This is a genomic window from Marinilabilia rubra (assembly GCF_003121985.1).
Taxonomy (GTDB): Bacteria; Bacteroidota; Bacteroidia; order Bacteroidales; family Marinilabiliaceae; genus Marinilabilia; species Marinilabilia rubra.
Window position 1 is genome coordinate 1 of record NZ_QEWP01000005.1, and the last position, 57,671, is coordinate 57,671.

At 41.4% G+C, this 57,671-nt stretch carries 23 protein-coding genes (1 of these 23 running past the window's edge); 13 read left to right on the plus strand and 10 right to left on the minus strand.

The features are described from left to right. Window positions 1-282: 282 nt before the first annotated feature. Entirely contained in the window at window positions 283-1,476 is a 1,194-nt protein-coding gene (locus DDZ16_RS07665; RefSeq protein WP_109263868.1) for an ATP-binding protein, read from the minus strand. A gap of 882 nt (window positions 1,477-2,358) precedes the next feature. Here DDZ16_RS07665 and DDZ16_RS07675 point away from each other — a divergent pair. Beyond that, window positions 2,359-2,610, plus strand: coding sequence for a hypothetical protein (locus tag DDZ16_RS07675; RefSeq protein WP_109263870.1), 252 nt, complete (start codon window positions 2,359-2,361; stop codon window positions 2,608-2,610). Between the two features lie 215 nt (window positions 2,611-2,825). Here the strand turns inward: DDZ16_RS07675 and DDZ16_RS07680 are convergent, their stop codons facing one another. The 4 genes from DDZ16_RS07680 to DDZ16_RS07695 all read right to left on the minus strand — a co-directional run bounded on the left by DDZ16_RS07680 (window position 2,826) and on the right by DDZ16_RS07695 (window position 34,651). Next, on the minus strand, window positions 2,826-13,382 hold the full coding sequence (locus DDZ16_RS07680) for a LamG-like jellyroll fold domain-containing protein (protein WP_158275627.1): 10,557 nt from the start codon (window positions 13,380-13,382) through the stop codon (window positions 2,826-2,828). Between the two features lie 228 nt (window positions 13,383-13,610). Then, entirely contained in the window at window positions 13,611-23,357 is a 9,747-nt protein-coding gene (locus DDZ16_RS07685) for a T9SS type A sorting domain-containing protein (protein ID WP_109263872.1), read from the minus strand. 280 nt (window positions 23,358-23,637) lie between these two features. Next, window positions 23,638-25,992 (minus strand): T9SS type A sorting domain-containing protein, encoded by a 2,355-nt coding sequence (locus DDZ16_RS07690; RefSeq protein WP_109263873.1) that lies wholly within the window; start codon window positions 25,990-25,992, stop codon window positions 23,638-23,640. 304 nt (window positions 25,993-26,296) lie between these two features. Continuing rightward, a complete protein-coding gene (locus DDZ16_RS07695; RefSeq protein ID WP_109263874.1) occupies window positions 26,297-34,651 on the minus strand; it encodes a T9SS type A sorting domain-containing protein in 8,355 nt (2,784 codons plus the stop codon). Between the two features lie 1,137 nt (window positions 34,652-35,788). Between DDZ16_RS07695 and DDZ16_RS07700 the strand changes: the two genes are divergently transcribed. From DDZ16_RS07700 to DDZ16_RS07725, 6 genes are all read left to right on the plus strand, one after another. Continuing rightward, window positions 35,789-38,701 carry a CheR family methyltransferase gene (locus tag DDZ16_RS07700; RefSeq protein ID WP_109263875.1) on the plus strand — a complete coding sequence of 971 codons (2,913 nt, stop codon included), beginning with the start codon at window positions 35,789-35,791 and terminating at the stop codon, window positions 38,699-38,701. 92 nt (window positions 38,702-38,793) lie between these two features. Further along, entirely contained in the window at window positions 38,794-40,845 is a 2,052-nt protein-coding gene (locus DDZ16_RS07705; protein ID WP_158275628.1) for a PAS domain-containing sensor histidine kinase, read from the plus strand. Between the two features lie 29 nt (window positions 40,846-40,874). After that, window positions 40,875-41,330: a S24/S26 family peptidase gene (locus DDZ16_RS07710; protein WP_109264065.1), complete on the plus strand. Its 456-nt coding sequence runs from the start codon at window positions 40,875-40,877 to the stop codon at window positions 41,328-41,330. A gap of 53 nt (window positions 41,331-41,383) precedes the next feature. Then, window positions 41,384-41,617 carry a hypothetical protein gene (locus DDZ16_RS07715; protein WP_109263877.1) on the plus strand — a complete coding sequence of 78 codons (234 nt, stop codon included), beginning with the start codon at window positions 41,384-41,386 and terminating at the stop codon, window positions 41,615-41,617. Beyond that, window positions 41,601-41,789 (plus strand): type II toxin-antitoxin system RelE/ParE family toxin, encoded by a 189-nt coding sequence (locus DDZ16_RS21100; RefSeq protein WP_109263878.1) that lies wholly within the window; start codon window positions 41,601-41,603, stop codon window positions 41,787-41,789. The genes DDZ16_RS07715 and DDZ16_RS21100 overlap by 17 nt, the downstream gene beginning before the upstream one ends. 759 nt (window positions 41,790-42,548) lie before the next feature. Continuing rightward, window positions 42,549-44,258, plus strand: a complete 1,710-nt coding sequence (locus DDZ16_RS07725) for an ABC transporter ATP-binding protein (RefSeq protein ID WP_232526593.1) — start codon at window positions 42,549-42,551, stop codon at window positions 44,256-44,258. 349 nt (window positions 44,259-44,607) lie between these two features. On the opposite strand, the gene DDZ16_RS07730 is transcribed toward DDZ16_RS07725, so the two are convergent. The 4 genes from DDZ16_RS07730 to DDZ16_RS07745 form a co-directional block, all read right to left on the minus strand. Next, window positions 44,608-46,023, minus strand: a complete 1,416-nt coding sequence (locus DDZ16_RS07730) for an outer membrane beta-barrel protein (RefSeq protein ID WP_109263880.1) — start codon at window positions 46,021-46,023, stop codon at window positions 44,608-44,610. Next, complete coding sequence (locus tag DDZ16_RS07735) at window positions 46,020-46,580, minus strand: RNA polymerase sigma factor (protein ID WP_109263881.1); 561 nt, start codon at window positions 46,578-46,580, stop codon at window positions 46,020-46,022. Before DDZ16_RS07735 ends, DDZ16_RS07730 begins: the two co-directional genes overlap by 4 nt. Before the next feature lie 403 nt (window positions 46,581-46,983). Then, entirely contained in the window at window positions 46,984-47,439 is a 456-nt protein-coding gene (gene smpB / locus DDZ16_RS07740) for an SsrA-binding protein SmpB (RefSeq protein ID WP_109263882.1), read from the minus strand. A gap of 1 nt (window position 47,440) precedes the next feature. After that, window positions 47,441-48,028, minus strand: coding sequence for a YIP1 family protein (locus tag DDZ16_RS07745; protein ID WP_109263883.1), 588 nt, complete (start codon window positions 48,026-48,028; stop codon window positions 47,441-47,443). 707 nt (window positions 48,029-48,735) lie between these two features. On the opposite strand from DDZ16_RS07745, the gene miaA reads away from it, so the two are divergent. Then, window positions 48,736-49,668 carry a tRNA (adenosine(37)-N6)-dimethylallyltransferase MiaA gene (gene miaA, locus DDZ16_RS07750; RefSeq protein ID WP_109263884.1) on the plus strand — a complete coding sequence of 311 codons (933 nt, stop codon included), beginning with the start codon at window positions 48,736-48,738 and terminating at the stop codon, window positions 49,666-49,668. A gap of 378 nt (window positions 49,669-50,046) precedes the next feature. Then, window positions 50,047-51,483 (plus strand): adenylate/guanylate cyclase domain-containing protein, encoded by a 1,437-nt coding sequence (locus DDZ16_RS07755; RefSeq protein WP_109263885.1) that lies wholly within the window; start codon window positions 50,047-50,049, stop codon window positions 51,481-51,483. 352 nt (window positions 51,484-51,835) lie between these two features. Here the strand turns inward: DDZ16_RS07755 and DDZ16_RS20610 are convergent, their stop codons facing one another. Next, complete coding sequence (locus DDZ16_RS20610; RefSeq protein ID WP_146192211.1) at window positions 51,836-52,036, minus strand: hypothetical protein; 201 nt, start codon at window positions 52,034-52,036, stop codon at window positions 51,836-51,838. Between the two features lie 199 nt (window positions 52,037-52,235). On the opposite strand from DDZ16_RS20610, the gene DDZ16_RS07760 reads away from it, so the two are divergent. From DDZ16_RS07760 to DDZ16_RS07775, 4 genes are all read left to right on the plus strand, one after another. Next, window positions 52,236-53,870 (plus strand): dipeptidyl-peptidase 3 family protein, encoded by a 1,635-nt coding sequence (locus tag DDZ16_RS07760; protein ID WP_232526589.1) that lies wholly within the window; start codon window positions 52,236-52,238, stop codon window positions 53,868-53,870. Window positions 53,871-53,952: 82 nt separating this feature from the next. Continuing rightward, window positions 53,953-54,903, plus strand: a complete 951-nt coding sequence (locus DDZ16_RS07765; RefSeq protein WP_109263887.1) for an NAD(P)H-dependent flavin oxidoreductase — start codon at window positions 53,953-53,955, stop codon at window positions 54,901-54,903. 320 nt (window positions 54,904-55,223) lie between these two features. Beyond that, window positions 55,224-56,480, plus strand: coding sequence for a M16 family metallopeptidase (locus tag DDZ16_RS07770; RefSeq protein ID WP_109263888.1), 1,257 nt, complete (start codon window positions 55,224-55,226; stop codon window positions 56,478-56,480). Window positions 56,481-56,490: 10 nt separating this feature from the next. Then, on the plus strand, window positions 56,491-57,671 hold the 5' portion of the coding sequence (locus tag DDZ16_RS07775; protein WP_109263889.1) for a M16 family metallopeptidase. The gene runs 97 nt beyond the window's last position; the window shows 1,181 of its 1,278 coding nt (coding positions 1-1,181); its start codon is at window positions 56,491-56,493; its stop codon lies off the right edge, out of view.

Sequence of the window (57,671 nt, forward strand, 5' to 3'; positions counted from 1 at the left end):
CCTCAGTTAACATATATTCTGATCAAAACAGAAAATTAAAATCAAATGTCAATCAAGGCACTCTTTTTTTTTAGCAATTTTGCAGTTAATAATAAATCAAAAAGTCAACCTATATTAGGACGGCTCAACGCGGAACCCAAAACCCTGAACTCCCTTCTTCACACCCCCTAATCCCCTGAAAGGGGAACCTCCAACCCGCAACTCTCAAACTCATAACGCGAAACCAAACCACAGAACGCAGAACCCAAAGTCCCCTCTTGGGTGATTTAGGGGGCCCTAACCTCAATACAAAAAACCAAACAACCACAAAGGGATTCGGTTCCCCCGCCCGGTTTCTATATCATCAATCACCAGATAGGAATTGGCAATATCTTTAATCTGGTCAAAATTTTTGTTCCTTCCTCCAACTTCTATATAATATTTCCCATCTATCAGGAAGTCCCCTATTTCGCTATAGTCCACACGATGGTTCTGTCTCAGCTGTTGAAAAAGAAATGTTTCCCTCAAATTTCCTTTATCTGGTTTTTTATCGGAAAGGCTCATTAAAATATTCACATTCCCGGGGAATATCTTTTCCGCTTTTCTCATTCGCGCCAACCCGGTTTTTGAAGATTTCAACAATAAAATAATTCCTGCCCTGCTTAGTATCTCAAGATAATGGTACAATGTTTTTCTGTCCAGGCCAACCACAGAAGCCAGTTTAGACATATTAGGAACGAACGGTACATTGGAACTTATAATCTCGATCAATGATTTTAATTTAATAATATTCTTATATTCAACTCCGTGTGTAATTGGTATATCTGACTCCAACACGGTATTAATCACCTCCTGCAACCGCTTTGAATAATGAGTCCGGCTATCTTTGTAATAGGGATAGCATCCGTTGGAAAAGTACTCCTCCAATACTGCAAGCGGCTTCAATTTTTCACAAATATCCCGGCTGATTGACATGTGATTCGCAAACACATCATTCAATGAATAAGAAGGAAATCTAATACCATGCTCAAGTTCAACATACTCACGAAGCGACATTTCAGACACTAAATAACCTGAAACCCTTCTGCTTAAATCACCTCGCCCTTTGTAGATATCCAGGACAGAGGATCCTGAGAAAACAATCTGCATATCAGGATAACTGTCATACAAATTCTTAATTTCACCAGACCAGGAAGGATACTTGTGCACCTCATCTAAAAAAAGCACCTGGCCCCCATGGTTGTAGAAGTCTTCAGCAAAGTCAACCAAACGATGATTTGAGAAATAAATATCATCCAAACTTACATACAAAGCTCCCTTGTTTCCGGAATAATTCTCCTTCAAATACTGAAGCATCAGTGTTGTTTTTCCAACTCCTCGCGCTCCCAAAAGTGCAATTAACCGATCATTCCAATCGATTAATTCAAAGATGTAACGCTTAAACTCAAGGTCTGTATTCTTTAACAAACGGGAATAAATATCATATAACCGATCCATGATTATTGTTTTTGAGGAATCAAGTACACAAATATAAACTTATTTTGTACATTGAGAAGAACAGATCCTAAATATCTAATGATTTCATTCTACAATTTTCCAGTTCCCGGCTAACCTAATCTTTCGCCATATTTTGAGGCTGGGAGGACTTATTTGAGTCTCCTGAATCAGCAGGGAGGGGGCTTTTTGAACCATATAATGCATATACAGTACAGAATTGAAACAAACCTCGGTCGGAGCTTTGTTGCTTAATGTATTTCTCCAAATTGATTTTTACTATCCGGCTTTCACAGCGGAGCGGTAAAAAAAATTAAAACACCGTCTTCGTGACACTTTTTCTCCCCCTCGTTTTCCCACGAGGAGTTTATAACCGTCGTCTCCCGACGACAAATAAGACATCTCCCGCAGCTCCGCAGCTCAATCTTTACAGACCACATTCCGGCTACCGGTCTGCCACCGCTCCGCGGTTAAATAAAGGAATCGAAACAACAGATATTGCACATCACCTATAACTCACTGGAACAGGAATCACCAACCCCCAAATTCCATCATTACCGCAAGAAACAGACAACCCTGAACACAAAACTAAATACGGAACCCAAACCACAGAACGCAGAACTCCAAGTCCCCTTTGGGGGATTTAGGGGGCCCTTAGGGGGCTCTCTCCCTCCTTTCATCAAAGAAATTCCCTTATTTATCCAATCCTGTAGGCTTTTTCCTCATTTTTTGCAATCTTTGCGCATTGAAAATGAGTATACATCATCAACTGAAAACATTTCAGCCACGAATGGTGTTTTTAACGCCAATGCAACCTATTGGGAAAAGCAGCGTAACAGCACCAAAGAAAATTTCGTAAGTTATACCAAATTGAATGTAACCTGAATGCAACTCGGGAAAAACAGATATACAAATTCTAATAAGAAAGCCTACCGGAAACCGGTATTGGAGGTGGTGGAAGTGGATCGGGAGATTGTGTTGATGGCGCCTTCTACGGTCCCTCCTGATCCAGGAGTAGGTGGAACTGGAGGTCCAGCGGGAGTATCATCCTTCCCCTCGAAAAATACCACAAACACCCAACCACCCTCCAAATCATCCAACCCTTTTGGTGGTGGTACTCCGGATTACGAACGTTAGACTATAAAACCAAACATATCAAAAAGGCTGAATTCCCTTAATTGGAAATTCAGCCTTTTTTAGTTGATTTAAACTCGTAAAATCGTATTTAAGACCTAATGAGGTTCAAACAATAAACTCACCCGGTGGTTACAAACCTCCAAACGTGAAAAAGCCCCGCTTCCAACGTTTTGGAGCAAGGCTTTCAAACTTCACAGGGTTAATTGTGATATCTTTTACAGGGAGGCCCCTACTACTTTTTCAGTCTTAACAACACCACCGGCGGCTACTTTTACAATATACATTCCGCTGTTGTCCGATAAAGCAATCTCTGTTTCCTGATCAGTGGTGTTTTTTCGCTCTATCAAACGACCGTTCATATCCATCAACTCAACAACTGCATTTCCGGCACTCAGCAACTCATCGCTGATGGTCACTATTGCATATTCATCTTTTCCGACAATGGTAATGTCACCTTTAGCTGAGGACTCCGGATTTTCCACACTGGTCGGCACCTCTTTAACTTTATCAAGATGAAGCACAAACCGGTCGTGGTCATCGCCCATTTGGACAGGTGTATAAGCATATTCGTTGATATCCCTGAGATCGGTCCAAGCTCCTGTTACTTTATCTTCCAGCAATACATCATAGGTTACGTCGGTAAATTCATCAAGGTCAAAGACCAATCTGACTTCACCCTCTACACGGTTGCGAACACTCAATGCGTATGCATTTTCCTCAGCACTCAAAAGAGGCTGGCCATTGATGGCCAAAGCCTGGGTATTTAGGCTTGTGTATACTTCAGGAACTTTCTCTGAGCCATTGAAACGTTTCTCTGAATCTTCACTGCCTTTGCCGGTAATGAAACTGCCATTGAAATAAAGCACTGTAGCGTCCATTGTATGTGCATTCTCTGCCTTAATCCGGATCATTTCAAAGGAACCGTCTCCCGATGAAGCGCTCTTGAGAGGTGCATCGCTGTTCTTGACCCGGGCTGCCCGTTTTACAGTCAATGGAACAGCCGTTTCAGACTCCTGCTTCATCCATACCGACTGATACGGGGGGATGTGGCTCATGGTAGAAGCATCGTAACCATTAGGTTCTAATGTCCATACACCCGGCAATGCATCTCCATTATTGTTATAGGTCTGTATAATACGCTCACCTCCATAATTAATCCAACTCCAAATGGTATTGGAAAAACCGGCACGTGTCCATCCTGCTGGATCTTCCCAATCAATAGCTGTCGGGTATGGATTTCCTACCAGGTGATAACCGGGATCATCAGGCGTTACTGTCAAATCTGTATTTTGAACCGTCCCGGTGTAATCCAGATGTTTTGTATCTGTATAATAATACCCAACAATCCCCTGCATATCGCCTATCGGACGGTTGTTATCCACATCGGACTGATCCAGACGGATCCATTGCCAACGGTTATCAACCACCTCAAAAACATAAACGTAATCTTTGCTGACATCCTCTGACGGTTTGAACCATCCGGCTACAGTATTCTGAAGCGGGCTGCTCATATACCAGTAGTGATCGGGATCCAAAGTCAGTTTTACATTGACATTACCAGAGTTGGTCATAGTCTCGGGTAACATCAGTGAAGACAGGCTGGAATTGGTAGATTCCAGAACAATGGTGCCGGAATTATCCACATCGTTGGCTATTTCCAAGGTAGAACCAGCTCGTAAAGTAAGACTGGAATTAGCCTCCAGGCTCAAGTCCTTACAGAAAGCATCTCCGTTTATCACTGGTTGGCTACCGCCTGAAGGGCTTTCAGGAATGTCAATTTCTGTACTCAGTGAAGGAACATTCCCAGTTGCCCAGTTACCAGCAGTAAACCAATCCTCAGTATTTCCAACCCAACTGTAATTGTAGATCTGAACCCCGCCAATGGTAAAGTAATCTCCATCAACAAACTCGTTAAAGTTTAGCAAGGCATCAGACTGGATGGTTCCGGAATTTTGTCCGTTATCGGTAATATTGCCTCCTACGTTATCCCAGGCATCAGTAGAAAGATCTTCCCACGAAACTAATCTCAAATCCTGACGTTCTGTGGGATCAGCTGAAACACCGCTCTGAGAGTCCCAACGAACAGTAATATGAGCCTGTGTTGACTCCGAAGCTTTAACCTGCCAGTATTCGTTATTGCTGACAAACTGCAATGGAGACACAAAGGAGTTGGGATCAAAACCATCATTCCCGGGATTGTGATTAAAATAGGTCACTTCCCAAATGGAAGCAGAAGCCGTTTGTGTACTTGACACATTCAATTCACCTAACCGCCCGGAGGCACCGACGGGGAAATTAAACGAACCACCGGTATTGATAGATTTCTCGAAGGGGCCCCACACATATGAAGAAGCACCTCCACCCAAAACTGCATTAGCATCATAGCTGGTTACTGTAAAACGGCTTCCACTGATATTATTGACAACTCCCTCGGTAAGAGAAAGAACGCCTTCTGTTTCAACATCAGTTTTCACAGTTACCCCGAATGAATTATTGATCTCAAAGTGATTAAAAGCGTTGCCTCCTGTAAATGCAGATAATCCATCTATGTTTTGAGCCCCATTGCCGTTGAAAACAACTTTGGCATTATTCCCGTTACCGGCATCAAAGATTCCGGCATCAAAGATAAAGTCTCCGTTTAACGACAAAGTCCGGTCATGCTCATTAATCAGTGAAGGTCCGTCCAGTTCGATATCTCCGTAAACTTCCAAATCGATATTAGGAAGCCTGCGTTCACCTGAACCTGTAAACCTAAGGTTATTCACAAAAGTATTCTCGCTAAGAACATCATAATCATTGCTGCCACCATACTCCAGAGTACCTCCTGTGGCTGACAGGAATTGATCATAAACCCCGGCAGGCAATTCACCCCGTAACAAGCTCAAAGTGCCCTGACCGGTAACTTCTCCCAAGCGATGTCCAAAAGTACTGCCAATAGATAAAGTACCATTCTCCTGAATTTCGGTTTTGTAACTCACCTTATAATTATTCGTCATAGAGACATCATGGGCAATAATTACTGCTGATCCACGAGGGCCTCCGGCAGGAACAGTCCCACCGCTTGTTGGATAAGTATCCCAAATAGACCCGTCTCCCCAAATTCCGTCTGTTGTGGTGATATAAGTTGGCACCTGATCAGGAATAGCACCTTCACAAGATCCGGACTGATCCTCAACACCCGCAGTATAATCTCCACTTACACCATTATCATCGGTATTGGAAAAATAGAACATTAACAGCTCGTTAGATTCATCGAAACTATTGGCATCGTATTTATTCCAGTCCGTGCTGTTTCTCAGCAATCTTGCAGTTGCATAATCCGTTATATCGTATGAAGTTCCTGAAAGAGAATTATCAATCAATACATCATCCGAATAATACTTCATCGAAGCATTCCCGCTAAAGTTATTAACACCACTGGTTTCCAGTGTCCAATGATAATCCAGGACATTTTGTGTATCTGTAATATCGTTGCAGGGTTCATCATCGTCAACAACAGTTGGGTGCTTTTCGTCGGCTGCTTTCACCCTGATGAAACTACCGGCATCAAGCTGGTCAATATTGAACTCAACAGGTGTATATTTCCCAGTCGATCCAAGAGGGTAAATGAAAGTTGTTGCAGAACTTATTGCCGGAAACCATTTCTTAATGCCGTTATCAGTAAAAGAAATATTGGTTTGAATCATGTTTTCTTCAGAAAAAGCATTTGCCTCAATTATGTCAGCATCTACGGTAAGTTCCAACAGGTTTTTACCAATGTCAAAAACGCCACTTTCGAGCTGCAACGCACCATCAATATTAATGGTATTGCCTTCGGGAACAAAGACGCCCCCGGGATTATTAATAGAAAGTTTTCCAAAAACACCACTCCCCTGAAGATTCTGCTGAGTTTCACCGGCCAGGTAAATGCCTTTTCCGGAACCTCCCCAGGTATGTCCACCATTAAAGAAAACATCCCCTTCTATTGTTAAGGTGTTACCGCCGTCACTTAAAATACCGCTTTGATGGTCAAAAACATTTTCGACAGTTACATCATTATTCAGAGTAAGCGTTCCGGCATTGGTCTTGGACAAATTATAAAACACCGGAGAACCTGAAATCTGCTGATCAGAATCACTGTCAATATAAGTGGTATTCCCATTGGCCACAAAAGCCCCATTAGCAAATAAATCTCCACTCAGGTTTAAATCAAGACCATTGCCATTGAGTGAGGCACCTGATTCAACTGTTAAATCTCCGGAGACAGACATGGGAACAGTCCACATCTTCAATTCAGGATCGTTTCCACTACTATTATCCACCATTACATTTGGCAGATCTACCGTTGAATACACCCCGAGGGTTTCCCCCGATGGCGTATTGGTATGTCCAAAATGAAGAGTTGCCGAAGGATCCAATGCAGATGTTTCCGGATCCAGGTAAAAGGCAGCTGTTTCCGGATTGTTCTGTGATCTTACGATGTAAAAGTCACCTCCTGTTATCTCAAAATGGCTGCCATCATTGAGTATTTCAAATACTCCGCGATTATTCTCGGATGCTGTATTGTTCCCTGCAACCACGGTTCCTCCACTTTGAGAAAAACTTAAAATGCCTTCAGATGAAGTCAATCCCCGTCTTATCTGTGACCCTACAATTAAGCTACCGACAGATATATCAATGGCTGCATTACCACTGGCCGAGTATTGAATGTAATTATCGCCACCACTCATATCCAGGGTACCACCGCTAATTTCAATTGATCCGTCTAAAACAATACCGCTGTTACCATTGGCAAAAAGCTGTCCCTGAATAACCTCCAGCCCGGCAGTTCCGGGTATTACAAAATCATCATCACCGGTAGTAAGGTCAACATTAATACCACTGTTATTGAATATCAGTTTACCATTTTGCAGTTCCACAGCTTTAAGCTGATCAGCTCCATCAGTTGAACCAGTTAAATCAAAATTACTGTTAAGAGAAAATGAATGGTTATTATCTGTCCCCTTATTCATTATCAATCGATAAAACTGAGGAGTATCACTGCCATAATTGTTAACAAAGGTATTGTCAGAATCGCCCTGGAACTCTAATTCAACATTGGTTTTGGCCGGATCGCCATCACCTAACCGAATTCTGCCTCCATCATTAACTACAGTTATATCTCCTTTTGCAATTAACTTGTGAACTTTAGCTGATGCGGCGGCATTTTCAATACCGATTTCTGAATTAGCACTTCCCCGCACCCTGATGTCCTTTTCAACATTAAGGGTAACACTACCTGAAGCAGCGCCAGGGAAAAGAAACTTTCCATAACCAAGAGAAGAATGGCCAATATTCATATTCTGCTCCATGGTAATGGTATTATCGGAATCTCCATTGGCCACAACAATAACATCACTGGGAATTGTAAAACCACCATGAATGGTCACATCTGTATTTGGAAAACGAATTTTCCGGCTGCCATTACCATTTGAGAACCACATCTGGGGATACTCTGTCGCAGCAGCAGAAAGTGTTATATCTGCGTTAGCAGGAGCATTTTCCCAGCTATAAATCACCAATGCGTTGGGATAATTGTTAAATCCGCCAAAATCACCTCCCGGGAAGCTACTTGACCATGGATGCGCTGTTTTCCAGGCACCTGGTAATTGATAGTTCATTAAGGTTCCGCTATTACCATTTGAAGTATAGTCTGTAGCAATATTGTCAGAGCCACTTCCATCCAGTTTGTAATAAATATTAAGACCCGATTCAGTCCCACTCAATGATTCATCCATTGAGCCTGACAATTCATTTTTTGAACGGGCAATATTCCAAACCCGAACTTCAGAGATACTTCCATTAAAATAATTAGTAGGGCCTTTGTCTCCGTCATAAAAATTTGCTTCGGAGCCAACACCAATAAAGCCATACCTTGTCACTCCACTTCCAAAAGTACTTCCCCGTGAAGTTGAATTATCCAATACTCCATCAACATATATATAGGCATCACCATTATCATAAACAGCTGCAACATGGTGCCATTCTCCATCATCAATCCTGATAGTTCCTCCAAAATCCAGCTGACCGGCATCGGTCATAACATCAAAACCAACCTGTCCGGTACCGGCCCCCTCTCCATTTATCTCAAGACGCCAGAACTGGTTCCTGTCAAATGATGCAATCACCTGATCTGAACCATCATCTGTTTTTACCCATGCTTCAACAGTTAACTCCTGATGGCCTCCTCCACTATAATTATAATTCTGAATAGCAATATAGTCGTCCTGCCCATCCATCTGAAGAGATGTACTGGCATTAGAATATTCATCATCCACATTATACTGAACCACGGCACCATGCGTATTGTAATCGAGGACACCTCCCTTATGGGTGTCAGCAACATCAAACACGCTAAACACACTATTAAAAGAGTCATAGTTATTTTTTGAGCTAAATATAACTCTTGGACACCCGCTGCTCCATCCATTCTCATCATCGAAAATAACGGCAGCGGCCCGTTCTGCATTTCTTACTGTCACGATGCCGGAATAGCTAGTTCCAAAACGTCTGATTACTGCAATATCTCCAGCTTTAGGGTAATCTCCGGCACTGGGTCCTCCTCGTGAAAAAGACCAGGTATTATTATTGTCCCAATCTCCGTTCCTTCTTAAATAGAAAACATCGGGAGTCCCCTGAAAACGAGCAATAACACCTGCAGTGTAGCTAGCTTTTTCGAGAGTAAAACCAGTATCTGTTTGCCCATTGAAAGTAATGTGATTATTAGAAGTATTAACCCCTTCACTCTCCGAGGCATCCTCATCCTCATAAATACGGTCAAAAGGATAGGCATCTAAAACTTTCCCGGCCACGTAGTTGGACTCATTTCCGGCGACATCACCTCCATCATAGAATAACCGTAACCGGTCAATAGTAGGCATATTTTCAAAGCCTTCATAATCCAACTTCCAGTAATATTGTAATATATCCCCTCCAGATAAATCAGTAGTTTGTAACTCACTGTCAACAGGTGTCAACCTGATATATCCATCATCTACAACATTACTTAAAGTAATTTCTCCCGGCGTATATTTACCCAACATTCCCAGCGGAAACGAAAAGGTCGTACCATCGGAAGAACTGGCAGGAACATAAAGTAACAATCCTCCATCGGAAGCATTCCCTGAAGAAAAAAACATCTCTTCATTACTGTTCCCATCAGAAATATCGTAATTATTGGTAGTCAATCCATCATGAAGGTAATCCAATTTAAGGGTATTGGATTGCAGGTTAATCCTGCCATGGAAGTAAGCAATCCTTTTTACATAAACATCGCTTGAGAAAGAGATAATATCCGTTTGGGGGTTTGGATTCATTTTAACATTACCCAATACAGCACCCTCTTCTGTATTAATATTAAGATCGGCATCTTTCATCATAACCATTGCCCAGGGATGGGTCGTTCCAGGTTCCCATACACCACATTCTCCCTGTAAACCAATGGTAAGCGGACCATAAAGGCGGAAAGAACTACGCCCCTGATCCAGAATTCCTGATTCAACCGTTAAATCATCTTCTATACGCACCAGTCGTGCATGCCAGTGATTTCTATTGTTATCATCCTGATATTGTGCTGACTTCTGATTATCACAAACAACTGTAACCTTACTACCAGGAGTTTTCTCTACCGTCAAATCATGAAAAAACTGTTCAAAACCATCTGAGCTATTGTATCCAATGTAAAACTCGCCATCTTCAGAACCATTGAATACAGTATTGTTTGGTTTGGACTGATCATACAAATAGCCAATATTATAATCATTCCAAGTATCACTCAACCCACTATCATCAAAGGTTTTTCGTTGAGCATCCCTGTCGATGTAAAAATCACGCCCCACAAATACATCATTCCCATCGTGATTCAAAAATGCATCAGCTTCAATGGTAAGATCATTTAGAACTCTAAGGGGTTGTGCGGACAAGTTTTCATCAGAGGATCCAACATCTACTCCATCAGCAAGAATATGCTCACCGCTACCTCCTGAAGTGTTTCTCAAAATCACATTCCAAAAAGGAGCTGTTGAAGTTATTGGGAAATCATTTCCGTCCCCAATATCCATTATCACGGTACCGCCGGAAACATTATAATTGGTTTCATCTGAAGCAATAAAAATGGCTCCTTTACCTTCAGTTTCATGAATGTGCAAAGTACCACCGGTCATATTGAAAACATTTCCAGAATAGGAAAGATTAAAACAATAATAATCATTAGTAGTATTAGCCCCCAGGATATTAACCACTCCTCCACTCTGAACATAACCACCTACATTATCAGTTCCAAGAACAGATGTGCGAAGTTGATTAATATTTAAAATACCCCCTTCAACCTTCACCAGACCATTTGAACGAGTTGTAATTCCACTGCTTATTTTGGCTTCCAACAAACCGGAACTAACCAAAATCTTACCATAAGGAACAATGGCAGATCCGCTGTTTTTAAAAACACTTCCACCATCAATCCACAAACGGGCATTTTCATTAATGTTGTAGTTGCCTCCGGTATTCAATACAGGTATACTCACATTACTTTTAATACGCACAGTTCCGTTCAATAAACCAAGGGCATTATCATTTTCTGGCAATTGAGGGGTATCTCCATGGCTGTCCCCTGCATAACCGTAAATGTTAAAATACGATGAATTAGTCGCCTCCAGAATCAATTCATAAGTGGCATCACTGCCTTTATCAATTTCGACACGGTAAAAAGTAGCCGGACCATCTATGAAAACTGTTTGGTTTTGACTATCGCTTAAGAAGTTGGCATCTACAATCCCATTGGTAGCTTCGCTGCCATAGTTTGCAGCGGTACGATTGGTAAACTCAACTGTGCCTTTATTGGTGAAATCACCATAAAAATTAAATTGGTGACGGGCATTGGCTGACCCGGTCAAAATTGCCCCATTGCTTTCAACCACAACGTCGCCATTGGCTGAAATATTAAGATTTGTGGCACTTGCATCATCATTTATCTGAAGGGTTCCTGAGGTAATCCTCAACTCACCATTGATGGTGTAATCATTAAGCAAGGTTAATTGAGAAACCGGGGTGTCCATATCAATTTCCAGGTTGAAGAATTCCCTGGAAGTGGCCAGATTAAATCCCGATCCGTAATACTCTACAGTTCCTTCTCCCTGTCCTTCAGAAATAAAATCGGTGGCATCCCCCGTGGGGAAATGATCTCCGCTAAGTAGTATTCGCCCACGGCCCTTAATCGCTCCAAAACTGTGTCCGGATGAAGATTGAAAATCAAGACGTCCGTCAACGGTAATGGTATTGTGGGTTTTGTTATCGCTGGAAACAGTGACCGTTTTACCAGTTAAAACCACCACCTTATCAGCATTAGCTGTAGGGGAGGTTGATGGCGTAAGTTGATTGGGGTTGTTGGGCAAAGCTCCTGATGGGTCCAGTGTCCAAACTTCCCAGTTATCCCAATCTCCGCTGATAAGGGTATACCAGGTGCGTCCGGATTCTCCTTCCAGTGGAGAGTTTGCTTCATCAACCGTTCCAAGAGTATAATAACCATCACTCAGATCTGCATCATTGACAGCAAAATAAATCTGATCGCCATTTTGGACACCTCGCCCCGCCACGGTAACCGTATCATAACTACCTGCCAATGAAGCTTTATACATCAATCGGTAATTCTCAATATTGGAAGGAAAATCACCACCAATTCCCTCGCTTAAATCAAAGGCAATTTTGGCATCTACAGTTCCTGTTTTATCAACATACCAATCCCTGCTCCAGGTAGCTTCAACCTCGGAATGCAATACTGAGGGACTACTATTAACAGAATTGGAACTGCCATCATGTGCGGCAAAAATATATTCCCCATTATTGAAGTTACCATTCTGAGTTATTACCAGTCCATCCGACTCCAGAACCGTTGTACCATCACTCTCTTTCCCCATACCTGTCAGGGCCTGAATATATGAGCCATCCTCTGGAACAAAAAAGTCTGTGGAAAGATTTGCATCAAGACCATACTTCTGAGCGAGATAAATTTCAATAACTGTTCTTTGAGCCTGCTTTAGTGAGGATCCGTAAATTATTATTTCAGCAATATCACCATCATAATCCTGATCCTCTCCATAACCAGCGTCAACACCATCCTGTTCCCCACCAATAGCGAAAGAACCATTCTCATAAAGCGAGACTCCTGAACGATGATTGGTTGAATATAACTCAGAACCATTCAGATGCATCAATAAGCGACCATCTGAATTACGCCACTGATGAGAAAACACATTCCAGGCTCCATCATTAATTGACTGGCCGGAATTATCCTGACTTCCATCTATGTAGGTCCTGAACGACCCGGGCTCAATGAAAAGATAATTATTTGCTGACCCTGCACCTTCATATGAGAGTAAACCATCATCATCATTGCTGCTGGTTTTTAATACCATGAATACAGCAACAGCCTCAGTGGGCATATTGAATGGATTTCTGAGAATTCTGTTATTGTTTTTAGAGAATTCCAGATAACTGTGACCATTCAATGCACCTCCCCTGTATAAAGGGGAAGTAGAGGAAGCAGCACTAAGGGTCTGACTTTTCCCCGAAAAATCAGTCCAGTTAAGCACATCATCACCGTCATTCAATGACAGAGAATCCGGCAATAACCAAAGAAACAACTCTGGTTGGCCATCGCTACCATCAGTATTACCAATACCCCCAGGCACTGATTGGGCTAAAATCCCAATAAAACTGAAGATATATAAAAAACTAAGGAGTAAAATTCTTGATTTCATAATTTTCACTTTATATATAACCCTGTTCAAAAAGTAAATTTTGAGCATCCAAATTTATTAATGTATACGCGATTAATACATAAGAGCTTTCTTTATTTGGCTATCGTCTCTTCAGATTAGATTAAAACACCCTTTTTTAACATTAAAGTAACTACAATAGGAAAAGCCCCGCTATCCAACGTTTTGGAGCGAGGCTTTCAAACTTCACAGGGTTAATTGTGATATCTTTTACAGGGAGGCCCCTACTACTTTCTCAGTCTTCTGCTTTCCACCAGCGCTTACTTTGACAATATACATTCCGCTGTTGTCCGGTAAAGCAATCTCTGTTTCCTGCTCAGTGGTGTTTTTTCGCTCTATCAAACGACCGTTCATATCCAACAGGTCAATAATTGCATTTCCGGCACTCAACAACTCATTGCTTATCGTTACTAACGCATATTCATCTTTCCCGACAATGGTAATATCACCCGCAGCTGAGGACTCCGGATTTTCCACACTGGTTGGCACCTCTTTAACCTTATCCAGATGAAGCACAAACCGGTCGTGGTCATCGCCCATTTGGACAGGTGTATAAGCATATTCGTTGATATCCCTGAGATCGGTCCAAGCTCCTGTTACTTTATCTTCCAGCAATACATCATAGGTTACGTCGGTAAATTCATCAAGGTCAAAGACCAATCTGACTTCACCCTCTACACGGTTGCGAACACTCAATGCGTATGCATTTTCCTCAGCACTCAAAAGAGGCTGGCCATTGATGGCCAAAGCCTGGGTATTTAGGCTTGTGTATACTTCAGGAACTTTCTCTGAGCCATTGAAACGTTTCTCTGAATCTTCACTGCCTTTGCCGGTAATGAAACTGCCATTGAAATAAAGCACTGTAGCGTCCATTGTATGTGCATTCTCTGCCTTAATCCGGATCATTTCAAAGGAACCGTCTCCCGATGAAGCGCTCTTGAGAGGTGCATCGCTGTTCTTGACCCGGGCTGCCCGTTTTACAGTCAATGGAACAGCCGTTTCAGACTCCTGCTTCATCCATACCGACTGATACGGGGGGATGTGGCTCATGGTAGAAGCATCGTAACCATTAGGTTCTAATGTCCATACACCCGGCAATGCATCTCCATTATTGTTATAGGTCTGTATAATACGCTCACCTCCATAATTAATCCAACTCCAAATGGTATTGGAAAAACCGGCACGTGTCCATCCTGCTGGATCTTCCCAATCAATAGCTGTCGGGTATGGATTTCCTACCAGGTGATAACCGGGATCATCAGGCGTTACTGTCAAATCTGTATTTTGAACCGTCCCGGTGTAATCCAGATGTTTTGTATCTGTATAATAATACCCAACAATCCCCTGCATATCGCCTATCGGACGGTTGTTATCCACATCGGACTGATCCAGACGGATCCATTGCCAACGGTTATCAACCACCTCAAAAACATAAACGTAATCTTTGCTGACATCCTCTGACGGTTTGAACCATCCGGCTACAGTATTCTGAAGCGGGCTGCTCATATACCAGTAGTGATCGGGATCCAAAGTCAGTTTTACATTGACATTACCAGAGTTGGTCATAGTCTCGGGTAACATCAGTGAAGACAGGCTGGAATTGGTAGATTCCAGAACAATGGTGCCGGAATTATCCACATCGTTGGCTATTTCCAAGGTAGAACCAGCTCGTAAAGTAAGACTGGAATTAGCCTCCAGGCTCAAGTCCTTACAGAAGGCATCTCCGTTTATCACTGGTTGGTTACCGCCTGAAGGAACTTCGGGAATGGAAACTTCTGTACTAATGGAAGGAACAGTATTACTTGCCCAGTTTGAGTCGACAAACCAGTCATCGGTAGCACCTATCCAACTGTAATTGTAAACCTGAACACCACCAATGGTATAGTAATTCCCATCCACAAACTCGTTAAAATTTAGTAAGGCATCAGATTGAATGTTTCCTGAGTTTTGTCCGTTATCGGTAATACTACTACCGGCTTCTTCCCACCTATCGGTGGCCTGATCTTCCCAGGAAACCAGTCTCAGATCATCACGCTCCCCTGCATCAGCTGAAACACCACTTTGAGAGTCCCAGCGAACAGTAACATGGGCATTAGCTCCATCAGGGCCTTTTACATTCCAATATTCATTGCGGCTTACAAACTCAATAGGTGCAGCATAAGACTCGGGATCAAAACCTGCATCTCCCGGATCGGCATTAAAATAGCGAACCTGCCATGGAGCAGCAGCACCTGTTTGAGTTGAAGATATCTCCAACTCACCATACCGGTTTCCGGCACCCATAGGGAAAGTAAATGAACTTCCATTGTTGACCAGCTTCTCAAAAGGTCCCGTTATGTAAGAAGAAGAACTTCCTCCTGTAACAGAAGCAGAAGACGCATTCATTAATGCCAAACGATTGCCAAGGGAATTATTAATCACCCCTGAAGTAAGCGATAAGCTATTATCAATTTCCACATCCGTTTCTATAACGATCCCTGAAGTATTGTTGACGCCAAAATTGTAGAAAGTATTACCACCGATAAATCCGGTAAGTCCGGTAACATACTGAAGAGCATTGCCATTAAAAATCCATGATGCATCACTTCCGGTACCGGCATCAAAGGTTCCCGAATTAAACTCAAAATCTCCTCCAAGCCCTATAGACCTGTTATGCTCATTAATTAAGTCAGCACCGGAAAGCAAAACATTGCCATTAATCTGCAAATCAATATTTGGCAAACGGCGCTCACCGGTTCCACTGAATATCAAATTATTGACATCACTAAAACTACTGAGGACGTCATAATTTCCATTACCGGTAAATTCAAAGGTACCAGACAGCAAAAAGTTGTCGTAAATACCGGCAGGTAAATTTCCGCTCTCAAGTTTAAGGATTCCTTCTCCGTCAACCTCTCCAAACCTGTGACCAAAAGTTTGGCCCACAACCACTTCTCCACCGGCATTAATAGTGGTTCGGTAAGATGAAACATAATTGGATGGGATGGTCACCTGATGATCAACATACACCATGGATCCCCGAGGCCCTCCGGCAGGTACAGTTCCGCCGGGGACAGGGTATGTATCCCAGATGGTTTCATCCGTCCAGTTACCACTAGTCGTTGTGATATATCCGGGCACCTGATCGGGGATTGCTGTTTCCAGCCCCGCAGTGTAATCTCCACTGATGCCAACATCATCGGTTCCCGAAAAAGTAAATACCAGTTCCTGATTACTCTCATCAATAACATCTGCACCACTGTACTTTTCCCAATTTCCCGATCCATCAGACAACAATCTGGCGGTCCAGTAATCGTTTATGGTATTGGGGGCTTCTACTTCAACATCACTATTAACATATTTCATTCGGGCTGTGGCACTGAAACCAGTCAAACCATCAGCTCTTAATACCCAATGATATTGCAAAACATTATTGGGATCTGAAACACTTGGATGTTTCTCATTCGATGGTTTAACAACAATACTTCCTCCCGTAGCGCTATTATTTGTAATATCAAAAGTCACCGGAGTATACTTCCCGGTTGATCCCATTGGAAATACGAAACCAGCTGCTCCGGTTGGAAGGATTTTTTTAACTCCATTATCTGTAAAAGAAATATTGGTTTGAATCATTTTGCTTGCCGAAAAAGGTGCAATACCAGCGACTTCTTCTATTTCACAATTTTCTCCTAAAGCCAGGAGATTTTTATCAATGTTAAATATACCCCGTTCCATTCTCAGGGAATTGATAATGGTTAAATCGTTGCCTAATGGAACATTCACTCCCGAGCTGTTATTAATGGTCAGTTTTCCGAAAGTTCCGTTTCCGCTTAACAATTGAGCATTACTCCCATTTAAGGACACACCTTTACCAGCCCCACCATATTGATGAATACCATCAAAGAAAACATCGCCCTGAACAAAAACAGTATTGCTGTTATCAATCAGAGAACCTTGATTAATGCTCATATTGTTGGCAACATTAACCGCTGTCACACCAGAAGACAGGATAAAATCCGTACTGCCATCTTTTTGCAAGTTGTAGAATGTGGTATTGCCCGAGAGGGTTTGATCTGTCAAACCTGTAAAGAAAGTATTATTACCTCCGGCAACGAAGTCGCCATCATTTGTAAAATTGCCATTCAATGTTAAATCAAGACCATTTGCATTAAATACAGCTCCTGCATCAACAGTTAAATTGTTTAACTCCAGGGGAACAATCTGCATAAGAACCTCGGGGTTGTTGCCTGAAACATTATTAACAATAACATTCTCAAGAGGCACAGAGGAGTATAGCCCAAGAGATTGAGCTGCCCCGGTGTCTGTATTTCCAAATGTTATTGAAGATCCTGCCCCCAGAGTAACATCATCATTCGCAATATCCAGATAAAAGGATGGAACAGATGAGTTAGCAACACTATTAGCGATGATTAACTCAGCGCCATCTACCTGTGAAAAAGTTGAGGTGTTCAAAAGTTCCAACATCCCCCGGGCAGCCTCACCTCCCTGATCGGCATTTGACCCAATTACGATTTCTGAATTGGAATGGTTTTGGTTAAAATGCAGGATTCCATCTTCGGTGGCCGGGTTGCGACGAATCTGGGATCCAACATACAAATGTCCCTGATTCATAACAATAGTTGAATTACCGGAAGCAGTGTATTCGATGTAATTGTTCACTCCGCCGTTTATATACCAGTAAGTATCCCATCCAATACTAATTTTACCATCTAACCAAATACCCGTGTTATCGCCTGTTACCCTGACTGTACTCTGAGTTCCTGTATACAACTCAGCTTCTGCAGGAATTCGGAAGTCTGCTCCACCCGAAGAAAGTGTCACATCGATACCGGCGTCTCGTAACTGCAACCTTCCACTAATTAACTCAAGGGCTTTTGTATCACCATCGGATGGGCCATTGAGCGTGAAGTCATCTTCAAATGAAAAGCTTTTATTTTCCATTTTATTCATGACAATGCGGTAAAAATCTGCAGTTGCCTCTGGAGCTTTTTCGAAAGACTTTCCAGCTTCGCCAGTAATTTCTAGGATAGCATTGCTTTGACCATCATTGTTAGTAAAAAGATCAATTAGTGAGTTATCATCACGCAATTGAATATTTCCATACACAATAAGTCGATGTTTCAAATCAGAATTGCCTCCTTCTTCAACTATTATCTGGTTATTTGTATAAGCAGCCCCATCTGTGTCCATTGACAAGTCTCCTTGTACTGTAAGTGATCTGTTGTTTCCACTATTAGGAAAAATAATCCGCCCAGCATTATCTGTTCCGATACCTCCCACTCTCAGCGAATCAAGCACCTCAACATCACCAGCACCACCATCATTTAAACGCAGAGTTCCTCCGTATCTTACATTCAGGTTTTCACATGTGATATCAGTAATAAAAGTAACTGATCGCGAATCGGTCCAGTCAGGGGAAGAACCTGGAATACTTAACCTGGGAAATCTTGTTAAATTGGTTGGTGCAATTACATTACCTTCATTAGACCGCATAATAAAGCTGGCACCTTCTGTCTCAACAAACTCACCAAAATCTCCCTCAAAAAGAGGTATATTGGAATTCTCCATTTGAAATTGTACTTCTCCATCCCCGGAAATCTTCCCATTAACCCTCAACCCTCTTGTGGGAGGAATAATTAAACGGCTCATTTCTGATTCGTTTGCTCCGGCTTCAGGATTTTGTTCAAGAACTAACGCCGCAATTTCAACCGGATTAGAGGGAGTGCCTACATTCAATGTAACCCTATGGCGAACATAGCTTCCTGGACTTCCTTCATATCCAATTTTTACAATATCATAAGGTCCGGGAGCAGAATTAGCCTTAGCTCCACCATAACTTTCATTAGACCAAGTATTTTTAGAACTCCAATCACCGTCCTGACGGCTATAAAAAATCTTTAGATTATTAAACCCGGAAGGATTTCCGACTGTAAAATCTCCTCCAACCATTCCTACGTCGTAAAAATAGGCATCCGGAGTAGCATCATCATTATTTTTTACCCAATCGGTTGTATTTTCCAAAAGTTTCATAACCTGCCAACCGTTATCAAAACCACTTAAATAGGTCAATTTATAATTCACGGAGGAAGAGTTAATTCCATCAAATCCATCGACTGATGCAACCCAATAGTATTCCAGAGCATTTCCAGAGGAAGCTGCAGGGTGTCTTCTATCAACACCTTTCAGTGTAATTTCACCTTGGGTAATTCCCGGATTTCCGTCTATAAATACACTTCCAGTATTAAACCCTGTTGAAGATCCTATAGGAAAAAACAGGACTTCCTCACTTGAATAAGAGCGATCTTCCAAATTCACAAATAAAGTAAGACCTCCATCAGAGGCATTCCCTGCAGTTTTAAACATTTTAGATCCAGAATAGCCACTACCATTAATTCGCCCTGAAATATCAAGGTTGTAAACATCAAGATCCATTACACCATTAACTAGTGTAAATTCAGAAACATTAATGTCACTCAACAATAAAGCACCGTTGTTATTATCCAGTTCAATATGGCCAAAATCCTGCTCTTTACTTAAAGCACCCTTTATGGTCTGTTGTGAACTCCCATTAAGTCTTATCCGGCCAGGGTTATTATCTGTGGCTATCATCTGACCGTCAACAATCTCAACATTGCCACGCACATCCACCAGATACTCATCCACATCAAATTCTCCGCGTAAAACAGTCAGATTACCTTCAATCAACAGAGGAGAATCAGCAGAGGCTCTTCCATTGCTCACCACTTCAACCCGGTGAAAAAGGGAAGTATTGTAACGCTGATCTTTGGCCAATTCAACGTCATTCAAAGTTAATTCATGAATTGTATTTGTGTTCCGAATGTAAATATTAGAACGTCCACTGCCTATAAAACGGGTAGTATTGCCTCCGTGGGTATATGTTCCCTTGTCATTCAGATCAAAATCCCCACCAATAGAAACATCGTGGCCGTTGGCTGTAAGTGTTGCATTGGATTGAATTTCCAAATCATTCAGCACAGTCAGTGGTTCCTGCAAAGTAAGGGAAGAACCTCCATTTATGACCAAATTATAGAACGGAGCAGTGGATAAAACCTCCGTATTGGAACCTGAATTAATGTAAACAGTACCGCCTGAAACATTGTAATTACCAATCGAACTGGCAATATGAATTCCATTAGGGTCATGACCACTGGTACCATCAACATACAATGCTCCTCCGGTCATAGAAAAAGTCATATCTGCATTATCAAGATTGAGCAACGCCCGTCCCCCATCTGAACCATATTCATCGGTTACTCTAACTTCTCCTCCATTGAGCACAAATGAGAAATTACCTTGTGAAGCAGAACTACTTATTGCAATTTGATTGGCTTCTAAAACACCTCCGTCAACCTGAATAATTCCCGGAGCCTCATCTCTAAAGTTTATGGCTTCACCTTTTCCAAGGTAAAAATAACCATTGGAAACCTGTAACTTCCCATATGGGTAAAGCCCCTGCTGGCTGCCTCCGGTGTTAATACCATCCGGCGCCCCATGAGTCATACCTGAGAAATCCGTGTTCTCATCGGCAGAATTTTGCACATAAACATCGGGGCCATCAAGTACCAGACCGGCCCTCTGACCAATGGTGTAATCCCGACTCCCTTCGGTCAAAGATGGAATAAAAACACTCCCGGTCAGTCTGAGTGTTCCATTTTTGATCCAAAGTGCCTTGCGATTTTCCGGATGTGCAGAATCGGTATCATCCCATTGTTCATCGTTTTCACCAAAAAGTGCAAAATAGGCTTTATCATCGGCGTATAATTCCAATTCATATGTGCGGTCGTTGCCTTTGTCTACCACCAGATTATAAAGGTCAGTGGTGTTATTACACAAAAACCCTTTATTGGAAGCTCCATAAAACACCATTGAAACAGCACCATTTGTGGCTCTGGAATTATAATCAGGAGCCAACAGATTAGTAAGTCTTACTACTCCGTTATTTAGAAAATTTCCACCAATTCTAAACTGGTGAAAGCCTTTGTGATAGTTACCATAACCGGATTGGAGGGAAGAACTGTAAGCATCGGCAGTTCCTACCGACAATCTACCATTTGAGTTAACAGTTACATCTCCCGCAACATCGAGCATTAAAGGATTGGTATTTGCATTATCGTTAATTTGCAAATCCCCGGTTTTTACAGTAAGATTCCCAACTATGGTGTAATCCGTTTCAAGAATTAATTTGGTGGTCGGGGCATCCATCTCTACTACTACATCATTAAATGTCTGCGATGTAGTAAGATCATAACCCGCTCCATATAATTCGACGGTTCCATTTCCCTGTGCATTAAATGCCGAAGCATCCCCTGAAGGGAAATTATCAGCCTGTATAAGAATTCTTCCGTTACCGCTTATTTCACCAAATGAATGGCCCGTTGTAGCGTTGAGATCCAGACGACCATTCACTTCTATTGAAGCATTATTCAAATTATCGGATGTTACATCAACGGTACGACCATTTAAAATGACCACCTTGTCGGAATTTGAAGCAGAAGGGGTCAAATTATTGGGGTTATCGGGCAAAGCTCCTGATGGATCCAATGTCCATATTTCCCAATTATCCCAATCACCACTTACCAGACTGTACCATATCTTCCCCGGTTGTCCCTGCACAGGGCTTCCTGTTTGATCCAATGAACCAAAAGTATAGTACCCATTTTGCAAGTCCGCATCAGGCACACTGAATAAAACCTCTGCACCATTAATGCTGGTGGCAGTAGTCACCTGGCTATAAGCTCCGGTAGTACCCGATCGATACAACAATACATAGTCATCGGGACTATGAGGATGGTTACCATTTTCAAAACCCTCTGCAATATTAAAGACAAACTGCGAATTCAGACTACCTGTTTTTTCAACATACCAATCTCTTTTCCAGGCAGATTCGGCACCAGAACCAGTAATATCTGATCCATAACGAATATTGGCTTCATTATTTACAGCATTGTTATGTCCGAGGAACAAATAATCTCCATTATCGAAATCTCCGTCCTGAAAAAGCGTTAATCCTGCAGAATAAGCCTGATTTTGTGCTCCATCACTCTCTTTCCCTAGTCCTGATATATTATGCACCCAGGCAGGATCGCCTCCGGAAAAATAGTCATTGGCAATAGTGATGGCATATTTTTGCGAGATATAATTTTCCAGAACAGCACGTGAAGCTGAGTTAAGCACTTCTGCAAACAAAAAGACTTCGGCAACCTTTCCATCCCACGAACCGTTTGCATCTTTGGGCCCCTGCCCAACAATAAGTTTGGTGGAGTTTGTGATAGTCCCCGACAAAGCACCATCATCATCAGTTAAAACATCGGTACTACCATCTACAAACAACCGAATACTTCCCCCGTCAGTCCACTGAGATGATATTAATTGTGGTGAGGTTGTCTGAATATTTTCAGAAGATTCAATTTGCACTTGGCCATTACCGGTGCGAACTCCAATCTTAATTACATCGTCTCCTCCTCCATTGGCACCAGAATCATCGTATCGTACCGCAAAAACATCATCGCCACCATCCGGATCTTCAGTGTCAAAAAAACCGGCATCAGTATTTGTAACATCAGATTGCACAACAGCAAAAAATGAGAAACCATCCAGTCCGTTGAAGTAGGACTCGCCGTCATCATCAATCAGGGACATATCAGAACCGTCAAATTCTATTGCCGAATGTCCATTTATCGAAGAAGTTTTAAAGACTGGTTGTTCAGATATTTGTGCCTGAGAAAAATCATAGCTATTACCTGAAAGATCATTCCATACACTTACATTGTCATTATCAGATAAAGAAAGAGAATCGGCATTTAGCCAGAAAAGAAGTATTGGCTGGCCATCATCACCATTAACATTTCCAATTCCACCAGGCCCGGTTTGAGCCACTCCTGAAAAAGAAAACATGCTAAAAATAATTATACCCAATAAATAAATAACCCTGTTCATAATTCGAATTTTTAATTCGTCCAGTTAACCTTGATTTCATTAACGTATTGGCCGCTGCAAAGATCCTTATATTTGGTTGCATGCTCGATTTTTTAGACCAATGTCACAATATCACTGACAAAAGAAAAAAGTCTCGCTACCCAACGTTTTGGGGCGAGACTTCTTTACTTCACAGGGTTAATTGTGAATATTTTTAATATGAAGGAGGCCGCCTAAATCCCCCAAAGGGGGACTTTGAAATTCAAGAGACCATATTCTACCAGATCTATCGTTTTACCATTTATCGACCTGCTTTCATAACGACCTTTTCAGTTTTAACAATACCTCCGACATTTACTTTCACCACATAAACCCCACTGTTGCAGGGCAGTTCCACTTCAGCTTCCGTACTTCCGGTATTAATGCTCCTCATCAGACGACCAGTCATGTCTAATACTTCTATGACTGCCTCGGATGACTGCAGCAATCCACGACTGATTTTTATCAAAGCGTAATCCTGCTGACCGATAATGGTGATATCTTCTTTTTCTGAGATATTCGTATTTTCAACACTGGTAGCTACCTGTTTTACTTTTTCCAGATGAAGCACAAACCGGTCATGATCATCGCCCATTTGATCAGGTGTATATACATATTCACTTACCTCACGAAGATTAATCCAGGCCCCGGATTCTGTGTCTTGAAGAAACAGATCATAGGTGGGATTTGCGAAATCGCTCAAATCAAAGCTCAAAGTAACATTTCCTTCCACACGGTTTCTTACGCTAACAGGAATTTCATAATTCTGTTCTGAAAGAGCCGGTAATCCGTTAATGGATAAATCGGTATTTCCAACTTTGGTGTAGACTTCAGGTACGTTCTTTGAACCATTGAATCTTTTTTCACCATCTTCCTCTCCCACATTGCTTGACAGGCCTTCGCTAAAGAATAGGACAGTTTCATCTAAGGCATATTCATTCTGGGTCCGGATACGGATCATCTCCAAATCATTGCTTTCGGCTGAAGTGCTTTTTAATGGTGCGCTGTTATCCTTTACCCTAGCTGATTTTTTTACCGTTAAGGTTGCTTTCTCTGTGGTTTGTTTAATCCATACGGACTGATAAGCAGGAATATGTCCTTTGTTTTCACTATTGTAACCTTCAACCTGAGGTGTTACAATATCAAATTCACCATTATAGGTTTGCACAACTCTTTCATTACCTATTGAAACCCAGCTCCAGATGGTATTGGAAAAGCCTTCACGCTCCCAGCCGTCTGCATTATCCCAACTCCAGTCAATGGCTGTTGGGTAAGGATTCCCTAAAAGGTGATAGCCGGGGTCATTAAATTCTTTAACGATTTCATCATTGTTTACCTCACCTGTAAAATCCAACTGTTTGGCATTGTCGTAATAATAAGCAACCACACCTTGCAAAGGATCAATCCCCCTTTGGTTATTCACATCTTCCTGGCTTAACCTCACCCACTGCCATCGGTTATTCACTACCTCGAAAACATATACATAATCTTTATCTGCATTTTCTGATGGTTTAAACCAACCTGCTTCTGCATTTTTCAATGGTGCACTCATGTACCAGTAACGATCCTCCTGCAACAACATTTTCACATTGGCTTTTCCCGGCTTTGAAGCATTGTCGGGCAACAACAAAGAAGAAAGGTTGTCAAACTCAGATTCTAAAACAAATAAACCATCATTTTGAACATCTTCTGTTATTTCCAAAGTAGAACCGACATTCAATACTAAACTTGATCCCTCTGCTATCGACAGCGATGAAATAAGAACATCACCATCAATAACCGGAGAAACAACTCCCGACTCAATCTTAACAGAAGATTCTATTCCAGGGATTTCCTGGTTTTTCCAGTTCGTCTGGTTAAACCAATCATTATCTGTTCCACCAACCCATGTGAAAAATGCAGGTACCAGCCCAACATTCTCTACTATTTCTTCAAGAACCGATCCTTCTTCATTGATTACAAAATCATCAAGATTACCATAATCTCCGTTTTCAATAATACCCCAACCAGGAGAAGTGATATTGGCCTCAGGATCCAATATATAAATATCATCGCTTTTGGCATTCAAACCTCCTCCAAGGTGAGAAAAATCGCCACCCACAACAAGGTTTCCTTTATTCTGAACCTGAGTGCTGGAAGAAGTTGAGAAGTCCCCTTTGACTATAACATCACCGTTGGTTTTGAAGCTGCTTCCAGTTGATGATAAATTACCATGAACAATAAGGATTCCACCCTTTTTCACAGAAATTCCGGCAGAACCTTCAAGATTTCCAAATATTTCCACCGTTGCCCCATCTTCAATAGTTAAGCCGCCCCATTGATTATTGGAATAGTTTCCTGACACATTTAATATACCATTAACGGTTACGGTTACCGGATTAAGATTCCCATTGCGCGAAATCGTACCATTAATGGTCATTTCCTTATTGATGTTCTCAAAATCGGAAGGTATGTTATTATTGTCCCAGGCATTGGAGTCTTCAAAATCACCCTGGAAATTTGAGTTTGTAATGTAAGTATTGTTGTTTCCGCCGTTGCCATTACCGCCTTTTTTAGCAACGACATCAAAACTAAAGAAAAAAATTAACCCAATTAAAGTTAAACTAATCCGTTTCATAATTCACTAATTTTAACCCTGTTCAAAAATTTCAGACCCTTTTGGGAGTCCTCTTGTACAATTATACCGTAAGGCAGATGAATTGTTATTAAGCTTTGATTAAAGACCAAGGTTGTATTGACGAATCAGTTTGTTTAAGAGATAAAGTTTAAAAAGTACTTTTATAATAATTACGTAAGCAAACGGAGAATATGACTAATAAAAAGCCCCGCTATCCAACGTTTTGGAGCGAGGCTTTCAAACTTCACAGGGTTAATTGTGATATCTTCAACAGGGAGGCCCCCAAAGTCCCCCTTTGGGGGATTTAGGGGGCCCCGACTACTTTCTCAGTCTTCTGCTTTCCACCGGCGGTTACTTTTACAATATACATTCCGCTGTTAGCTGGCACAGCAATCTCTGTTTCCTGCTCAGTGGTGTTTTTTCGCTCTATCAAACGACCGTTCATATCCAACAGATCAATAACTGCATTTCCGGCACTCAACAACTCATTGCTGATGGTCACTAACGCATATTCATCTTTTCCGACAATGGTAATATCACCTGCAGCTGAGGACTCCGGATTCTCCACACTGGTCGGCACCTCTTTAACTTTATCAAGATGAAGCACAAACCGGTCGTGGTCATCGCCCATTTGGACAGGTGTATAGGCATACTCGTTGACATCCCTGAGATCAGTCCACGCACCTGCTACTTTATCTTCCAGCAATACATCATAGGTTAAGTCGGTAAATTCATCAAGGTCAAAGACCAATCTGACTTCACCTTCTATACGGTTGCGAACACTTAATGCGTAGGCATTTTCCTCAGAACTCAAAACAGGCTGGCCATTGATGGCCAAAGCCTGGGTATTTAGTCTTGTGTATACTTCAGGTACTTTCTCTGAGCCATTGAAACGTTTCTCTGAGTCTTCAACTCCGGTGCCGGAAACAAAGCTATCGCTAAAATAAAGCACCGTGGCATCCATAGTATACTCATTCTGAGCTTTAACTCGAATCATTTCAAAGGAACTCTCTCCCGATGAAGCACTCTTCAGTGGTGCATCGCTGTTCTTTACACGAGCAGCACGTTTAACGGTCAACGGAACAGACGTTTCAGACTCCTGTTTCACCCATACTGCCTGATATGGAGGGATATGGCTCATAGTAGATGCATCATAACCGTCAGGTTCCAGCGTCCAAACACCAGGTAAGATATCTCCGTTATTATTATAGGTCTGGATGATACGGATACCACCATAAGTAATCCAACTCCAAATAGTATTAGAGAATCCATCTCGTGTCCAACCGGCTGGGTCTTCCCAGTCAATAGCTGTCGGATATGGGTTTCCTACCAGGTGATAACCGGGATCATCAGGCGTCACTGTCAAATCTGTATTTTGAACCGTGCCTGTGCAATCCAGGTGTTTAGTATCTGTATAATAATACCCAACAACACCCTGCATATCGCCTATCGGACGATTGTTATCCACATCTGTCTGATCCAGACGAATCCATTGCCAGCGGTTATCAACCACTTCAAAAACATAAACATAATCTTTACTGACATCCTCTGACGGTTTGAACCATCCGGCTACAGTATTCTGAAGCGGGCTGCTCATATACCAGTAGTGATCGGGATCAAGAGTCAGTTTTACATTGACATTACCGGAGTTGGTCATAGTCTCTGGTAATATCAGTGAGGATAAGCTGGAATTGGTCGATTCCAAGACAATGGTACCAGCATTATCAACATCACTAATCACTTCAAGAGAAGCTCCGGGTCTAACCGTTAATACTTCACCTGTTGTAACAGTTAAAACATCGCAGGAAGCATCACCTGCATCAATCACAGGATAAGTTGCACCCGTTCCATCAATAATAGCAGGATTCGCAGCAGATGGAACCATCCCTGAACTCCAGTTGGCGGAAGTAAACCAGTCGGTAGGGCTGGTTAAATCATCGCCCTCCCATGTATATGGTGCAATAGATGCAACTCCAAAGGTAAGATACCTTGAAGAAGAAAAAGTAACAGGACTGTCACTGGATGTGGTGGCCATTCCAGTATTTACTGTTCCGGTAACTTCATCCCACTGAGATGACACAAATTCCACAATCAAAGCATTATCTTCATTAACGCCACTCTCTCCGTCAAATCTCATATTAACATTAGCATCAAGGGCTGATGAAGGAGCTGTTACATTCCAGTATTCATTATTGCTTACCCATTCGACACCTGTGCCATAGGTGGCAGAGATATCATCTTGTGCTGATGAATTATAGTATTGAGCTGTCCAATAACCACCTGCCCCTGCAACAGGTTTAATTTCAATATTTCCAAATCTGGATACATCACCAACGGGGAAATCAAATGAAGAACTTTCATTTATCTTTTTGCTCATTGGTCCATCTACAAAACTTGAGGAACTGCCTCCAATCACTGCATCTGTTGCAGTATTATTAATAGTTAGCATTGTGGAAGAACTGGAAATAATATCTCCCGAGGTAAGCAGCAAGTCGTTATCTATTTCGATATTCGATTGAAGCTCTAATCCGGAAGTATTATTTATTTCCAGGTTATAGAATGCACCACCCGATGCGGTTGTAAAATCAGTTGTTCCTGAAATCACCTGTGTTGAGGAACCGTTAAAAGTAATGGTTGGCACTTTGGGGTCAACATAAGTTCCTGCATCAAATGATCCGGAATTAAAAGTAAGATCACCCATTATAGAGATACTGTTATTATGAGTGTTCTCTATATCCGGGCCATTTAGAACTAAATCACCATACAGTTGAACGTCAATATTAGGCAGTGTTCTTGTTCCAGTTCCAGTAAATACAACACTATTAACATTAGGTATTTCACTTAACACGTCATAATTATCAGTCCCTGCATATTCTAACACTCCTCCATCAGAAGAAAAGAAACTATCGTAAGAGCCGGCAGGCAAATCCCCACTTTGAAGTTTCAACGTTCCGGTTCCAAAAACATCTCCAAGTCGGTGTCCTATTGAAGTACCAATATCAACAACTCCTGTTGGATTAATAAAGGACCTGTAAGCTGCTTCAAAATTATCCGGAAATGAAAGCGTGTGATTAACATAAATAATGGAGCCTCTGGGTCCTCCTGCCGGAACATCAACTCCGGCCGAGCCTGTCGTTCCTGTTGATGGATCATAAGTTGCCCATGTCGATGTATTCGAATAATTACCGTCAGTTACTGTAATATAAGAAGGAACCTGATCCGGTATTGCACTTTCAATACCAGCAGTATAATCCCCGTCAATACCATTATCACCGGTCCCTGAAAAAGTAAATATCGAAAGGTCATTAGCACCAGCCTGTCCCTGAAAATCATCTGTTGTAAATTTGTTCCAGTCTGTGCTCTCTAATAAAATCCGCGCTGTAATGTATTGAGTGGTATCACCAGGAGCATCCCCGTCATTAGAATACATTTTTGCCTCCCCTGAAAATCCGGAGATACCATCTGCATCTAATGTCCAGTTATACTGCAATACATTTCCCTGATCTGCCGTTGGAACAGAAATATGTGGCTCATCAGCGGCCTTTACTCTGATAGATCCCGTATTATTACCATTTTCAGTTATGTCCATTACAACGGGAGTATACTTCCCTAAGGAGCCAATTGGATAGGTAAACGAAGTAGCTGACGAAATAACCGGGAACGTTTTTTTAATTCCATTATCAGTAAACGACAAATTAGTCTGAATCATATTGGTATTTGAGAAAGGATTCACTTCCTCAATGGAAGCATTCTCTCCAAAAACCAACAGGTTGCGTCCAATGTCGAAAACCCCATCTACCATTCGTAGTTTGTTGGTGAAGTTAACCGCTCCTGATTGAGTCGGCAACACAACGCCATTTCCGTTGTTAATGGTCAAAACAGAATATGACCCACTTCCTGAAATTTGTTGAATATCGGAACCGGCCATAACAATTCCCTGACTTGGATCTGTACTTGCTGTAGTAACATTATTGATCAAATCACCAAGCACGGTCAGATCATATGTACCGGTATTCAAAGCTCCGCTGCTTAACGTCAAGTCATTTGAAACAGTAATACCCCGACCTAATACCAAAGTTCCGGAACCGGTTTGCTTTATAACATCTGCAAAAGTAGTTATACCAGTTCCTGATATTGTCTGGTCTGATGCTCCTGTAAAATAAGTAGTATTATTATTAGCGGTATAAGTCCCGTTGTTGGTTAAGTCTCCATTCAAAGTCAAATCCAACCCATTGGCATTAAAGGTTGTATTAGCTCCGATGGTTAAATTACCGTTGAGCGTATGTCCCTGAGTCAATAATTTCAATTCATTTCCTGTTCCTCCTGAGATAGAAACATCGTTCAGATTCTGAGGAGCATAAATTCCAAAAGTTTCATCCGAAATTGTGGCACCATCAATATCAAAACCACAACGCCCGGTATAGTTCACAGTTTCAGGATTAAAATACAAGGACGGAACCAATGTACTTCCATTGGAAGAATGAATCGTTATAGCATCGCCATCATTCTGAGAGAATGAACTTCCTGTACCAAGAATTTCAAACATACCGCGGGTGCTTTTAATATCAGCACCTACTGTACCTATATTAACATTACCACCATCTTGAACAAATGTCAAAACGCCTTCATCTGAGTTGGTAGACCGGCGAATCTGATCACCAACAGATAAAGTTCCTAAGTTGGTTACTTCAAGATTAGCATTGCCAGATGAAGTAAATTCAATGAAACTACTATTAGATGTGCCACCGGCCGCAGTAGAACCATCTATATTGGCTGTACCGCCATTTATAATTAAGGACCCATTCAGATTTATTCCTGAATTTCCGGATGCATTTACAGTACCGGCTGTAACTTCCAATACAGAACCTGAAGGAATTTCAAAGTTGTTGCCACCTGTTGTCAGGTCAATATTAATCAAGGCATTGTTCAAATAACAATCACCTGAAATTAACGTTAAGGCTTTAGTGGCTCCATTGGTTGAAGCACCTAGCGAAAAATCTGAAGTAAAGTCTGTATAAACTCCCGTTGATTTAGCAATAACTGTCCTATAAAAACCAGCAACATTCCCACTGGAGCTATAGGTGGAATTTGTATCACCCTGGAAATAAACAGATAGATTACCACTGGCAAAATCTATATTACCACTACTTCCCAAATCTATGTTTCCGTCAAGATAAAGATAGTTTTCCGTACCACCGGAGGCGTTAAAAGTCCCAGTTCCTGTAAAAGAAATATTGCCATCAACATCCATATACCTTATTCCAGTCGATTCATAGGTTAAAGTACCGGAGTTAATGCTCACATCTCCTCCAACAGAAACAAACTCATCATTATTGCCATCCAAAAAGAAATCACCACTCTCGACTGTTAAATCTCCATTGACAATAAGATTCATACTATTGGTCGTTTGCGTAGTTCCTGTGGCTTCAGAAATCACAATATTTGGGTAAATGGGGACATTTGAATCGTCCGGGATAATATGGGGCCCCGCACCCGAAGTCGAAGTATATTCTATTATTGCTGATGCATTATTGCAAAATTCGGAATGATCTCCTGAAATATGTACAAAATCCGAGTGATAATTATAATTATTCTCATACACCAAACGGCCACCTCCTTTAATAATATCAATAGAGTGACCTGATGTTGCATGAGCTACTTTTAAAGTACCGTTTATTTCTACCTGAGAAGCCAAAGCATTGTTATTTGCAATTGTTACAATATCTCCTGCCTCAATCACCGCAACATCTGATTCTCCCGGAGGACCTACCGATGTAGTTCCATCCTGATCTCTCCAACTAGAGGTATTCCAATCATGGCTTCCATTACTGTAATAAACATCAATCCCTGAAATAGGAATTTTTCCGTTTCCATTATCTAATCCAGCTGTATAATCGCTATTTATTATATTTGGATACGGTCCATAGTTTGTCGTTCCATCAAAAATCAGGGTTGTTTCATTATTTCCGTACTTATAGTCACCTACCTGCCAATCGTAGCCATTAAGGAATGCGGCTTTCAGATTCTTCAAATTGTTATTGGAAGTAAACTCAAGTCTAATTCTATTATCCTCCAAATTATCAAAACCAGAAACTCTTGTTTTCCAATAATATGATATAACATCATCAGCTTTATTGGGATCAGTTGATGGGTGTGCGGTATTAATAGGAATAACCGTAAAGCTACCACTGGCATCAACAGAATTACCACTTGTAGTTTTGACAACACAGGGTGAGTATTGATCTGTTCCAACAGGAAAAGTAGCATGAGTAGCTGTAATTCCGGCAGGTATTGTAAATTGCAAAGTTAATCCTCCATCGGAAGATTGGGGAGAATCTGAAGTTTGAAACATACAATTTATTCCCCAGGAAGTATTTGTGCTTACGGAACCTGAAACATTCAAGTTATACCCTCCAAGGTTTACGACCTGGTCGGTTGAAAAAATTACCTGGTCGGCGTCTACATCAGAGTCTAGAAGAACCTGCGGTGAGGCACTTCCATTATTTAATATTAGGCGACCAAAGTTGTAGTCTTGTCCACCTGCACCTTTCAACACTTGTTGAGAAGCACCTGTTAACTCAAGCCCACCAGTTCCGGATGAAGTTAAATCACCATTTTCAATAACCACACTATCCGTCACTTGCGGCGTAAAATCAACAACATCAAAAGCACCTCGTGAAAGCTTCAGAGTTCCTTCAATGGTTACATTATCTGATCCTGTTAAGCTTACAGTATAAAACTGTCCTGAAGTCTCATGCCTTTCTTTAAAGACATGAAGTCCAGGCAATGTTACAGTTGCTCCTGAAGTGTTATTTATAGCAGCATCCTGTGCTCCGTTAAAAACCAGGTTTCCTGATTGTGTAAATGTCCCGGCAATATTAAAATCACCGCCAATAGAAATATCATAACCATTGTCGTTAAAAGTTGCATTGCTGGCGATTGTTAAATCATTCGATATAGAAAGATTGGAAGGATTGCTAGTTTCCCCATACTGATCAACAACTTGAACTTCCTGACCGGAACTACTTGCATTAATTGTTAAGTTGTACAAAGGCACAGTTGAATAAACTTCTGCCTCATTGCCTTCAGGTGAAGTAGTTGGGGTATTAAATTGAATGGTTCCTCCCGTAACATTATAATTCCCTTCTCCTGAAGCAATGCGTAGTGCGGTAATATTATGCTTATTGACAGTCGAGAATTCGATCGTTCCAGCACTCATTTCAAACACCTGATCTTCATGTGCAATGTCAAACGATGGAGATCCCCAGTTATTAGTGGGCAAAGAATGGATATGGAAAGCACCTCCGGATTGCCTATAATTCAAGCGTCCATTAGAATCTTTTTGTCGGAGTTGAGTTGCATAAATTGTTCCCCCCTCTACAATTAAAGAAGAAGGAAAGGATACATTGTCATAGTAGGATATTCCACTTGATTCTTCGGGCAGTGTTAATGAGCCAGATGAAATTTTTAATGCCCCCCGCAGTGTAATCCCGGTCCAGTCTGCAATGTATCCATGCTCTGAAGCATCAAAAGTAGTAACACTAGCCCCATTTACGATCAACTGTCCCGTCTCAGGTATCGTAAATTCATTAGGAGCATTTCCACTCATATTCTCTCCCAAACGGTCAATAACAATATTTGAACCTAATTCAAGCGTTCCATTTTCAATAACAATTGGTAATCGCTGCCATCCGGCAGATCCATCTGTGGCATCAGCACCAGAATAATCGGCAGATGCAACAGGTCCATAAAGATTGAAATTGGTATTTTGATCGGCATTAATACTTAACTTAAAAGTCTTGTCATTACCCTTATCTATAAAAAGACGATACAAGTCTGTGGGCCCATTACTGACCAACGAATTATTGCTGGCTCCCAAAAATTTTAATTTCACCGCACCACCAGAAGCCTCTGCGTACTGAGAAGAATTACTAAAATCCACATTTCCTTCATTGGTAAAGTCCCCATAAACATTCAGCCAGTGAAATGCATCCCCGGTTCCAACAGTAATACGGCCGTTAGTTTCAACAATCACATCGCCATCAACAGTAACATTAAGGGAAGTCGGTCCATCATCATTAATACCAAAAGAGCCTCTCGTTACAACCAACGAACCATTTAACGACAAATCATTCTCCAGAGAGACTGTTTGCCCGCTGTTCATATCGATTTCTACATTAAAAAAGGTATTAGCAGATGCTAGAGAAAAGCTATCTCCATAAAAAACAACGGTTCCTTCTCCTTCTCCCCTGGTGGTGAAATCGGAATCGTCAGTTATAGCAGGATAGTTATCTGCTGCCATCAGAAGACGACCGGAACCTTTTAATTCATTAAAGGTATGACCGCTTGAAGTTCTTAAATCCAATTGGCCGTATATTGTTACGGATCCACAATTTAAAGTAACATCTCTTAAAGGTGAGTCATAAGGAGCTGCTCCATCAGGCACAGTCACTGTTTTTCCACTTAAGATAATAACATTATCACCATCGGCAGGGACCGCACTAGCCACAGACACTGCCCCTGCAGGATCTTGTGTCCATATGTCGGCATTATCCCAGTCACCACTGGCTAAAGTATAATAAGTATCCTGCCCAAACGCATCATTGCTTAAGCTCAACCCAATAAAAAGCCCAACAATTAATAAGTAAAATTTTCTCATATCACTAATAATTTAACCCTGTTCAAAAAGCCCAACCCGTTTCAGGGTTTAGCTGCTAAATTGTACACGCGCGCGATTTTTTTGTTAAAACTCTTTGAGGAACGAAAGCAACCACTTGACAAATGGATAAATTTGACAGGTGAAAGAAAAATGGGCATGGAGCATGGGGAAAAGAGCATGGAGAAAACAGGCAAGTTCCAGCAACCAAATTATTTTTAAAAACACCTGATTTTATGAACCATAAAGACCAAGTCGGCCGCATTTAACAACAACATTAAACATACCTGAAAGAAGCCTAAAAAGCATTAAAAAAAACCTCTCGTCAACGCAAAGCAGCATATCAATCCTTCCTATAAAACCAATCAAGACAATTTCAAAAATCGCAATAAACTCTACTCTAAATACTTACTCTTTCATGAAACCACAATTAAACATAACAACAAAGACAAGACTCATCTAATCAACTGTTTTTCTGCCACTTAAATAGCCTCCATCGCCCCTTCTCCTACCATTCTTCGGGGCTTGTTCGGCCTTTCTTCGGCATTTGTCCGACTCTATAGGGCCGAAAAAGTGTCGAAGAACAGTCGAACAAAGGTCGAAGGAGGTACGACTGAGGGACAAAGGAAAATAAATGAAACCTCGAAGAGATTTCATTTATTTAATGGAGAATGAAAGGTTAAAAACAAGATCCCGGTTGTTCGATGATTCTTCGGACCTGGTTCGGACCTGGTTCGGGACTGCTTCGGAGCAGATTCGGTGTTTCTTCGGTTGTTCTTCGGTCGGGCTTCGCTTCTTATAAGGAACGAAGGATAAGCGAAGACGAACCGAAGAGCAACCGAAGCAGGTACGAAGCAGTACCGAAGCAATCCCGAAGGTGGGACGAATGGCAACCGAAGAAAAATCAAATAATTGACTTTGAAAGGGGAGTGTTTATTCTGTGGAGATTGTCTAAAAGTAATAAAGCAGGTTTGGGGAGTATTCAAAAGGGACAGATTCTTCGACAAGCTCAGAATGACTCAAAACTCCAAATATTGAAAGTCTCCCAAATAAAGGTACGCAGATATAATGTGGGGTTAAAACCAATGAGAAGCCAAATACATTTATTACATTTATCCCAACAACAAAACCCCATTTGGTATGTCTCACTCAAAAGTGGAAGAAGCAATCCCGGTGGTTGCCATCGGCGCATCGGCAGGAGGACTTGAAGCATTGCAAGCCTTTTTTAAAGTGGTGCCTCCCGAACCCGGGGTGGCTTTTGTTGTAATACAGCACCTGTCTCCTGACTACAAGAGTTTTATGGACGAATTATTGGGGCGTATCACTACACTTGACATTCAAGTCATTGAAGACGGGACTCAACTCAAAACAAACACCATTTTCCTGATACCTCCGCGTAAAAACCTTTCGCTTTTTCATAATCAGCTATTTCTTGAAGATCAAAGCCAAAGAAAAAGTCTTCATTTGCCCGTTGATATATTTTTCAGATCACTGGCAAGTGAACGGGGCAAAGATGCCATAGGGATCATTCTTTCGGGAACGGGCAGCGATGGCACACTGGGTACCAAAGCCATAAAAGAGTACGGAGGTATGATTATGGTGCAGGATGAAGAATCCTCCAAATTTGACGGCATGCCCCGGAATACCATAGCGACCGGTCTTACCGACTACATTCTTCCACCGGAAAAGATGCCCGAGGCACTGCTTGGCTATTTGAAACATCCCTTTATTGAAAAAAGCAGTTCTATAGATTCCATTCTGAAACAGGAAACGGATGTTCTTTCCAAAATACTAATGATTCTGAGAGATTACTCAGGAGCAGACTTCTCCTTCTACAAAGAGAAAACGATCACCCGCAGACTTGAGAGAAGGCTGTCGGTCAATCATTTCCAAACACTGGAAGAATATCTGGAATTGCTTAGCGAATCGGACAAAGAGAAAGAAATTTTATACCGGGAATTACTAATAGGCGTAACAAGTTTCTTTAGAGATCCCGAAGCATTTGAAAGCATCAGGAAAAATATACTTCCGGAATTGTTGAAACAATCAGACAAGAAAACGCTGAGAATCTGGGTGGCTGCAACGTCGACCGGAGAAGAAGCCTATTCAATAGCCATTTTAGTGATGGAATACCTGAAAACAAATGGCATAAACACTGATCTAAAAATATTTGCAACTGACATTGACAATGAATCCATTGAAATTGCCGGACAAGGTTTCTATCCCGAAAGCATTGTAGCAGATGTTTCACCTGAAATACTGGCTAAATATTTTGAGAAAAATGAGAATGGCTATAAGGTATCCGAAGGCCTGAGGAAAAAAATCATTTTTGCCACTCATAATATACTGAAAGATCCGCCTTTTTCAAAAATAGACCTCATCTCCTGCCGGAATTTGTTCATATACTTAAAACCTCAAATTCAGGAAAAGATTTATTCCACGTTCTACTTTTCCCTTAAGTCAAAAAGTTTTCTATTCGTTGGAGCCAGTGAATCACTGGGAAATATGCAATCAGCATTTACCCCTGTTGACAGTAAATGGAAGTTGTTCCGTGCGCGGGAAGGATTCAAGCCCCCCTTTGCGCCCAACATACCGCATTTAAGAACCTCCTCTGAAAAACCAACCAAAAGTCAGTCTCCTGTTACGGATAAAACCAGCCACAATCATGTGAAGCTGGATAAGATGCTGGAAATGATTATTCATGATCTTCTCCCCCCTTCAGTGATCATAGATGAAAATTTTAATCTCATACATGTCATCAATAATATCAATGACTACATTAATCTGCCATCCGGCAAATTCACCAATAATTTTCTTTCACTGCTAAATGAGGACTTGCGCATGGTTGTTTCGGGGCTCTTACGGCAACTGAGAACAGAGAATCAAACGCCGGCTTCTGAAACACTCAAAAATGCCAAAGGTTTCCCGGGAAAGCTTCTCCGTATTGAAACCAGACGTCTGAATCAAAATCAGGATTCCTTTAAGTACTTTATTGTGTCCTTCACTGAGAAAGAGATAAAAAACGATACGGAAACACAATCATCTGAAGAACGACCGACCGACTTAAATGAAAAACAATCTGAGGCTTATTATGAACTTGAAAAAGAGCTGCAATACACCAAAGAAACCCTCCAGGCTACAGTAGAGGAACTTGAGACTTCCAACGAAGAACTGCAATCCTCCAACGAGGAGTTAATTGCCTCCAACGAAGAACTGCAGAGCACTAACGAAGAACTACAATCGGTTAATGAGGAGCTATACACAGTCAACTCGGAGCATCAGGACAAAATAGAAGAACTGACAAAACTCAACAATGACATCAACAACCTCCTCAAAAACACCGACATTGGAACCCTTTTCCTGGACAGTCATTTATGTATACGGAAGTTTACACCGGTTGTATCCAAACTTACAAACATCATTGAGATGGATATTGGGCGCCCCATCCATCATATTTCTGTGCCCGAAAATTACGGGGCGTTTATCGAAGACATCAAGAAGGTTTTAAATGACTTACAACCTGTTGAAAAAGAGATCTGCGATAATTCAGGCCAATGGCATCTGGTAAAAATTATGCCTTACCGAACAGAAGAAAATGCGGTGGATGGCATCATCATTACTTTTGTTAATATTTCCACTCTTAAGAAAGAAACCAAACGTGCAGATATCGCTGCTGCCAGATTGGAACAAGCCATGGATGCCGGCAAAATGGCATGGTGGGAATGGGATATCCCCTCAGGCAATGTCACATATGATGATAAAAAAGCAACCATGCTGGGCTATCATCCCGATGAATTCCCCAACCAGATCTATAAAATCACAGAACTTATTCACCCTGAAGACTTCGAATCAAGTATGCAGGCCATGCGTGACCACCTTGCCGGGAAAAAAGAAAACTACGAAGTTACTTATCGCATAAAAAGAAAAGACAACACTTACGGCCGGTTTTTCGATAAAGGCGGGGTGGTCGCATGGGACGAAACCGGAAAACCATTAAAACTGACCGGTATTGTTGCAGATGTATCATCATTAAATTTACAACAAAAAGCTTAAGTACTAAAACAAAATCCCTGTTTCTGAATTATAAAATAAAAACAGAAACTAAGAAACTGTTTAAATTTTGTTCTCTTTTAACGATCTGGTCTATGGGTGATTTATCCGACAACAAGAAGGACATCTTAAAGCAAAAGGCGCTGCAACTGCTCCACAATAAAGAGAGCTTACCGGGTGACATCTACAACAGTAACCTGGAAGAACTGGTCGAAAACCTTCAGGTGTATCAGTTTGAACTGGAAATGCAAAACGAGGAATTAAAGCGTGTTCAGGACGATCTGACCATCAACAAAGAGAAGTTTCAAACCATCTTTGAACTGGCACCGGTTGGTTATTGCATGCTCAATATGGAAGGAACAATTATTCAATGCAACAACAAATTCCGCAGTCACTTCAACATTCCTAAAAATAATTTAAACAACAGGAAACTAAGGGAATTGGTAGAGCCTTCCAGTCAGGATGACTTTTATTTCCATCTTAAAGTTTTAAAAGAGAGAAAGGAAAAAAGCAATGCATTCCTGGGCTTTAAAGGAAAAACCGGCACCATACATATTAAAATAAATTCCAGAGTCATTTACCTAAACTCTGAAACCAGGGAGAAGGTAATACTATGTGCCCTCAATGATATTTCAGACGAAGTAAAGTATTATCACAAACTTAAAGACAGTGAGGAGAGATTTCGCTCTCTGGTCGACTCCATGAACGATGTCATCTTTACTATAGATCAGGACCTGAGGCACTCCAGTGTCCATGGGAAATGGGTTGCAGAGGCTGGGAGAAAAGAAGCAGACTTTCTGGGTAAAAGAGCTACAGAAATTTTGGGCGAAGAGGCAGGTGAATTCCATGAAAAGCATTTCAGGGAAGCCCTCGCCGGCAAGCCGGTGGTTTATGAATGGACCGCCGGAGAAGGAACCGGTCAGCAACATTTTCAAACTTCTTTATCCCCCATTTACAATGAAGAGGGCCATGTTAAAGAGATCGTTGGTGTTGGAAGAAACATCACGCCTGCCAAGAAAAGTAATTTTGATCTTCAGGAGAGGATGAAAGAGCAAAAGTGTTTGTACAAGATTTCTAAAACACTTCACCAGCAAAATCATCCAACTGATGATATTCTGCACCAATGTGTAAGAATCATTCCTGAGGGATTTCAGTTTCCTGAAAAAGCCAGAGCCTGCATAAAGACCAGTGAAAGAAATTATTTTAGCCACGAAGCATTTAATATTGACGAAGATATATGTTTAAAAAGTCAGCCAGCGTTCTCTGGTGGCACCTTAGCACAAATTATAATAAAATACAGTGACCAGGACAGTGGTGATTTAACAAGGTTGTCCTCCTCATTTCTTGAAGAAGAACAACAATTGATAGATGTTATCGCCAGAAACCTGGTTCAAGCCCTGAAGAACCAGCAAACCAAAGATGAACTGGACCGTAAGAATAACATGCTGAGTCAACTAAATGCCGAAAAAGACCGGCTCCTGTCTGTTATAGCGCATGACTTAAGAAGCCCCTTTTCTTCCATCCTCGGGCTCATCGGCCTGATGCATGAACGATTTGACAGAATGCAACCCGAATACATAAAAGAACTGCTCGGGGCCTTAAATAAGTCAACCAACTCCTTTTACACGTTGTTGGAAAACCTGCTTGAATGGTCAAGAATTCAAAGAGGCCAGAAAGAGATAAAACCCACCCCTCACCTGGTCTCTGAGATTGTTAATCAGGCCATAGAAGCTCATCAGAATATAATAGACAACAAAAACATTAAATTGAATCTTAACTTCGATAACAACTTAAGAGTTTTGGGGGATCAAACTTCCCTGATATCTGTTTTCAATAATTTATTGAGTAATGCTATAAAGTTTTCTGAAAAAGGAGGTGAAATCTCCATCCTTGCAAAACCTCAACAACCAGACAACATCATCTTTTCAGTCTGTGATCAGGGCATAGGCCTCAGTAAAGACATGCAGCAAAAACTCTTTAAAGTTGATGCCGATGTAAAGCGCCCCGGAACAGACAATGAACCCAGCACAGGGCTGGGACTTCTCATCAGCAAGGAACTTGTGGAAATGAATGGTGGGGAAATATGGGTGGAAAGTGAGGAGGATAAAGGAAGTTGCTTTTTCTTTACCATCGCCAGGAGCAATTAATTGAAATAAAAACCTCCAAACCATTTATTTTGGATCAGAATCTTAATGAATACAGACGGTGGCTCGATCAACTCCTCGACAAAGGACAAACCGTTCAGGTTCCGGTGCATGGCATGAGTATGTTTCCCATTCTTATGCCCCGGGACACGGTGCAAATCAGGAGGATAAAGTGGGAGAATCTTAATCCCGGTCAGGTTCTGGTTTTTGAATGTGAAGGAAAGTGGATCGCACACCGCCTTATCGCTGTAAATCAACAGGAAAAATCATTGCTCACCAGAGGTGATGGACTGCCCGCGCCGGATAAACCAATAATGGCAGAAAAAGTAAAGGGGGTTATTGTAAAAATAATAAAAACCAGATCTCCATTTGCATGGACCATCAATACTTCATTTGACCGTTTCATGGTCTTTGCAGGTCCTCTGTCGGGGAAAGTTTTCTGGTTTCTGGGCCGCGTTGTGAGTTGGGGGTTGAGGGTTTGGAATTGAATGTTTTGAGAATAACTTGCAATATGCTTATCTTTGTTTAAAACATTAGCGCCATGGGAATCAAAAAAGACAAATTGAATTTAATTGAATGGATCTCTAAAATAGAAGATTTTTCGATTATTTACCAGATTAAAAAGATCAAAGATAGTTCGGCTCAAAGCTTTAAACAATCAGACAATTTAAGTAAAGGCGAAAAAGACTCAATACTAAGAGGCCTGAAAGACTTTGAGAATAAAAACACGCATTCTCATACCAAAGCCCGCAAGATCTATGAGAAATACTTATAGAATTATTTGGTCTGATGAAGCCCTTAAAAATTTAAAGAATATAATTGAATATCTTGAACGTTATTGGAGTGAAAAGGAAATAGAGAATTTCGCCCAATTACTTGATAAACATCTAGATCTACTTCAAGAGAATCCCCTTCTGTTTCCTAAAGATCCCAAATATTTCAACTAAGAAAAGCTGTCATCTCTAAACAAACCTCCATCTATTATCGTATTTCTCAAAATCAAATACAAATCATTTCTTTATTCGATAATCGCCAAAATCCTGAGAAATTAATGGCTACATAGAGTGCGCTGAAAAACGCATATATCACCCTGAAAATCTCAATAACTCTATACTTAAACAAACACTGGTGTCCGGTTAAAATACTAAGATTGCTTCGGTTAAGAAGCAATCTAAATAGGGAGCGCTGAAAAACGCCTACTTTATTAGCGTTTAAAACTTTAAATCATATCAACAAACTCCTAAGTGCAAGGTTATTCCACATCAAACTCGGATTTCTTTGCACTTAATCATAAAAAAACAGCTAATCAAAAGAACAAAATTTACTGCACCGCCCGAATCTCGAAGTATTTCAATACTCCTTCGATTGGGCGGCTTGTAAATTTTGCCCTTTTGACTTTTTCAGCAGCCCCTAAATACACACACGCTACTTTTAACTTAAGCCGTCACCAGCTCTTATTTCAAAGGTTTAGAGTATCAACACAATGTTGAAATTCTCGTCCAGGTCCTATCCTAATGGGCAGGGACAAATTTTGGTTCTCACTCTAAACTCTCAAAAATGTTTTATATTTGAACAGCCCTTTGCCTGGCTGAGCTATAACACTAAAACCAACAACTATCAGAAACTATCGCCAAATACTAACCATTTTACGTTATATCTGGTCGAGTTCTCCGGGCTGGACAATTCTAAATGCAGCGCTAATCCTGATAAGAGGGGTACTCCCATTATTTCTGCTTTACCTTGTTAAATTACTTGTTGACGAAATCCAGACAGTGGCTACAGGCCCCAACGGAGAGGATGCATTTAACCGGCTTTTGGGACTATTAATCATTGCAGCTGTTGTTTTTCTGGCCAATGCTCTCTCAGCCTCTTTGGGAACATTGGTTCGTGAGCGTCAGTCATTCCTGATTTCTGACTACTTTGATAATCTCATCCACAACAAAACCACCAACATAGAATACGGCTACTTTGAACATCCAAAGTATCAAAACGTCTTTTTCCGGGCTTTAAATGAAGCCTCTTTCCGGCCTTCACGAATCTTCTATGGCATCGTTGGACTTTTACAGAACCTTATTACCCTGATTGTAATGGGCGGTATCCTGTTAATGGTACACTGGTCAATATCCATAGTGCTTTTGGTTGTCACACTGCCGGTTACTGCAATCCGTCTTCGATACGCCCGGTCACTTTTCAGTTTCAAACGAAAGAATACCAACCGTGAAAGAAAAGTCAACTATTACAATCGACTGCTCACCTCCCGGGAATTTGCAAAAGAGCTAAGGACTTTTGAGCTGGGCAGCCTCTTTCGTCAGCGTTATCATGAAATAAAAGATGATTGGCGGCAAAGCCAGTTTAGAATGTTAAGGAGTAAGACTCTCCGTGAAGTAGCAGTGCAGGTTCTGGCTGCCATTGCAGTCTTCTCAGTGTATGGATTAATCGCCTTCAGAGCATTTCAAGGTCAATTATCGATTGGAGACGTGGTTCTTTATTTTATGGCCCTTCAGCGCGGATATGCATACCTTCAGGAATTTCTGGGAAGGATATCCGGCTTGTATGAAGACTCACTTTTCCTGAACAACCTCTTTGAATTCTTACACCTTCCGGAAGCTCAACCCACCCTTGAAGAAAATGAAAAGGTGCCTTTTCCGGCGCGCATGAAGCAGGGAATCAGATTAGACAATGTAGGGTTTCATTATCCATCCAACGACCGGTGGATTCTACGCAATGTTTCGTTTCAGATAAATGCTGGTGAAACCGTTGCGCTTGTAGGGGCTAACGGCACCGGGAAAACCACTTTGGTAAAACTTATTTGCGGGCTTTACAAACCCAATGAAGGAAAAATATATGTTGATAAACATCCTATCGACCATCTTAAATGGAAATCCAGGGTCGACAACATCAGCGTCATCTATCAGGATTTCATGCTTTACAATGTTACTGCTAAAGAAAATATTTGGTTTGGCAATGTCCGTCAGCAGCTTTCAGAGAAAAACATCAAAGACGCTGCTAACCAGGCCGGAATCAATGAGGTAATTGAAGAATTTGAGAACGGATACAATACAACATTAGGCACTCTGTTTGACGACAGCGAGCAGCTAAGTCCCGGACAATGGCAAAGATTAGCCCTGGCCAGATCATTTTTCAACCAGTCGCAGGTTGTTTTGCTGGATGAACCCACAAGCTCACTGGATGCTTTTTCTGAAGCAAAACTATTAAACTACATTAAAGGCATTACAGAAAACAGGACTGCCCTCATCATCAGCCACCGACTATCAACCATCAAAATGGCAGACAGGATCGTGGTTCTTGATGGTGAAAATGTTGTAGAAACCGGACATTACAGAGAGCTTATGAATATGAAAGGCCACTTCTATAAGATGGTCCAATCCTTCTCGGAACTTGGGATAATAAGGTAAGTGAGGCAGTTATAAAGGATAGTGAGTATTTTATATATCCCCAAAAAAAGAAATCATGAAGGGTCAGTTCCCGAGTCCCGGAGGGACGATATGTAGGTAAAAAACATCAGGTAGAACACAAATGAGTGCCGTGGGTACGGAATATTTATTTCATCCCTACAGAACTTGATTCCATCAACAACCTAATCTCCACCGACATCATAGCCCTAACGGGCCTCTACCACAGCATAAAAGGCCATCCAACATAAAAACACAGAAATAAGAAATCACGTAACAAGTCCCGGATTGAGGTAGTATCGGTAAAAATCTATTGACAAGAAGAATAAATAATAATCTTTATCCAATCCCATTACCACTCGTAAAACAGCCCCGTAAAGACACCGAAAGAGTAAGGACGGAAAGTTCCTGGTGCTTCTTTGCTTACATCAGAAAGGAAATAATCGACCCGTGGTTCCATTCTCAAATGGATTCCTTTAAACACAGGCAACGAAACGGCAACACCTGCATGTGTACTCAACCCCATATCTGCCAATCCCTGAGTCTGACCAATTCGCTTCTTGTCACCTCCCATTTGTAAATAAGCATTGTTATCAACCAACCAATTGGTGCTAACACCACCTGACAATGAAAGATTTAATTGTGACTGCTTCAACAATTGATAACGAATGGTTAATGGAACCTGAACATACCCCAGGTTTTGTTCGAGCAAAGGATTTCCATTTGCTGCAAAATTAGAATTCTGCAAATCAACCAATTCATTAGAACTGCCCTGAAAACCTGCAGCATCCTGCATCCTTGAAGGTGAGGCATCGGGCGTAACAGCTCCAAGTGAGTTGGATAAATTGATTTCTGTAATATCCATACTGCTCTCCAATGAAGGGGAAGCATCGGCAAAACTATACACCCTGTCAGATCTGGAAGTGGCACTCACCTCCTGCCCCAGCATTGCATACTTCACACCGGTTTCTATCTGCCAGCGGGAATTCAGCTTAACGGCAAGACTTATTCCACCACCGGCTTTGTTAATTCCACTCTCTGAATTGCCTGAGCCCCCTCCTGATGTTTCCCTAAAGGCATAAGTTGGGGAATATTCACCTCCTAAAACAAACCTGAGAGAAGGCCTTGAGTCATCCACATCACTGACAGGTTCATCGGGCTTATTGCCAATTAATTCCACCTTATCACTGTGTCTGTAAGCCAGCTTTCGGGTATCGGGACTTGCCACATGCCAAAGATCAAAATTGAACGCATGTGATTTCATGGCTTCAACAGCGACAACAAGATGGTTCTCTTTGTCTTCCGTACCGGTCAATTTGGGATTGAAGGTTTCTGTTGCTGAAGTATTTCCTTCAGCAGTCATGGTAGTAAAAGAAGTGTGTTTAGTTTTTTCACCCGAAAAATCAGAAACCACATTCAGATTATTTGTTTTCTGAAGGTCCTGATCAATCTCAACTTCCTGCTTTATTTCCTCATCATTCATTTGCCGGGCCATCTTTGGAGTGGTAGCCGATTCATTCGGGGAAATATGTTTCTGTTGTGCCATATCTCCACTTGAAAGATCTGAGTCAGGAGAATTGAAAATAAAAAATCCGATCACCAAAAGAACAGATGCTGCAGCACCCACCCACCAATAAAGTGGAACAAGGCGTTTTCTCTTTTTATCAAGAAGTCCCTCGATACCCTCCCACACCTTATCGGATGGTGAAATTTCAAGATCTTTAAGATCATTGAACAAAGGGTCTATATTTTGATCGGGTATCATCATGTTCTTGCAGCCTCCATCTTTTTATTTTCCTTCAACCGATCCTGCAGCCATTTTCTGGCACGGGAAAGATTCGATTTACTGGTTCCGGGAGAAATATTCAGTTGTTTGGCAATTTCATCATGGGACAATTCTTCCAATACATATAAATTAAAAACCAGCCTGTATCGTTCAGGGAGTTGCTGAACCAAAGCTAACAAATCGTGCAACGAAGGTTGCTGAACGGTGAAATTGCTACCCTCATCTTCCTCCTGATCAGGAAATTCATCCGTCAACTCGGTTTTTAGTTTGTTTTTCCGGAATGACTCAATAATCATATTGACGATAATTCTCCGCATCCATCCCTCAAAAGAACCTTCAAAACGGAACATTCCAATTTTTTCAAAGACCCTGATAAAACCATCCTGCAAAAAATCTTCAGCTGTCTCCCGGTTTCCGGCATACCGCATACAAACCCCCAGCATTTTGGGCGCAAAAAGCTCATAAAGTGCCTTTTGAGCACTCCTTTCCCCTTTCTGGCATCCTTTTACAATATTGTTTATTTCATTATTTTCAGACACTGAAGAACTATCAAGTTGGTTTCCTGTAAAAGTAAGCCACTCAACTTAATAATGCAACATGAGGGCCACCGGGGGTTAGGGTAATAATATAACCACTCCCTGCTTTTTATGATTAGATGAAAGAATATAAAAATGGTTGCGTTGAAAAGGGTAAAAACTTCAAGTAAACCATAAAAATCTGAACTTCAGAACCCGAAAACGGGGAGCAGATAAATTTTGACACCCTTATTATGGGGCTGTCCGAAAAGTCCGGGGTTGGTGTCATTCTGAGCTTGTCGAAGAATCTTTTCGTAAAAAACCAGATGTTTCGACTTCGCTCAACATGACAAGCTGTAAGTGTATAATAATTCTGGGACAGTTACCCTATTAACTATTGCCTACAACTATCAACTACTAACCTCTTCTAAAAACTCTTCCTTGCACGGTCCATCTCCCGCCTGGTATCTTTTGCTTTAATGGTCTCCCGCTTATCGTGTTGTTTTTTACCCTTAGCCAGGCCTATTTCAAGCTTCGCAAAACCCCGGTCATTAATAAACATTCGAAGGGGTATAATGGTAAGACCTGATTCTTTGGTTTTTCTTTCCAACTTGTAAAGTTCCTTCTTGTTTAAGAGTAATTTACGTTCCCTCTGGGGGGCATGATTGTTAAATGTTCCATAAAAATACTCAGAAATATTCATGCCCTTAAGCCACAGTTCCCCTCTCACAAAATAACAGAATGAATCTACCAGGGCGGCACGTCCCATTCGAATGGACTTAATCTCAGTTCCGGAAAGCTGGATGCCGGCTACAAACTTCTCCTGTATTTCATAATCGAAATAAGCTCTTTTATTCTTGATGTTTATGCGACTTGCCGACATATCATATAGTTAATAAATTCAACAATAAAATCTTAATTAAAAAGGGAATGCCCATCACCAAAACGCCTACAACAACCGAGAAAACAAATTTGCGGTGATGTACAGGTCCTGCTATATCCCTAACTCCCAGCCATGCCAGGTAAAAACTGTAAAAGGCCAGTATGTAAATGAAAAATATTTCAGGTATCAGGGCTGTTACAAAAGAAATCACATACAAGGGTCCTGAACTATAAATAACCAGTTTGGCTGCTAACTCCCCTGAAACCACAAACTGAAAAAACTTCAGCAGTTTTGCCACAATATACCATGACAAAAACACAGCTCCAAGTAATGCCACAAAAACCAATATTGCTTTCTTCATGGCCAACTCTAAAATGAACGCCTGTTGATTGATTAAATGCGACACAAATGTGGCAATCGTCACCAATCCGACAAGTGGAAGGGCAAAATTCCCCAACATATCATTAAAAGTGGTGCTCTCGCGATGAATGCTCCTCCACTCCAACACAGGTGAAATCACAAAATTCCGTAATCTAACAACAAGGTTACGATAGAGTTCTCCCGTATTTTCAGGTTTCTTTGTAGACATAAAGTTCCTCTAAAATCAAGATACAAAATTAAAAAATAAGGCACACCCTACAAATCACTTGGAATGCTTTGCAAAGAAAGGTTATCCTGACAAAAAAAAACGGTTGCTTTCCAATTAACAATACACCGTTATCCTGGCTCTAGTGTCAATTCAAGTGTAGAATTTCGGGTAAGCTGCCGCTATTTTTCACCTTGTGCAAATCAACAAAAAAGTAAGCATAGCCGTAGCTACGTGAGTCTTTTTTTGAGAAGCACAAGGTAGAAAGAGCAAGGCTTGGCCCGTCAGACTATGCTTGACTTGACACTCGAGCCGTTATATTTTGTAAAAAGCTATAAATCAACTTTTTGGAATTACACGCATAACTACCTTAAAGCCCTGGTTATTTACATATTATAGCTTGTCTTAAATCTGACATCTAACGATCTATTGAATTGGCTGTAGTTTAGTTTTGCAATGATATTAACAATTAGGTTCTTTCTATAAATTACGTACCTTGTGAATGACACAAATAGGGCTAATCCATCAAGTCCCTGATAAGCTTGCCTGCCGGGAGGCAGGGGGCGAACTTAAATAACCCCGGGGCAACTGTCCCGGGGTTAAACATGCTCCCGGCACCGGGTCCCTGAAAGGGGCCAACTAATTACGAACAATGCAGGTTAAACCTTTTTTCTTAGATTTGAGAAATAAATACAACCGAGAGTCATACCATGCAAAACAAAACACCATACAACCTTTTAGTGATAACCGGACCTACGGCCAGTGGCAAAACAAAACTGGCAGCCCGAGTAGCCAAAAAAATAAACGGAGAAATAATCAGCGCCGACAGCCGGCAGGTATACCGACGTATGAATCTTGGTACAGGCAAAGATTATGATGATTATCTAATCGATGACAAAGAAATCCCATATCACCTCATCGACCTAAAGGAGCCCGGATATAAATACAATGTGTACGAATATCAAAACGACTTTTTCAACATTTTTGACGACATTCATAAAAGAGACAAATTTCCTGTTATGTGCGGAGGAACGGGACTTTATATACAAGCTGTCCTGGACCAGTACAAAATGGTGCATGTGCCCCCTGACCGCGCCCTGAGGGAAAAGTTAAAAGACAAATCTCTTAAAGAACTGACAGACATTCTGGCCTCCTTTAAAAAGCTGCATAACACGACGGATACCGACACCGTAAAACGTGCCATAAGAAGTATTGAAATAGAGACCTACTATCAAAACCACCCGGAGATTGAGGTGAAACTACCTGAAGTAAAACCATTGCTGATAGGAGTCAGAATTGATCGCTCCCTGCGAAGAGAAAAAATAACCCGGCGGCTTAAGGAAAGATTAGATGAAGGCATGGTGGAAGAAGTTAAAGGCCTCATTAAAGAGGGTATTAAGCCTGAAGACTTGATTTACTACGGTCTTGAATACAAATTCCTTACTCAGCATGTAACAGGTGAGATCTCCTATAATGAAATGTTTGAGAAATTAAACATTGCCATTCACCAGTTTGCCAAAAGGCAGATGACCTGGTTCAGAGGGATGGAGAGGAAAGGCCATAAAATCCATTGGATAGATGCACGGGGTAACATTGAGGATAATGTGGCGGATATTGTCAGGATGCTAACAAAGACAGATTAATTAGTCAGAAGTTGTAAAAAGCCAAACCGATTATTATTGAACATTCATTATTCTTTCGGCTGTAGTTTAATTTTGTGTTGTTAAAAACCGGGGTTCATTTTTTCACCACATCCATATATCCATTCCCCTAAAACAAGCCAATGATAAATAAAAAACCACTCAAATCCTTTTCACAACACACTGTCCCAGCATAATAATCAAGCACTTACCTCAACAGCACCACTCAAGTATCTTTAACAATAAGAAAGGCTAGTTAAGTCTAATTACTCAGTCAAAACGGCCATAAGTCAGGGATTATTAAACTTTCATCAAAGATTTAGTCACTTTTTTCATTTTTTCACGTACAACAACTTAATCTGAATTTAAGAAATTTCGCAAATGGATAATATCCACGACTATATAAGCAGAATTACAAATCTGGCCAATCGTAATAAGGAACTCAACGATCAGCTTCAAAATCTTGTTGGCAGGTATTCCGTTATTCAGAAACAAAACGAAAAGTACAACGAGCTTTTATCAAAGTTTTCAGATACCAAGCCGAACCATTACAAAGATTTATTTGAAAAAAAGCCGGAGAAAAAAGTTGAACATCTTCGGACTGTTTCATTGCTTTATCTTTCCATCGGTGGATTTGAAGCGTTAAATCATGTTTCTGAAAAATCGGAAATGATAGATGTTCTGGATGAAATCTATATAACCATTGACAGGATTGCTACAGAATATAACATTTCAAAGATCAAAAGTTTTGGCGATAACATCATTTTTGCTGCAGGTTTAAACAACGAGCACCGCACCAATCCGATAAACATCACAATGGCTGCGAACAAGATGCTGGCAACGGTGAAGAGCATCTGCAAAAACCACCCCTCAGCCCCGCCCTGGACAGTAAAGATGGGCATTCACACAGGGCCTGTACTGGCAATTGACTCCTGCACAAGCCACAATCCTTATTCTATTTCAGGCGACAGCATTAATGTCACCTGTCGATTGGGCGAGGCCTGCCCTCCGGGTGAAATCAACATGTCTGAGATGACCTACGAACTGGTGAAGGAATTTTTTGATATTTCGCAGTTAGGCGCTATGCCCGTAAAGTACAAAGGCGAAATGAACATGTACCTGGTAAATGGGTTGAGAGGCGAATTGCACCACAAGGAAGATCGTTTTAGAAGCAACGAAAAGTTTGATGTCAGATATGGCCAGATCCAATTTATGGACATACAGGAAAAAATACTGGATCTTTTGGAAAATAACCTGCCTGATAACCTCTACTACCACAACGTAAAACACACCGTTGATGTTGTTACAGAAGTAGAATTGATTGGCTGGGCAGAAGGCCTTAATGAGGAAGAAGTATTGCTCCTGAAGATTGCAGCCCTCTTCCATGATGCCGGTCACATTGTGGATTATAAGTACCATGAACACCAGGGAGCACTGCTCGCCCGACAAATTCTTCCAAGGTACAATGTACGACAAGATCACATTGATACCGTCTGCCGATTAATAATGGCTACTAAGTTACCACCTCAACCAAAAGATAAAATGGAAGAGGTAATGTGCGATTCAGATCTTGATTATCTCGGAAGAACTGACTTCATTCCTGTTTCCAATACGCTTTACAGCGAATTAAAAGAACGTCAAATGGTTAGCTCATGGCACGATTGGAACAAGATGCAGCTGAACTTTATCAAGCAACACCAGTATTTCACCAAAACAGCCAGAAATCTCAGGGAAGTAAACAAACAACACCAAATTGAAAGACTAAGACATTTACTTGAAGAACTTAATGTCAAGGTAGATATTTCAATAGATCGTTAGATTTTTAGACACCTGTCTGACGACAGTCAGGAAAGATGTAAGATGATTCGTAAAATATTGATATTCTAAATCCTGACAAACAAATACTTTTAAATGCAAACTATTGATTTGCGGTGCATTGCAAAAGCTTTAGGCTGTAGTGTAAAATAGGGACTGCTGAAAAAGTCAAAAGGGCAAAATTTACAAGCCGCCCAATCGAAGGAGTATTGAAATACTTCGAGATTCGGGCGGTGCAGTAAATTTTGTTCTTTTGATTAGCTGTTTTTTTATGATTAAGTGCAAAGAAATTCGAGTTTGAAGTGGAATAACCTTGCACTTAGGAGTTTGTTGATATGATTTAAAGTTTTAAACGCTAATAAAGTAGGCGTTTTTCAGCGCTCCCTAAAATAGCAATTTCTCCATGTGCTGCCACTCCACGGTTTCTCCGCTTGCCACACACTTTTACAGGGGTAATTAGCGACATTGCCCCGTTCCTGCCGCCCTGATAACGTTTCAGGCTTCTGGTGCAATGCATTACCGGGTGCAATCCATTCCGGTCTTCAATCTCTTTCACAACAATTCAACCGTTAAAAAATAATTTCTAACTTTGGCTTTGCATTACATAAACTAAGCGGTTTTAAAATCCGCCCCGGCAGCGTTTCTTTTTCAGTTATCTGACTATTTACGCTGTTTTAGACCAATGTCAAAGAACAAATAAACATCTGTTTTTCAAGACACTAAATAGTTCAGCATAACTCAAAAAAATGACACGTATGAAAAGGTTGTTTCTGTTTTTCATTGCTTTACACGCAATAACTTCCTGTCAGACAAACCAAAAAACCTATACCGCCTCGGCACCCGACATAAAAGAAAAAGTGGAGGCTTATCAATCTTTTAAACTGACTTCAAATCTGGACAGTCTTTCACCCAATCAGAAAAAAATGCTGCCCTTGCTTTTTGATGTTGCCGATATAATGGACAATCTCTTTTGGCAACAATCCTGGGGAAACAAAAAGTCCTTACTGCGCAAGATTGACAACCAACATCTTAAAGAATACACCAGGATTAACTACGGCCCATGGGACCGGTTAAACGACAACAAGCCCTTTATCAAAGAGATAGGTCCTAAACCTGAAGGAGCAGGTTTTTATCCTGTCGATATGCAAAAAGAGGAATTTGAAGAATTTGAAAACCATAATAAAAACAGTCAATACACCATCCTGGAACGTGACAAAGAAGGTAAGCTTCTGGTAGTACCCTATCACGAGAAATGGAAGAAAGAGCTTCAACAAGCTGCAGAACTATTAAATCAGGCTGCAGAACTGGCCGAAAACAGTGACTTCAAAAAATATTTGACAGAACGAGCCAAAGCTCTCACAACCAGCGATTACTACAAAAGCGACATGCAATGGATGGACATGAAAGACAATGAAATCGACTTCGTTGTTGGTCCTATCGAAACCTATGAGGATGGTTTAATGGGGATTAAAACAGCTTTTGAAGCATACATTCTCATTAAGGACATGAAATGGTCTGAACAATTAAAACGCTTTGCCGCTCTTCTCCCTGAAATTCAATCCAACCTTCCCGTTGATGAAGCCTACAAAGCAGAGAAACCGGGAAGTGACTCAGACCTGGGTGTTTACGATGCCATTTATTATGCAGGTGACTGCAATGCCGCAAGTAAAACCATTGCCATCAACCTGCCCAATGATCCGGATGTACAGATGAAAAAAGGAAGCCGCAAACTTCAGCTAAAAAACAGCATGCGGGCCAAGTTTGAAAACATTCTCGTTCCTATCAGTGAGATACTGATTGATACTTCTCAACGTCAATACATCGATTTCGACGCTTTCTTTGAGAACACCATGTTTCACGAAGTTGCTCATGGTCTTGGAATAAAAGAAACCCTTGACGGGAAAGGAACCGTGAGGGAAGCTCTTAAAGAAACAGCATCAGCTATTGAAGAAAGTAAAGCCGATATTTTAGGACTTTACATTGTTACCCAGCTTGCAGAAAACGGGGAACTTAAAAATAAAGATCTTATGACCAACTATGTTACCTTCATGGCAGGTATCTTCAGGTCAGTTCGCTTTGGTGCAGGTAGTGCTCACGGACAATCCAATATGATACGGTTTAACTACTTCCTGGAAAAGGATGCCTTTTCACGCGATGATGAATCGGGAACTTACAAGATCAACTTTGATAAGATGAAGCAGGCTATGAATGAGCTTTCTAATGAAATCCTGGTTCTTCAGGGCGATGGAAATTACGGGAAGGCCAAAGAAATGATAGAAAAGCTGGGCATCATCAATGCTGATCTCCGGTCAGATCTGGATCGGGTAAACGAAGCCGGCATTCCCGTGGATATTGTTTTTGAACAAGGACCCGAAGTATTGGGTTTATAGAATTAGCACACTAAACATTAATCAAAACCTGTTGATCTTTGAATTTCAAAGTCAGCAGGTTTTTTGCAAAATAGAATAATACATGGAAAAACTATTTCCCGATAATTCCGTTTCAAAACTTTTCAACATAGAATACCCTCTTATTCAGGGAGGAATGGTATGGTGCAGTGGCTGGAAGCTGGCCTCTGCGGTAAGCAATAATGGCGGACTTGGCCTTCTGGGCTCCGGAAGCATGTATCCGGAGGTATTGCGTGAGCACATTCAAAAAATGAAAAAAGCAACCACCCGGCCCTGGGGCGTAAATGTTCCACTGCTTTATCCGGACATCGATGCCATAATGAAGATTATTGTGGAAGAAGATGTAAAGATCGTATTCACCTCGGCAGGCAGCCCTGCAAAATGGACCGGCTTTTTAAAAGAACATGGCATTCAGGTCGCCCATGTCATTGCCAATTCACGCTTTGCAAAAAAATGCGAAGACGCCGGAGTGGATGCAATTGTTGCAGAAGGCTTTGAAGCAGGTGGCCATGAAGGACGGGAAGAAACAACCACATTCTCACTGATTCCCCTGGTAAGAAGAATGACCTCCCTCCCGCTCATTGCCGCCGGAGGCATTGGTTCAGGTCAACACATACTGGCGGCCCGGGCACTTGGTGCAGATGGCGTACAAATTGGGTCCCGCTTTGCCCTATCAGAAGAATCTTCGGCCCATCAGGCATTTAAAGAACATGCGGCCGCTGCCAAAGAAGGAGACACCATGCTCACCTTAAAACAACTGGCTCCTGTCCGGTTAATGAAAAACCACTTCTTCAAACTTATTGAACAAGCACAATTACGAGGCGCTTCTGCTGAAGAACTCAAAGAACTTTTAGGCCGGGGAAGGGCAAAAAAGGGAATTTTTGAAGGAGATCTGGATGAAGGGGAGCTCGAAATCGGACAGGTTTCAGCACTCATTGAAGAAGTAAAACCTGTCAACGAAATTTTCGACGCATTACTTGCTGAATACCGGGAAACAAAAAAAAGAATCCTTTAATCAACGGATCGTTAAGCCTTTAGACACCTGCCTGACAGCAGTCCGGTTAGATAAAAGTAGCCCAGCCGCGCGGAAGCCGGAAGCTGGAAGCTGGAAGTTAGAAGCTGGAAACATTCGAATATAAGAAATTTTGATTCTTTTTGCGGCATATTTAAAAAACTAAGAAAATTATAAAAAACACATTTTAAATGGTTTAATGATTTTACTTAGATAAAAAATAAATTGCATAATAGTGAAAATCTGCGTTTTTACTCAAGCAAAAACGAACACACAAGCAACTGATTACAAATTTATTACAAAAGCCCAATAAAGTACTATTAATGATAGAATATAAAAAACATACATTAAAAAACGGCCTGAGGGTGGTCGTTCACCGTGATAGAACCACACCTATGGTTGCTGTCAATGTCCTTTATGATGTGGGTGCAAGAGATGAGACCCCTGATAAAACAGGCTTTGCACATCTATTTGAACACCTCATGTTTGGGGGCACCAAAAGCATTCCTTCTTTCGATGGGCCGGTACAGCAAGTTGGCGGGGAAAACAATGCATGGACAAGCAATGATTTCACCAATTATTACGTAACCGTTCCTGCCATAAACGTTGAAACCGCTTTTTGGCTTGAAGCAGACAGGATGAACGAGCTCGACTTCTCAGAAAAAAGCCTGGATGTTCAGCGCAAAGTCGTAATAGAGGAATTCAAACAACGTTACCTTAATCAACCTTACGGAGATATACCTCTCTTAATAAGAGATCTTGCTTACAAAGTTCATCCTTACAGGTGGCCTACTATTGGCAAGGATATTTCCCACATTCAAAATGCTGCACTGACAGATGTCAAAGATTTCTTTTACAAGCATTATGCCCCAAACAATGCAGTATTAACAGTTGCCGGGAATGTAGATCCGGACCACATTTTCAAGCTTGCTGAAAAATGGTTTGGCTCTATTCCCCGACGAGATGTGCCTCAAAGAGACCTGCCTCAGGAACCACCACAGAAGGAAGCAAGGTTTTTGACGGTAGAGCGGGATGTTCCGGCACCCTATATACAAATGGTTTTCCATAATGGCCGGCGCACCGATGCCGATTTTTACGCCAACGATCTTTTATCAGATCTTTTTGCCAATGGCCAATCCGCCCGGTTATTCCAATCACTCATCAAAGAACAGAGGCTTTTTTCTGATGTAAATGCCTATGTTGCCGGTGACCGTGATCCGGGATTATTCACCATCACAGGACGATTAATGCCACAAGTCCGGATGGACAAAGCAGAGGCAGCTATTAAAAATGAGTTAACCCGGATGGTCAATGAAGGCCCTTCAGATTATGAACTTCAGAAGGTAAAAAACAAAGTAGTTTCAAACCTTATTTTCGGAGAAATTCATTATCTCAACAAAGCAATGAACCTATCTCAGTTTGAACTTCTGGGAAATATTGAAAAAATAAATCAGGAACCGGAACAGTACCGTGCTGTTACCCCCAACGAGATTATTTCAGTAGCCGAATCTGTTTTTGTACCGGAAAACTGTTCCACTTTATATTATCTCCCGGGCAAGCCAAATACAAACAAAGCATAAAGAAACCAGCATGTCAGATTTCTATCATAAAGCACCTGAATTTAAAACAATAGACAAAATTGACTTTCTACCTGTTGAAAAGACATCTCTTGACAATGGCGTTCCTGTATTTACACTCAGGGCGGGTAGTCAGGATGTCACAAAACTGGATATTCAATTTCCGGCCGGGGCTGTTCAGGCAGGTATTCCATTGGTAGCCTCTACAACAGCCAATCTCATGCAGGAAGGCACGAAAGGGAAAACTTCCATGCAAATTTCTGAGATGATCGATTTTTTTGGTGCATACATCAACTCCCAAACCTATCACCATCAAACCATATTTACAGTTTTGTGCCTAACCCGCCATCTTCCCGAAATGCTGGAACTGATTCATGATATTATTACCCGTCCGGCATTTCCGGAACACGAATACGATCTTTACTTAAAAAAGAAGAAAGAGGAATTTATCTTTGAGGGGGAAAAAGTCAAAACCATAGCCACCCGCCAGTTCGGAGAAACCATTTTTGGGGCTGATCATCCATATGGCCGTCAATTAAAAGAAGAGCACTTTGAGAAAATATCACTCGATCAAATCAAGGACTTCCACAGGAGTCAATATCAACCTGAGCATGCAAAAATCTTTGTTGCCGGACAACCGGGTGACCAATTACAACCATTGCTGAACAAGTATTTTGGTAAGGGGCAGGCCGTCAAAACCGATGACAACGAAATGGTCCCCCCTGTTATGCCGGCTTCTGGGAAATTCATCTCCATAAAAAAGGACAATGCCATGCAAACAGCCCTCCGTATTGGCCGTCCGCTTTTTAACAACCATCATCCCGACTTTATTCCCTTGCAGGTACTAAACACTATCCTCGGTGGTTATTTTGGATCAAGACTTATGACTTCAGTCAGAGAAGAAAAAGGACTGACCTATGGCATTGGATCCTTCATTATGCCACTCATGCACAGCGGAGTGTGGGGAATCAGCAGTGAAGTTGCAGGTGAAAGTCGCGACAAAGCCATTGAAGCCATATTCGGGGAATTTGACAAACTTCGTTCAACCCCGGTTCCCGAGGATGAACTGCAAATGGTAAAGAATTATATGATGGGTGAGATGCTTCGTAATTTTGACGGGCCTTTTTCCACTGCTGATATTTACAGAACATTACAAGAATATGGAATGGATTTTGATTTCTACCAGAAGATGAT

Bases quoted from the DNA above. Each gene is read 5' to 3' on its own strand.
- DDZ16_RS07665 (WP_109263868.1), bottom strand. From the start codon at position 1,476: ATGGATCGGTTATATGATATTTATTCCCGTTTGTTAAAGAATACAGAC.
- DDZ16_RS07675 (WP_109263870.1), top strand. From the start codon at position 2,359: ATGCAACTCGGGAAAAACAGATATACAAATTCTAATAAGAAAGCCTAC.
- DDZ16_RS07680 (WP_158275627.1), bottom strand. From the start codon at position 13,382: ATGAAATCAAGAATTTTACTCCTTAGTTTTTTATATATCTTCAGTTTT.
- DDZ16_RS07685 (WP_109263872.1), bottom strand. From the start codon at position 23,357: ATGAACAGGGTTATTTATTTATTGGGTATAATTATTTTTAGCATGTTT.
- DDZ16_RS07690 (WP_109263873.1), bottom strand. From the start codon at position 25,992: ATGAAACGGATTAGTTTAACTTTAATTGGGTTAATTTTTTTCTTTAGT.
- DDZ16_RS07695 (WP_109263874.1), bottom strand. From the start codon at position 34,651: ATGAGAAAATTTTACTTATTAATTGTTGGGCTTTTTATTGGGTTGAGC.
- DDZ16_RS07700 (WP_109263875.1), top strand. From the start codon at position 35,789: ATGTCTCACTCAAAAGTGGAAGAAGCAATCCCGGTGGTTGCCATCGGC.
- DDZ16_RS07705 (WP_158275628.1), top strand. From the start codon at position 38,794: ATGGGTGATTTATCCGACAACAAGAAGGACATCTTAAAGCAAAAGGCG.
- DDZ16_RS07715 (WP_109263877.1), top strand. From the start codon at position 41,384: ATGGGAATCAAAAAAGACAAATTGAATTTAATTGAATGGATCTCTAAA.
- DDZ16_RS21100 (WP_109263878.1), top strand. From the start codon at position 41,601: ATGAGAAATACTTATAGAATTATTTGGTCTGATGAAGCCCTTAAAAAT.
- DDZ16_RS07730 (WP_109263880.1), bottom strand. From the start codon at position 46,023: ATGATGATACCCGATCAAAATATAGACCCTTTGTTCAATGATCTTAAA.
- smpB (WP_109263882.1), bottom strand. From the start codon at position 47,439: ATGTCGGCAAGTCGCATAAACATCAAGAATAAAAGAGCTTATTTCGAT.
- DDZ16_RS07745 (WP_109263883.1), bottom strand. From the start codon at position 48,028: ATGTCTACAAAGAAACCTGAAAATACGGGAGAACTCTATCGTAACCTT.
- miaA (WP_109263884.1), top strand. From the start codon at position 48,736: ATGCAAAACAAAACACCATACAACCTTTTAGTGATAACCGGACCTACG.
- DDZ16_RS07755 (WP_109263885.1), top strand. From the start codon at position 50,047: ATGGATAATATCCACGACTATATAAGCAGAATTACAAATCTGGCCAAT.
- DDZ16_RS07760 (WP_232526589.1), top strand. From the start codon at position 52,236: ATGAAAAGGTTGTTTCTGTTTTTCATTGCTTTACACGCAATAACTTCC.
- DDZ16_RS07765 (WP_109263887.1), top strand. From the start codon at position 53,953: ATGGAAAAACTATTTCCCGATAATTCCGTTTCAAAACTTTTCAACATA.
- DDZ16_RS07770 (WP_109263888.1), top strand. From the start codon at position 55,224: ATGATAGAATATAAAAAACATACATTAAAAAACGGCCTGAGGGTGGTC.